Origin of the sequence: Flavobacterium chungbukense (genome assembly GCF_020805785.1) — a bacterium.
GTDB lineage: Bacteria > Bacteroidota > Bacteroidia > Flavobacteriales > Flavobacteriaceae > Flavobacterium > Flavobacterium chungbukense.
This window is the reverse complement of the sequence record NZ_JAJGZV010000006.1, coordinates 57,672-115,342: the sequence shown is the minus strand read 5'-3', so window position 1 is coordinate 115,342 and position 57,671 is coordinate 57,672. Positions and strand designations below refer to the sequence as shown.

At 30.5% G+C, this 57,671-nt stretch carries 54 protein-coding genes (2 of these 54 cut by a window edge); 44 read left to right on the top strand and 10 right to left on the bottom strand.

All coding sequences use genetic code 11. The features are described 5' to 3' along the window. The 38 genes from rfbA to LL966_RS16885 all read left to right on the top strand — a co-directional run. Positions 1 to 286, top strand: partial view of a glucose-1-phosphate thymidylyltransferase RfbA gene (gene rfbA / locus LL966_RS17070; RefSeq protein WP_229354936.1) — the 3' portion only. Its footprint begins 599 nt before the window's first position; only the last 286 of its 885 coding nucleotides appear in the window; its start codon lies off the left edge, out of view; its stop codon occupies positions 284 to 286. 84 nt (positions 287 to 370) lie between these two features. Then, positions 371 to 2,338, top strand: a complete 1,968-nt coding sequence (locus LL966_RS17065) for a polysaccharide biosynthesis protein (protein ID WP_229354934.1) — start codon at positions 371 to 373, stop codon at positions 2,336 to 2,338. A gap of 142 nt (positions 2,339 to 2,480) precedes the next feature. Then, entirely contained in the window at positions 2,481 to 3,350 is an 870-nt protein-coding gene (locus LL966_RS17060) for an ABC transporter permease (protein WP_229354932.1), read from the top strand. After that, on the top strand, positions 3,351 to 4,628 hold the full coding sequence (locus tag LL966_RS17055) for an ABC transporter ATP-binding protein (protein WP_229354930.1): 1,278 nt from the start codon (positions 3,351 to 3,353) through the stop codon (positions 4,626 to 4,628). Next, positions 4,618 to 5,337, top strand: a complete 720-nt coding sequence (locus tag LL966_RS17050; RefSeq protein ID WP_229354928.1) for an FkbM family methyltransferase — start codon at positions 4,618 to 4,620, stop codon at positions 5,335 to 5,337. The genes LL966_RS17055 and LL966_RS17050 overlap by 11 nt, the downstream gene beginning before the upstream one ends. After that, positions 5,334 to 6,527, top strand: a complete 1,194-nt coding sequence (locus LL966_RS17045; protein ID WP_229354927.1) for a glycosyltransferase — start codon at positions 5,334 to 5,336, stop codon at positions 6,525 to 6,527. The genes LL966_RS17050 and LL966_RS17045 overlap by 4 nt, the downstream gene beginning before the upstream one ends. A gap of 109 nt (positions 6,528 to 6,636) precedes the next feature. After that, complete coding sequence (locus tag LL966_RS17040) at positions 6,637 to 7,710, top strand: DegT/DnrJ/EryC1/StrS family aminotransferase (protein WP_229355077.1); 1,074 nt, start codon at positions 6,637 to 6,639, stop codon at positions 7,708 to 7,710. Further along, positions 7,707 to 8,354 (top strand): acetyltransferase, encoded by a 648-nt coding sequence (locus LL966_RS17035; protein ID WP_229354925.1) that lies wholly within the window; start codon positions 7,707 to 7,709, stop codon positions 8,352 to 8,354. The genes LL966_RS17040 and LL966_RS17035 overlap by 4 nt, the downstream gene beginning before the upstream one ends. A 31-nt stretch (positions 8,355 to 8,385) precedes the next feature. Further along, on the top strand, positions 8,386 to 9,279 hold the full coding sequence (locus LL966_RS17030) for a glycosyltransferase (protein ID WP_229354923.1): 894 nt from the start codon (positions 8,386 to 8,388) through the stop codon (positions 9,277 to 9,279). 26 nt (positions 9,280 to 9,305) lie between these two features. Further along, a complete protein-coding gene (locus LL966_RS17025; protein WP_229354921.1) occupies positions 9,306 to 10,382 on the top strand; it encodes a glycosyltransferase family 2 protein in 1,077 nt (358 codons plus the stop codon). A gap of 6 nt (positions 10,383 to 10,388) precedes the next feature. Beyond that, the gene (locus LL966_RS17020; protein WP_229354918.1) at positions 10,389 to 11,327 is read left to right on the top strand and encodes a glycosyltransferase family 2 protein; all 939 of its coding nucleotides are present in this window, start codon (positions 10,389 to 10,391) and stop codon (positions 11,325 to 11,327) included. A gap of 22 nt (positions 11,328 to 11,349) precedes the next feature. After that, on the top strand, positions 11,350 to 12,210 hold the full coding sequence (locus LL966_RS17015) for a hypothetical protein (protein WP_229354916.1): 861 nt from the start codon (positions 11,350 to 11,352) through the stop codon (positions 12,208 to 12,210). 52 nt (positions 12,211 to 12,262) lie between these two features. Then, a complete protein-coding gene (locus LL966_RS17010; protein ID WP_229354914.1) occupies positions 12,263 to 13,108 on the top strand; it encodes a glycosyltransferase family 2 protein in 846 nt (281 codons plus the stop codon). After that, on the top strand, positions 13,108 to 14,250 hold the full coding sequence (locus tag LL966_RS17005) for a glycosyltransferase (protein ID WP_229354913.1): 1,143 nt from the start codon (positions 13,108 to 13,110) through the stop codon (positions 14,248 to 14,250). Before LL966_RS17010 ends, LL966_RS17005 begins: the two co-directional genes overlap by 1 nt. Continuing rightward, positions 14,241 to 15,263 (top strand): glycosyltransferase family protein, encoded by a 1,023-nt coding sequence (locus LL966_RS17000; protein WP_229354912.1) that lies wholly within the window; start codon positions 14,241 to 14,243, stop codon positions 15,261 to 15,263. Before LL966_RS17005 ends, LL966_RS17000 begins: the two co-directional genes overlap by 10 nt. A 49-nt stretch (positions 15,264 to 15,312) precedes the next feature. Beyond that, positions 15,313 to 16,062, top strand: coding sequence for a glycosyltransferase family 2 protein (locus LL966_RS16995; protein WP_229354911.1), 750 nt, complete (start codon positions 15,313 to 15,315; stop codon positions 16,060 to 16,062). A 31-nt stretch (positions 16,063 to 16,093) separates the two neighbouring features. Next, complete coding sequence (locus LL966_RS16990; protein ID WP_229354910.1) at positions 16,094 to 17,170, top strand: glycosyltransferase family 2 protein; 1,077 nt, start codon at positions 16,094 to 16,096, stop codon at positions 17,168 to 17,170. Positions 17,171 to 17,212: 42 nt separating this feature from the next. Beyond that, on the top strand, positions 17,213 to 18,301 hold the full coding sequence (locus tag LL966_RS16985) for a glycosyltransferase family 4 protein (protein ID WP_229354909.1): 1,089 nt from the start codon (positions 17,213 to 17,215) through the stop codon (positions 18,299 to 18,301). 97 nt (positions 18,302 to 18,398) lie between these two features. Next, a complete protein-coding gene (locus tag LL966_RS16980; protein ID WP_229354908.1) occupies positions 18,399 to 19,379 on the top strand; it encodes a Gfo/Idh/MocA family protein in 981 nt (326 codons plus the stop codon). Between the two features lie 3 nt (positions 19,380 to 19,382). Then, a complete protein-coding gene (locus LL966_RS16975; RefSeq protein ID WP_229354907.1) occupies positions 19,383 to 20,075 on the top strand; it encodes an acylneuraminate cytidylyltransferase family protein in 693 nt (230 codons plus the stop codon). Position 20,076: 1 nt separating this feature from the next. Then, the gene (locus LL966_RS16970) at positions 20,077 to 20,862 is read left to right on the top strand and encodes an SDR family oxidoreductase (protein ID WP_229354906.1); all 786 of its coding nucleotides are present in this window, start codon (positions 20,077 to 20,079) and stop codon (positions 20,860 to 20,862) included. A 45-nt stretch (positions 20,863 to 20,907) separates the two neighbouring features. After that, complete coding sequence (gene neuB / locus LL966_RS16965; protein ID WP_229354904.1) at positions 20,908 to 21,948, top strand: N-acetylneuraminate synthase; 1,041 nt, start codon at positions 20,908 to 20,910, stop codon at positions 21,946 to 21,948. 7 nt (positions 21,949 to 21,955) lie between these two features. Beyond that, a complete protein-coding gene (gene neuC / locus LL966_RS16960; RefSeq protein WP_229354902.1) occupies positions 21,956 to 23,089 on the top strand; it encodes a UDP-N-acetylglucosamine 2-epimerase in 1,134 nt (377 codons plus the stop codon). Further along, positions 23,082 to 24,479, top strand: a complete 1,398-nt coding sequence (locus tag LL966_RS16955) for a UDP-glycosyltransferase (protein ID WP_229354900.1) — start codon at positions 23,082 to 23,084, stop codon at positions 24,477 to 24,479. The genes neuC and LL966_RS16955 overlap by 8 nt, the downstream gene beginning before the upstream one ends. 22 nt (positions 24,480 to 24,501) lie before the next feature. After that, on the top strand, positions 24,502 to 25,929 hold the full coding sequence (locus LL966_RS16950; RefSeq protein ID WP_229354899.1) for an MBOAT family O-acyltransferase: 1,428 nt from the start codon (positions 24,502 to 24,504) through the stop codon (positions 25,927 to 25,929). A gap of 14 nt (positions 25,930 to 25,943) precedes the next feature. Beyond that, entirely contained in the window at positions 25,944 to 26,906 is a 963-nt protein-coding gene (locus LL966_RS16945; protein WP_229354898.1) for a hypothetical protein, read from the top strand. Positions 26,907 to 26,909: 3 nt separating this feature from the next. Continuing rightward, positions 26,910 to 28,343, top strand: a complete 1,434-nt coding sequence (locus tag LL966_RS16940) for an MBOAT family O-acyltransferase (protein WP_229354897.1) — start codon at positions 26,910 to 26,912, stop codon at positions 28,341 to 28,343. After that, positions 28,343 to 29,224, top strand: coding sequence for a hypothetical protein (locus LL966_RS16935; protein WP_229354896.1), 882 nt, complete (start codon positions 28,343 to 28,345; stop codon positions 29,222 to 29,224). Before LL966_RS16940 ends, LL966_RS16935 begins: the two co-directional genes overlap by 1 nt. A 1-nt stretch (position 29,225) precedes the next feature. Further along, complete coding sequence (locus tag LL966_RS16930) at positions 29,226 to 30,386, top strand: glycosyltransferase family 4 protein (RefSeq protein WP_229354895.1); 1,161 nt, start codon at positions 29,226 to 29,228, stop codon at positions 30,384 to 30,386. Next, the gene (locus LL966_RS16925) at positions 30,386 to 31,924 is read left to right on the top strand and encodes a glycosyltransferase family 2 protein (RefSeq protein WP_229354894.1); all 1,539 of its coding nucleotides are present in this window, start codon (positions 30,386 to 30,388) and stop codon (positions 31,922 to 31,924) included. Before LL966_RS16930 ends, LL966_RS16925 begins: the two co-directional genes overlap by 1 nt. A gap of 15 nt (positions 31,925 to 31,939) precedes the next feature. Beyond that, positions 31,940 to 33,559: a hypothetical protein gene (locus LL966_RS16920; RefSeq protein ID WP_229354892.1), complete on the top strand. Its 1,620-nt coding sequence runs from the start codon at positions 31,940 to 31,942 to the stop codon at positions 33,557 to 33,559. Between the two features lie 6 nt (positions 33,560 to 33,565). Beyond that, positions 33,566 to 34,435 carry a hypothetical protein gene (locus LL966_RS16915; protein ID WP_229354890.1) on the top strand — a complete coding sequence of 290 codons (870 nt, stop codon included), beginning with the start codon at positions 33,566 to 33,568 and terminating at the stop codon, positions 34,433 to 34,435. Positions 34,436 to 34,442: 7 nt separating this feature from the next. Beyond that, a complete protein-coding gene (locus LL966_RS16910; RefSeq protein WP_229354888.1) occupies positions 34,443 to 35,441 on the top strand; it encodes a glycosyltransferase family 2 protein in 999 nt (332 codons plus the stop codon). Beyond that, positions 35,438 to 36,421: a glycosyltransferase gene (locus tag LL966_RS16905; protein ID WP_229354886.1), complete on the top strand. Its 984-nt coding sequence runs from the start codon at positions 35,438 to 35,440 to the stop codon at positions 36,419 to 36,421. The genes LL966_RS16910 and LL966_RS16905 overlap by 4 nt, the downstream gene beginning before the upstream one ends. Then, a complete protein-coding gene (locus LL966_RS16900; protein WP_229354884.1) occupies positions 36,421 to 37,539 on the top strand; it encodes a glycosyltransferase family 4 protein in 1,119 nt (372 codons plus the stop codon). The genes LL966_RS16905 and LL966_RS16900 overlap by 1 nt, the downstream gene beginning before the upstream one ends. Further along, on the top strand, positions 37,536 to 38,624 hold the full coding sequence (locus tag LL966_RS16895; protein WP_229354882.1) for a glycosyltransferase: 1,089 nt from the start codon (positions 37,536 to 37,538) through the stop codon (positions 38,622 to 38,624). The genes LL966_RS16900 and LL966_RS16895 overlap by 4 nt, the downstream gene beginning before the upstream one ends. A gap of 13 nt (positions 38,625 to 38,637) precedes the next feature. After that, positions 38,638 to 39,987 (top strand): O-antigen ligase family protein, encoded by a 1,350-nt coding sequence (locus LL966_RS16890; protein ID WP_229354880.1) that lies wholly within the window; start codon positions 38,638 to 38,640, stop codon positions 39,985 to 39,987. Positions 39,988 to 40,046: 59 nt separating this feature from the next. Further along, positions 40,047 to 41,441: a sugar transferase gene (locus LL966_RS16885; RefSeq protein WP_229354878.1), complete on the top strand. Its 1,395-nt coding sequence runs from the start codon at positions 40,047 to 40,049 to the stop codon at positions 41,439 to 41,441. Here the strand turns inward: LL966_RS16885 and LL966_RS16880 are convergent, their stop codons facing one another. Both LL966_RS16880 and LL966_RS16875 read right to left on the bottom strand, forming a co-directional pair. Continuing rightward, positions 41,442 to 42,578, bottom strand: a complete 1,137-nt coding sequence (locus LL966_RS16880) for a lipoprotein N-acyltransferase Lnb domain-containing protein (RefSeq protein WP_229354876.1) — start codon at positions 42,576 to 42,578, stop codon at positions 41,442 to 41,444. A gap of 38 nt (positions 42,579 to 42,616) precedes the next feature. Beyond that, the gene (locus LL966_RS16875; protein ID WP_229354874.1) at positions 42,617 to 43,684 is read right to left on the bottom strand and encodes a putative type IX sorting system protein PorV2; all 1,068 of its coding nucleotides are present in this window, start codon (positions 43,682 to 43,684) and stop codon (positions 42,617 to 42,619) included. Between the two features lie 190 nt (positions 43,685 to 43,874). Between LL966_RS16875 and LL966_RS16870 the strand changes: the two genes are divergently transcribed. Next, positions 43,875 to 44,585, top strand: a complete 711-nt coding sequence (locus LL966_RS16870) for a CDP-alcohol phosphatidyltransferase family protein (protein WP_229354872.1) — start codon at positions 43,875 to 43,877, stop codon at positions 44,583 to 44,585. A 9-nt stretch (positions 44,586 to 44,594) separates the two neighbouring features. Continuing rightward, complete coding sequence (locus LL966_RS16865; RefSeq protein ID WP_229354870.1) at positions 44,595 to 45,449, top strand: glycoside hydrolase family 25 protein; 855 nt, start codon at positions 44,595 to 44,597, stop codon at positions 45,447 to 45,449. A gap of 101 nt (positions 45,450 to 45,550) precedes the next feature. Here the strand turns inward: LL966_RS16865 and lptB are convergent, their stop codons facing one another. From lptB to LL966_RS16845, 4 genes are all read right to left on the bottom strand, one after another. Further along, positions 45,551 to 46,291: an LPS export ABC transporter ATP-binding protein gene (gene lptB, locus LL966_RS16860; protein WP_012022391.1), complete on the bottom strand. Its 741-nt coding sequence runs from the start codon at positions 46,289 to 46,291 to the stop codon at positions 45,551 to 45,553. A 225-nt stretch (positions 46,292 to 46,516) separates the two neighbouring features. Further along, positions 46,517 to 46,867, bottom strand: coding sequence for a carboxymuconolactone decarboxylase family protein (locus tag LL966_RS16855; RefSeq protein WP_229354868.1), 351 nt, complete (start codon positions 46,865 to 46,867; stop codon positions 46,517 to 46,519). Next, on the bottom strand, positions 46,860 to 47,675 hold the full coding sequence (tatC, locus tag LL966_RS16850) for a twin-arginine translocase subunit TatC (RefSeq protein WP_229354866.1): 816 nt from the start codon (positions 47,673 to 47,675) through the stop codon (positions 46,860 to 46,862). The genes LL966_RS16855 and tatC overlap by 8 nt, the downstream gene beginning before the upstream one ends. After that, entirely contained in the window at positions 47,675 to 48,640 is a 966-nt protein-coding gene (locus LL966_RS16845; protein ID WP_229354863.1) for a KpsF/GutQ family sugar-phosphate isomerase, read from the bottom strand. The genes tatC and LL966_RS16845 overlap by 1 nt, the downstream gene beginning before the upstream one ends. Before the next feature lie 86 nt (positions 48,641 to 48,726). Between LL966_RS16845 and LL966_RS16840 the strand changes: the two genes are divergently transcribed. Beyond that, positions 48,727 to 50,922, top strand: a complete 2,196-nt coding sequence (locus LL966_RS16840; protein WP_229354861.1) for an ATP-dependent DNA helicase RecQ — start codon at positions 48,727 to 48,729, stop codon at positions 50,920 to 50,922. 151 nt (positions 50,923 to 51,073) lie between these two features. Here the strand turns inward: LL966_RS16840 and LL966_RS16835 are convergent, their stop codons facing one another. Continuing rightward, the gene (locus LL966_RS16835) at positions 51,074 to 51,313 is read right to left on the bottom strand and encodes a hypothetical protein (protein ID WP_229354859.1); all 240 of its coding nucleotides are present in this window, start codon (positions 51,311 to 51,313) and stop codon (positions 51,074 to 51,076) included. Positions 51,314 to 51,588: 275 nt separating this feature from the next. On the opposite strand from LL966_RS16835, the gene LL966_RS16830 reads away from it, so the two are divergent. Beyond that, positions 51,589 to 53,148 carry an NAD(P)/FAD-dependent oxidoreductase gene (locus tag LL966_RS16830; protein WP_229354857.1) on the top strand — a complete coding sequence of 520 codons (1,560 nt, stop codon included), beginning with the start codon at positions 51,589 to 51,591 and terminating at the stop codon, positions 53,146 to 53,148. Between the two features lie 87 nt (positions 53,149 to 53,235). Further along, positions 53,236 to 54,324 carry a DUF6630 family protein gene (locus LL966_RS16825; RefSeq protein ID WP_229354856.1) on the top strand — a complete coding sequence of 363 codons (1,089 nt, stop codon included), beginning with the start codon at positions 53,236 to 53,238 and terminating at the stop codon, positions 54,322 to 54,324. Positions 54,325 to 54,367: 43 nt separating this feature from the next. Here LL966_RS16825 and LL966_RS16820 read toward each other — a convergent pair whose 3' ends face one another. Continuing rightward, positions 54,368 to 55,033: a hypothetical protein gene (locus LL966_RS16820; protein WP_229354854.1), complete on the bottom strand. Its 666-nt coding sequence runs from the start codon at positions 55,031 to 55,033 to the stop codon at positions 54,368 to 54,370. Between the two features lie 58 nt (positions 55,034 to 55,091). Beyond that, positions 55,092 to 56,501 (bottom strand): aminopeptidase P N-terminal domain-containing protein, encoded by a 1,410-nt coding sequence (locus tag LL966_RS16815; RefSeq protein ID WP_229354852.1) that lies wholly within the window; start codon positions 56,499 to 56,501, stop codon positions 55,092 to 55,094. A 263-nt stretch (positions 56,502 to 56,764) separates the two neighbouring features. Here LL966_RS16815 and LL966_RS16810 point away from each other — a divergent pair, with 263 nt between their 5' ends. Beyond that, a complete protein-coding gene (locus tag LL966_RS16810) occupies positions 56,765 to 57,202 on the top strand; it encodes an META domain-containing protein (RefSeq protein WP_229354851.1) in 438 nt (145 codons plus the stop codon). Positions 57,203 to 57,309: 107 nt separating this feature from the next. On the opposite strand, the gene msrA is transcribed toward LL966_RS16810, so the two are convergent. After that, positions 57,310 to 57,671, bottom strand: partial view of a peptide-methionine (S)-S-oxide reductase MsrA gene (msrA, locus tag LL966_RS16805; RefSeq protein ID WP_229354850.1) — the 3' portion only. The gene runs 247 nt beyond the window's last position; the window shows 362 of its 609 coding nt (coding positions 248-609); the start codon falls outside the window, past its right edge; it ends in the stop codon at positions 57,310 to 57,312.

Sequence of the window (57,671 nt, the reverse complement as noted above, 5' to 3'; positions counted from 1 at the left end):
TAAAGTTTATCTTGAAAAAGGACAATTGAAAGTAGGTATACTAAGTAGAGGGACTGCTTGGTTGGATACTGGAACTTTTAATAGTTTGATGCAAGCAGGACAATTTGTTCAAGTTCTAGAAGAAAGACAAGGACTAAAAGTGGGTTGTATCGAAGAAATTGCTTGGAGACAAGGGTTCATTAATGATGCACGACTTGAAGAGTTAGCACAGCCCTTGCTTAAATCTGGCTATGGAACGTACCTGATTGAATTTTTAAAACAAAAGAAAAAAGGTGTTAAAATTTAATTTGAACCTATAAGTAATGGTTTAAAACCTTTAATTTGTATTTTTGTATAAAGTTCAAATTTTACTGACTTAAATATAGCTCAATTGAATACAGACAAACCAAATAATATAACCTCTTTGTTATATAAAACTTTTTCGCCTCGAAATCTTAGGGCTAACATCAATAATTTGAGTTATCTTCCTAGGTGGATTATCATTGCTATTGATGTAATGGTTTTGTTTTTCTCGTTCTCTTTCACCTACCTGCTTTTTGAAGGTACTGCAATTGGTTATATTATAACTTCACACGATTTTTATTTTGTGACTAGTTTAATTCTAGTCAATATATTTTTCTTTTGGCTTTTTAGAACTTATTCGGGAATTATTAGACATTCATCTTATATAGATGCCATAAAACTGCTGTTTTCTCAAATGTCAGTTTTAGTTTTTTTCTTGTTTATAAATTTAGTTTTCGAATTGTATTCTGGCCATAAAGCCTTTCTGAATACAGCGCTTTTTATCAATTTGGTTTTATCTTTTTGCGGATTATTCTTATACCGCGTGATCGTAAAACAGACATTTGAAATGTACTTTTCAGAAAAAGCTACTACTAAATTGGTTAGAACTGTAATTTATGGTACAGACGCCAATGCCATCTCTGTAGCAAATGCGTTAAAATTTGAGACACCTTCTCGATTTAAAATTGTTGGTTTTGTAGATAAAAACAATCAGAATGCATCTAAGCGTATGCTGGATCTTCCCATTTTAATCTTAAGAAAAAAACTGCCGGCTTTAATGCGTTCTGTCGCTGCAGAAGGAGTTATCATTGCCGATAAAAGCTTAACCAAAGACGAACAGCTTATTATAGTTGATCAGTGTTTAGAATTTAATTACCGAGTTTATACAGTTCCATTGATTTCAGACTGGGAAAACCAAAAAGAGATTTCTCAAAAAGTAAAAAATATCCAGATTGAAGATTTACTAGAGAGAAAACCAATCGTTTTAGATAGCAAATCAATTTCTAAACAATTAAAAGATAAGACAATTTTAATTACTGGAGCTGCTGGTTCTATCGGTAGTGAGATTGTAAGACAGGTCTTAAATTTTAATCCAAAAAAGGTTATTGTTGTTGATCATGCCGAAACACCTTTGCATAATTTATGTTTGGAAACACAGGGCATGAATGTGACTACTAAAATTGTAGCTGTTATTGCTGATGTTAGAAGTAAAAAAGCATTAGAGAAAGTATTCAAAAATTATACACCTCACGTTGTTTTTCATGCTGCTGCATACAAACACGTTCCTCTTATGGAAGAGAACCCGGCTCAGGCAATTCAAACAAATATAAAAGGAACTAAAAATCTAGCTGATTTAGCCTGCAAGTATAATGTGAAGAAATTCGTAATGGTTTCTACAGATAAAGCGGTAAACCCTAGTAATGTAATGGGAGCCAGCAAAAGAATCGCAGAAAAATATGTTCAGTCGTTGTTCTTGAAAAACCAAAAAGAAAATGTAGAAGGAGGAACTAAATTTATCACGACTCGTTTTGGAAACGTTTTAGGCTCTAATGGTTCTGTTGTTCCATTATTTACGAAGCAAATTGCAGAAGGCGGTCCTGTAACGATAACACATCAAGACATTATTCGTTATTTTATGACAATTCCTGAGGCTTGTCAGTTGGTATTAGAAGCTGGAGCGATGGGTAATGGTGGCGAAATCTATATTTTTGATATGGGTAAACCAGTTCGAATTATTGATTTAGCTAAGAAAATGATTAAACTAGCTGGTTTTATTCCGGATAAAGAAATAAAAATCAAGATTGTCGGTCTAAGACCTGGTGAAAAACTTTATGAGGAACTGTTAAATGATACTTCTAAAACATTGCCAACATATCATAACAAAATCATGATCGCTCAGGAAATTCAAGATGAGTATGAAAATCTGCATATTGATGTAGATGAACTTATCGGAATTGCCGATTTTTATGAAAATGATGATATTGTAGCTAAAATGAAAAAAATCGTTCCAGAATTTAAAAGTATGAATTCTACATTTGAGGTTCTAGATAAGTAATCTCATTTTATAACATAAATTAAATAGAATCAAAAGGTGTTTTTTATAAAAACACCTTTTGGCATTTTTAAACTAAGTCTAAAATGTTAAAAATCCTGTTAATTTTTGATTTTTTAAAATAACATTTTTCCCTAACTATCAAATGAACAATTACGCTGATAAGACAAATGAATGGCTGTTTGAAATAACCCCTAAAAATCGCTTTTTCGCACTAAATTTTAAAGAGATTTGGCAATATAGAGATCTGTTATTTCTCTTTGTCAAAAGGGATATTATAACCGTTTATAAGCAAACGGTACTTGGACCTCTCTGGTACTTAATTCAGCCTTTATTTACTTCCATAACCTTTACTATAATTTTTAATAATGTTGCAGGAATTAAAACGGGATCTATTCCTCCATTCTTATTTAATCTCGGCAGTATAATGGTATGGAATTACTTTACTTCTTGTTTGACTGGAACATCGGATACATTTAAATCGAATGCGGCCATTTTTGGGAAAGTCTATTTCCCTAGAATTATTACTCCTTTGTCTATTGTAATTTCGAACTTAATCAAATTTGGAATCCAATTTGGCATATTTGTTATCTTTTACATTTTTTATTTTTTTAATGGCGCAAAATTAACTTTGAATGGTTCATTATTTTTCTTTCCGGTATTAATTGTTATAATGGGAGTTTTAGGTCTTGGTTTAGGAATGTTGATTTCGTCCATGGTAACTAAATATAGAGATTTAAATAATTTAGTCGGTTTCGGAATACAGTTGCTTATGTATGTATCTGCTGTAATGTACCCAATGGAATTAATCAAGGAAAAGTTACCAAAATTTGGCTGGATTGTACAATATAATCCATTAGCATATGTGATAGAAACTTCTCGTTATATGCTCTTAGATATTGGCAGTATATCAATTTTAGGTCTGATATATACAATAGTAGTTACGTTAGTCGTTTTTTTTGTTGGATTATTGGTTTTTAATAGAACAGAAAAAAGCTTTATAGATACCGTATAAATGAGAGAGATTATATTAAAAGCTGAAAATATCTCTAAACAATATCGTTTAGGTCAAGTTGGAACAGGAACCTTAAGTCATGATTTAAACAGATGGTGGCATAGAATTAGAGGTAAAGAAGATCCTTATTTACGAATAGGAGATACTAATGATCGTTCTAAAAAAGGAAATTCAGATTATGTTTGGGCTTTACAGGATATTAACTTTGAAATAGAAAAAGGAGAAGTATTAGGCATTATTGGGAAAAATGGTGCTGGGAAATCGACACTTTTAAAGATTCTTTCAAAAGTGACGGCTCCTACAACTGGAAGTATTAAATCTCGTGGTCGTATTGCTTCTTTGCTAGAAGTTGGAACTGGTTTTAATGGAGAGATGACCGGCCGAGAGAATATTTTTCTTAATGGTGCTATCTTAGGAATGACTAAAAAAGAAATCAATTCAAAGTTAGATGAGATTATTGAGTTTTCTGGTTGCGAACGTTATATTGACACACCTGTAAAAAGATATAGTTCTGGAATGACAGTTCGTTTAGCTTTTGCTGTAGCGGCTTTTTTAGACCCTGAAATCTTAGTTGTCGATGAGGTCTTGGCAGTTGGTGATGCTGAATTTCAAAAGAAAGCTATTGGTAAAATGCAAGATATTTCTAGAGGAGAGGGGAGAACTGTACTTTTTGTTAGTCATAATATGGCAGCTGTTAAAAACCTTTGTACAAGGGGAGTTGTGTTGGATAATGGAAGGATAGTTTTTAATGGGGATATTGATGAGGCAATTAGTACATATTTAATTAACGAAAAGTCTGATGAAATTTTAATAAATCCTAATACATATCATGGCGAAAACTGTATGATTTTGAATACTAGAATCGTTAATGAAGTAGATCTTATTACAAATGCTATGGATTTGATTTTGGGAACTACTTTTGTCGGATCTATAAATAAATCATATTCTATCACAATTCCGGTATTTAGAGAGTCTACTCTATCATTTGTTGCAACTAGTTTTTATAAAGACGAAAAAATAAATTGCCCTGGAGAATATTATATAGAATGTATAATACCTAAATACTTATTAAATCCAGGATTTCATACTATTGATATTTCTATTGTAGATGAGACTGGAAATTTTGAACAACTTTTGTACGTGAAGGAGGCTTTATCTTTTAATGTCATTGATGATAATTTTAGAAGAGGTAATAAATATAATAAAGGTTGGGGAGGAGCAGTTTCTCCAGTGTTAGAAATAAATTTGAGAAAAAATAAGATAAATCATGATAAATAAAATTCTAGGCAAGTTTGGTTTAATTCTTCTAAAGAAATCATTTTACACTAGTCATTTTAGACTAAGGAATCAATTTTTACCATTATCTCAACTTTTCTACAAAACATTGCATGATGATTTTTTCTTTGTTCAAATTGGTGCCAACGATGGAATCAGTTTTGACCCGATATATGAATTGGTGACTAAAGAAAAAGTAAAAGGTATTGCAATTGAACCAATGCCTGATATCTTTAAACTTCTAGAAAAAAATTATGATAAACATCCGAATGTAAAACTTTTGAATCTTGCAATACACAAAGATCAAACTGAAATGAAGATGTACAGAGTGGATCCTAAAAAGACAAATTATCCAGATTGGACAAAGGGAACTCCTTCATTTAATAAAGATCATCATAAACTTGGAAATATTCCTGAATATGATATTATTGAAGAATCTGTGAAATGTATATCTTTTGATGCTTTGATAAAGGAGTATTCGATAAACAGAATAGATCTTTTGCAAATTGATACTGAGGGATATGATTTAGAAATAATTAAAATGATTAATTTTAATCAGATATCGCCTCGGATAATTTCTTTCGAGCATGGTATGCGACAAGGTATTATAAATATGAATCGATTTGTGGAATGCCAAACTCTTCTATTTGAAAATGATTATAATATTATAATTTTAGACAATGACGCTATTGCATTTAAAAATAATATATGAAAAAAAAAGTCTTAATTATTCCTTCTTGGTATCCGAATGTTAAAAATGATATAATTGGTTCTTTTTTTCAAGAACAAGCATCATTTTTAACAGATAATGGATATGATATTAAAGTTCTATACGGAAATATAAAAGAGGTTAATTATATCAATTTTTTTAAGTTAAAAATTAATAGTTTTTTTTCCCCTAAAAAGACAATACTCAAGAAAGATTTTTTAATTCAAGGTCCAGAAGCATTTTCTTTTTCTATAATGAAATTTTTTAAATGGAATGAAAAAAAGATTCATAATGAGTTCTGTCGCGAATACTCTAAGGCTTTTATTGAACTGTTAGCAACTGGCTGGAAACCTGATTTAATTCACGCGCAATGTACTGTTGATGGAGGTATAATTGCAAATAATTTGAGCGAAGTATTTAAAATCCCATACCTAATAACTGAACATCAAGTGTTTTTGTTAAATTATTATTCAAAATTTAAACAACAGCTTATTAGAAAATCACTTCAAGATGCTAGTAAAGTTGGCGCAGTAAGTAATCACCAGAAGAGATGCATTTTAATGAACTCAATTGAATGTAATCCGTATATTATTTGGAATTTTATAGATGAAGAAAAGATTATAAAAATATCTAATACATCAAATTTAAAATTTCGAGTTGTAACGATATCATATCCGAGTTTTATAAAAGATATGGATACTTTTTTTAAAAGCATTGAGCATTTTTGTAAAATAACGGATTTTGATATTGAAGTTGTTGTGATTGGGAATAATTCATTTGACAATCTTGCTAATGCAAATACTACTGTTTTTGAAAATTTAGCAAGAAAATATAATGTTTATTCTAAATGTGTTTTTGTGCCTTTCTTACCTAGAGATGAGGTTTTTGCTACCTTGACAACTGCAAATGTATTTATATCTACGAGTATTGCAGAAACTTTTGGTGTAGCAGTAAGGGAAGCTATGTTATGTGGTGTTCCGGTTGTTGTTACAAAAAGTGGAGGAGTAGAAGATGCTGTTAATGAAAAAACTGGAGTAAAGGTAGATATTGGCGATTATGAAGCTATTGCAAATGCTTTATTGAAAATTAGAAACAGCACTTTAAATTTTGATTCAAATTACCTTAGAGATTTTACAATTTCGCAATGTGGGAGAGCCTCTTTTCTCTCTAAAATGGATAGTTTCTATGCTTAATATTTCATGGCTTAATAAAATCTCATTGAAGCTTAATTTAAATTAATTTGAGTTCCTATAAATAACAAAACAATTTTTAATACAATTAATGAATAGCCAAAAGGATAAAATAATTAATGTTACAAAAACGTTTCTGCCTTCATTGTCTGAATATCAGAGCACAATTAAAACTGCTTGGAATAATGAATGGTTAACTAACCGAGGCGAACTCGTATTAGAACTTGAAGAAAAATTAAAAAGTTATCTAGATATTTCCAATATAATTATTACTAATAATGGAACTATACCATTGCAAATAGCATTGAAATTATTTGGAGGCAATGGTGAAATTATCACAACTCCATTTAGTTATGTAGCTAGTTCGGCGACAATAGTTTGGGAAAATTGTACTCCAATTTTTGTAGATATAGATCCGCAATACTTAACCATAGACGAGAGTAAAATTGAAAAGGCAATTACATCAAAAACTACAGCAATATTAGCTACTCATGTATTCGGAAATCCTTGTAACATCGTGGCTATTGAGGCTATTGCAAAAAAGCATAGTTTAAAAGTTATTTATGATGCTGCTCATTGTTTTGGTGTCAAGTTCAACAATAAATCTATTTTTGAATATGGAGATGTAAGCACTTGTAGTTTTCATGCAACGAAAATTTTTCATACAGCCGAGGGAGGTGCAATGTTTACAAACGATTTAGAAATACAACATAAACTATTTTATTCTCATAATTTTGGACATAACGGACCATTGGAATTTCATGGTCTTGGCATAAATGGAAAAATTTCTGAATTGCAAGCTGCAATGGGTTTGACTATTTTACCACATATGGATAAAATAATTACTGAAAGAAAAAAAGTAGTTGAATTTTATAACAATAAACTTGATTTTTCAAAAGTGAAAGACTTAAAAATAAGAGAAAACACTCTTTGGAATTTTAGCTATTATCCTCTTATTTTTGATTCAGAAAAACAATTGTTACAAGTTCAAAAAGAATTAAATGATCATAATATCTTTCCAAGGCGATATTTTTATCCATCGTTAAATACAATTGAATATATGAAAGGCTCTAAAATGCCAATTTCAGAAAGTGTTGCTTCACGTATTATGTGTTTACCTCTTTATGTGGGCTTAAAATTAGAGGAATTAGAAAAGATTGTTTTACTTATTAACTCTAACTTATGATAATTGTAGGAGCTAAGGGTTTTGCCAAAGAAGTTTTGCAGGTTGTTAGCGAACTAGATCAGATTGAAAATCTTTCATTCTATGATAACATTAATGATGATGTAAGTGGAAAACTGTTTAATGAATTTCCTATTATAAAATCTATTGAAGAAGCTTCTAATTATTTTGAAACAATAGATAATCGATTTACGATTGGAATCGGAAACCCAAATTTGAGAAAAAAACTGTATAATGATTTTACTGCAATAGGAGGAATCTTTACTTCTACTGTTAGTAAATTAGCGATTATTGGTACATATGATGTTAATGTCGGTACGGGGTCAAATATATTACCCGGATCTAATGTCTCAAATAGTGTTCAAATAGGGATTGGAGCCATTCTGTATTATAATTCGATTGTAACGCATGATTGTTTACTTGGAAATTTTGTTGAGGTTTCACCTGGGGCAACAATTTTAGGAAGATGTAAAATAGGAAACTATTGCCAAATTGGGGCTAACGCAACAATTTTGCGAGATATTACTATTGGTGAAAATGTAATTATCGGTGCAGGATCTGTCGTAACTAAAGATGTTCCCGACAATTCTTTAGTAATTGGAACACCGGGCAAAGTTATTAAAGAATTGAAACCACTAGATTTTTAATATGCAGAAAGATTTAAAAGTTAGTGTCTGCATGATCACCTATGGACATGAACAATTTATTCGTGAAGCTATTGAGGGAGTTTTAATGCAAGAATGTGATTTTGCAGTTGAGCTTATTTTGGCTAATGATTGCTCTCCGGATCAAACAGATAGTGTTATTCAGGATATTTTATCAAATCATCCTAAAGCATCATGGATTAAATATTTTAAGCATGAAAAAAATAAAGGCATGATGCCTAATTTTATTTTTGCAATGCAACAATGCCAAGGGCAATTCATAGCACTTTGCGAAGGAGATGATTACTGGATTGATCCATTAAAACTACAAAAACAAGTTGATTTTTTAGAGACTAACCCAGAATATGTAATTCATAGTTCTGCAGCAAAAATAATTAGAGGCGATGTTTTAAATGATGAAATTATAGGGTTAGATATTAATAGAAAGATTTTTGATGAGACAAACTTTTACAGCCAAAACCATTTAGTAACTTGTACTGTAATGTTTCGTAATGATTTTGCGGATTTATTAAAACATTTTCCTACCGTAACTTTTGGCGATTGGTTTCTATATATTATGATCTTAAATCATAGCAAATTAAAGGCATACAGAAGTTGCGATTTTTTTTCGGTTTATAGAATTCATGAATCGGGTGTTATGATGTCTTTATCCTTGCTAAAGTATCAAGAAATGCATATTAACCAAATTTTAAAGATTAAAAAATATATAGGATATAAAAATTATTCTTTATTAACAATAAGCCGTATAAACGATTATTCAATTGAGAAATTTAAAATAGAGCTAAATAATAAAATGTATTACGCTTCATTTTATACATTTTTGAACAACTTTCTAAACTGTAAAAAAAAGACAGCAATAAAAAGATATCTAAGCGTGATTAAGCATTCTGTAATAATAAGAAGTTAATCTAAGACTTAATATTTAACGAAAAAATGATCACAATAATATATCCATATAGAAATAGAGAACTATCTCGAATCAAGAAATCTCTTGATTCGTTAGTCTTGCAATCTAATAAAGATTTTTGTGTTGTTTTTGTCGACTATGGGTCTGATTTTGATATATCCAGTTCTGTAAAAAAAATAGTAGAAGAATATAAATACGTAAAATACATTCATTCATTTCATAATGATCAGCCTTGGTCTCGTTCAAAGGCAATCAATATTGGTCTTCGATTTGCAGAAACTGAGTTTGTTTTTATTGCAGACATAGATATTATTTTTCATCCTGATTTGGTTGCTACATTGCACAAATTAAAAGATGAACAAGAGAATGTGTATTTCCAGGTAGGCTATTTAGATGAAAAGGAGAGCAAGCAATCTAAAGAATTTAATCAATACAATATTTCTTCTAAAAGTATACCCGAAGGGCAGGGATTATCTCTTTTTAGTTTAAAATCTTTGTTAACTGTTGGCGGATTTGATGAGTTTTTTCATTTCTGGGGCGCTGAAGATGAAGATGTTTACGCTAGACTTAAAATAGCGGGATATTCTTCGCGATTCTACAATGATACTATTTTACTATTGCACCAATGGCATGAAACTTTTACTAGTATAAATAAAGAGAAATTAACAGAAGAACTTTATTTTTCAGAAGCATTTGGTTTGAATAAGCAAAAGTTAATGTTTAATAAGCAAAAACAAATACTAAAGCCTAATAATGAAAATTGGGGAAAATTAATGACTGAAGAAGAATTTCAGTTTTTAAATTCTCATCAAGATTCTACCGTAATAACGAATAAAAAACTACTTGTAGAAAATTTTATTAATATCATTTTACCCAATACCCATGATGATGTTGTGAATGTTATTTTCAAGGATTATCAATATCAACTTTCATTAAATTATAAGATAAAGAAAATTTTTAGAGTAAAAATGCATCAATATTATTCTCTAAAAGACATTCATGATTTACTTGTTAGACAATTATTAGTCTATTATAGAGATTATCAATATACCTATAAAATCAGTTCAGATTTAAAAAGCATTCAATTAAAAATTAAGAAATGATGCCATATGTCTAAATTAATTTCAATTATAATTCCGACATATAACAGGGCAAACCTAATAATAGAAACGCTAAATAGTATTGCACAGCAAACCTACAAAAATTGGGAATGTATAATAATTGATGACGGATCTACAGACAACACAGAAGAGCTATTAGCGGCATATCTTGCATCAGATAATAGATTTCAATATTATAAAAGACCTAAGGAAAGACTAAAAGGTCCAAATTCCTGCAGAAATTACGGTTTTGAGTTAAGCAAAGGAGATTATATAAAATGGTTTGACAGTGATGATATTTTATTGCCGAAAGCTCTTGAGACTATAAGTAATAATTTTTTAAACCATCCTGATTTAATTGTATCGTCATTACAGTATATTGATTTTAACAATAAAGTCTTGAATAAAAAACATTCTTTTAGATCGGAGAATGTAATTCAAGATTATATGACTGCTAAGATTACTTACTACACCTTCACTCCAACATGGAAAAGGGGTTTTTTAATTCTCCAGCCCAATCTTTTTGATGAAACGATTACAAATTTGGATGATTGGGATTTTAATCTTAGAATGTTATATCAGAATCCTGTTGTAATTTATTTAGATGAAGAACATATTCAATATCGAGTGCATAATGAGTCTTTGTCTCATGAAATAGGTAAACTAAACTTTAAAGAAATAAAGTCAGAATTTAAAGCAATTAAAAAACATATATCATTAGTAAAAGAAAACAAAGCAGCAAATGCAAACGTTTTGAAAGCACATTTAAAAAATCGTTGCAAGTTTATATTACGAGATGCAGCTGTCCAGAATAATAAGCATAAATTTTATTATTTGGAACAACTTTTACTTGCAGAAATAAAGCTCTTTCAATTTTCAGAAATGATTAAAACAATAATTGGATTTACTGTTTATAGTATTTTTAAAAAAGGCTATAAACTCTTGTAAAATCTAATTTAATAGTAATAGAATGAGAATAAAGATTGGATATGTAGTATCGTATGATTATGAAATGTTTTTTACCTCGGTAAAGCAAGTCTATAATTATGCAGATAAAATTTATGTAGCAATTGATAAGAATCATCAAACTTGGAGCGGAAATTATTTTGAAATTGAAAATGATTTTTTTGAAGAAGTAAAACTTTTTGATCTTAAAAAGAAAATTGAATTTTACTTTGACGACTTTTATGTACCCGGATTGTCTCCAATGGAATGTGAAACTAGGGAACGAAATATGCTTTTAAAAAAAATGGGTAAAGGCTGGCTAATGCAGTTAGATGTTGATGAATATTTATATGATTTTTCAAAGGTTAGGAGGTTTTTGAAGCAACATTGGTATTTAACTCTTTTTCCGAAACTGACACCAATTGTTTTTCAAGGTTATTTTATAACTCTATTTAAAAAATTACCAGACGGATATTTATATATAGAAAATAACGAGAAATTTTCTTTTATTACAAACTGCAAACATTATGAAGGAGCGAGAGCAAATCATAGTATTAGTAACCATCTTATGCGTGCTAAAGTAATTCATCAATCTTGGGCAAGATCAGAAGAACAGGTTTTTTTTAAGCTATCCAATTGGGGACATCGCGATGATTTTGACACAAAAAGGTATTTTGAGTTTTGGAAAAATTTGAATGCTGATAATTACGAGAGTTTTTTAAATATGCATCCGCAGAGGCCTGAGATGTGGGATAAATTACATTATCTGCCCTCTTCCTCAATAGAAGATTTTATACATTCATATGCAGAAAAAAATAAACAAGTTTTAACTGGTATTGGATTTTTTCAATTAGTAAAAGCATTTCTTAGAAGAACAAAAAAATAAATTATAAAAACATTAGCTCTAAAGAAATTTCTTTTTAGCTGTACTAGTTAGCATGAAATTATCAGTCATAATATTGTCATATACCACTACAGAAGGATTATTTGAAATGACTTCTAATTGTATCAATTCTCTAATAGCATCTGAAAAGTCTATTCAAATTGAGGTTATTTTGGTGGAGTCAAATAAAGATTATGTCAATTCGGAATTTAAATATCCAGAATTTGTAAAAGTTATTGTTCCGGAATCAGATTTCAATTTTCATAAGTTTCTGAATATTGGAGTAAAAGAATCAAAAGGTGATTTTGTTGCTTTATGTAATAATGATTTAATTTTTTATGAAAATTGGTTTAGTAAAATTTTAGAAGTACATAAAAATAATTCTCATATCGAATCATTTTCGCCAAGTGGTAAAATAAACGATTTCGATTTTGCGAAAGAATTTGAGTTGGGATACAAGGTAAGAACACATGTTTTAGGATGGTGTTTAGTAACAACTAAAAAAGTTATAAAAAGAATTGGTTATCTTGACGAGACATTTAATCTTGGATATGCAGATAATGATTATGCGATGACTTTAAAAAAATATAATATTAGGCACGCTTTGGTTAATTCTTCTAAAGTGGAACATCTTGAAAGAGAAAAAACAAAAAAAAATCGAGAAGGACTAAGTGTAGGATTTAAAAAACTTAGAGAAAATGTTGATTTAGATCTAAATAAACTACCTAATTATGTACTTACAGAAGCTAACAAATATCTTTTAGAAGACAAAAAAGTTTTGGACGATTATATAAAGTTTCATAATAAATGGGGCAGTCCGTCTTTATTGTACAAGAAAAATAGAATAGCAGATCTTTGTATAAAATTTCATGTAGGATTTCTTAATAGAATAATTTTATAATGAAAATTCTTTTTGTCTCCATGCCCTCTATTCATGCTATTCGATGGATAGAAAATTTAAAAGATACCAATTATGAATTGTATTGGTTTGATGTTTTGGGAAAAGGAAAACTGGAAACTTTCGATTCTCTACATCAGTTTTATGGATGGGAAAAAAGAAAATTGACTTATATAAAAGGAGAATATTTTTTAAGTAAAAAATATCCTGATTTATATCAAAAAATTCGTTCTTATCTTGAAGTGACTGCAAATGAAGTTTTAGAAAAAATAATTTTAGAGATACAGCCAGACATAGTTCATAGTTTTGAAATGCAGAATTGTTCCTATCCTATTTTGAAAACAATGCAAAAATTTCGAAAAGTAAAATGGCTTTATTCTTGCTGGGGTAACGATCTGTTTTATTTTAAGAATTTTAAAGAACACAAATCTAAAATTAAGAATGTTCTAAAGAGAGTAGATTTTTTACATACAGATTGTAAAAGAGATTTCGATTTGGCTAAAAAACTAAATTTCTCAGGAAAGTTTTTAGGTGTCATTCCCGGAGGAACAGGATACCAATTAGAAGAATTGACTTCTTTTAAATTGCTCATTTCTCAGAGAAAAATTATTTTAGTTAAAGGATATGAGCATAGTTTTGGTCGAGGTTTAAATGTTGTAAAAGCACTTCACTCTATATTAGAAGAAATTAAAAACTATAAGATAATTGTTTTTGGATCACATGCTAAAATAATTGATTATATAAAAAGTAATAATTTAGATTTTGCTTTTTTTGGAAGACATGATCTCTCTCATGATGAATTAATTCGATTGATGGGCGAGTCTTTAATTTACATCGGAAACAGTATTTCTGATGGAATGCCAAATACACTTTTGGAAGCTATTGTAATGGGCGCATTTCCTATTCAGTCTAATCCTGGTGGCGTTACCGAAGAAATAATCAGAGATGGCGAAAATGGATTTTTAATTCATAATCCAGAATCAGTATCAGAAATTGAAGAAACTATTTTAAAAGGGCTATCAAATTTAAAACTCATAGAAACTGCAGCAATTACAAATGAAAAAATAGCGGCAGAAAAACTAGGCTATTTAAGTAATAAATTAAAAGTATTGGAGATGTATAAAACAATTTTACAATGCGAATAGGCTTTAATCCAAATAAAGATCAGCAAAATAATGATTTGGTGTATTTTCATCAAATTATAATTCCAGTTTACATTCCCAATCAAGAAAACTATTTTAAAGATAGTCTGGCTATTCTAAAATTATCTTTGGAATCGTTATTTCGTACTGTTCATAAAAAAACTTTTATAACTATTGTTAATAATGGAAGCTGTCAGGAAGTAAAGAACTATTTGCAAGAATTGTATTTAAATGAAAAAATACATGAACTTTTAGATACCACAAATATTGGGAAATTAAATGCTATTTTGAAAGGGATTGTTGGTCATAATTTTCCGTTAATTACAATTACAGACTCAGATGTTTTATTTTTAAAGGGATGGCAAGACGCGACATATTCGGTTTTTGATAATTTTCCTAAAGCTGGTATTGTCTGCCCAACGCCTTCATCACGTTCTTTAAGAACTTTTACATCCAATATTTATTGGGACAAAATTTTATCAAAGGATCTTTCTTTTTCAAAAGTTAAAAATCCTTTTGCATTAAAAAACTTTGCAAATAGTATAGGAAGCCCCGATTTTTATAATGAAGCTCATATAGAAAAATATTTTACGATTTCTAATAAAAATGAAAAAGCGGTTGTAGGTGCTGGACATTTTGCAGGAACTTACAGAGGTATAATTTTCAATGATTTAAAAATTAAATATTCAAATTATAAATTAGGAGGAGACAGTGAAAGTAAAATTTTAGATATTCCTGTAGTTCAAAATGATCTGTGGCGCCTTTCGACTTCGGATAATTACGCTTACCATATGGGAAATGTCGTGGAAAATTGGATGAATGATGAGGTTTCTAAATTACAACCAAATCAAACAAGTACTGATTTTTTCCTAAAACCTGTAAAATTGGGCTCTAAATGGACTTATTTTATCAAAAGTAAAATTTTTGGTAAAATTATATTGAATAAAAAAGTGATGAAATATTTCATTCGTTATAAAGGTCTTTCAAAAGAGGAGTCCGAAAATTATTTAAAATAATTGGTCTAAACTCAAAAGATTATCCTTTATAAACATACTTAAAAGCATTATGAACAAGTATTCATTATCTATTATAACTATTAACCGAAATAATGCCGAAGGGTTAAAAAAAACAATTGAGAGTGTTGCTTCTCAGTCCTATAAAGACTTTGAATTTATTATAATCGATGGTGGCAGTACAGATGGTAGCCAACAAATCATTATTGACCATGAAAAACATATTTCATATTGGGTAAGTGAAAAAGATAAAGGAATTTATAATGCGATGAATAAAGGTATCTCGAAGGCCACTGGAGATTTTATTCTATTTTTAAATAGTGGAGATTCGTTATTAGAAGATGAAGAGATACTTAAAAAAGTCGTTTTAAATTTGCAAAACAAGGCTGTTTATTACGCACCAATATATTTAGAAAACAATAATGCAATTAAAGAGTTGGTCGAATATCCAATAATGATAGAGGAGAAGTTTGCATTTACAAACACATTATGCCAACAAGCTGTAATTTACCATTTATCGGTTTTTGATAATAATTTTTTTGACGAAAACTTAAAATTTATTTCAGATTGGAAAATGCATTTTAATCTGTTCAAGAATAAGATAGCTTTTATTCATTTCAATGTTCCTTTTGCAAATTATGATGTATATGGATTGACGAGTAAGGGAGAAACAAAATACAAAGCGCACAAAGAAAGATTAAAAACGCAATTTTTAGATTTTCCATTTTACTTTTTTAAATATTATGGAACGAACAAGAGAGTTTTTTTAAGATTGCTAAAGATGGCTTTCCGAATTAAATAGATATAACAATCGTAATAAAGCAATAATTGAAATGATTACCATTTTATATACTTATCGAAATAGAAATCTAGAACGAATAAAGCGTTCTTTAGATTCATTGAAAAAACAATCAAATCAAAATTTCGAGGTATTATTTATTGATTATGGTTCTGATCAAGATTTAGCAATTAAGGTAAAAGACCTGATTGCTAATTATAATTTTGCAAAATATGAATATCTCTTTACAAAGTATCAACCTTGGAATAAATCTAAAGCGCTCAATTATGCTGTGAAAAAAATCACTGCAGATTATTGTTTCAATGCTGATGTTGATATGATTTTTCATCCAGAATTTACATCAGTACTGGAAAAAAATAAAGATTTAGATAAACTAGTTTATTTTCAAGTTGGTTTTTTGTCAGAAGAAGAAAGTTCAAAGGATTTGAATTTTGACGATTATAAAATAAAATTTTTAACTAACGAAGAAGCAACAGGAATGACACTTTTTCCTGTTCAAAAGTTAAGAGATATTCAAGGATTTGATGAGTTTTTTCATTTTTGGGGCTCTGAAGATACTGATATCCATAACCGTTTGAAAAAACAAGGATGTCAAATTGAATTTTATAATTCAAAATTATTAATGCTTCATCAGTGGCATAAAAATTATAGACAAAGAGAAACTCAGAAGCTTAATCTAGAATTGCAGTTGTCTCGTATTGTGGAGATTAATAGTATTCATTTAAAATACAATGTCGAAAATCAAAAAGTAATTGTCAACTCTCCAAAATGGGGCGAAATAAGTTCAGAATTTGATTTTAAACAATTAGAAACTTTTGAAAATGAATTGATTTTAACCAATGAGACGGATGTCATTGATCATTTTTTATTTGTAAAACTTCCAAAATTTCAAGACGGAATTTTATCTGTGAGATTTATCCAAGATGAATTTCAATCCACATTAAAATATAAAATTAAAAAAGCAGCAGGTAAAAAAGTTCCTAATTATTTCAGTTTAAAAGAAATCAATGATAAAGTTTTACTGCATATAATTTCTTTTTATCATACTTACCCATATTCCTATAAGATCAGTAAAGATTTAAAAAGCATCACTTTCAGAATAAAAAAATAAATAAAATTTAATTTTCTTATTTTTACTCAAATCTCACTAAAAATGCCTCAAGTAATTCTGATTTCGCAAGTTCCATTACCCTATTCTCAAATCGGGAGCTGGACTACATTGTATCATAATTATTTAGCTGATAATCATAAGATTGATTATATAGTTTGCGAAAAACCAGAAAATTATTTTCCTAAAATAAAATACGGTATTGTTGAAAATACCAGCTTTTTGAAAATTCAAAAGAAATTTTTAAAAAACAATTATTTAGGATATTTCAAAGCACTCAAAAAAATCATTGAAAGCGATGATCAATTCATCATTCAAATCATTGACAATTTTGGAATTGTAAAGCCTCTTATTGGTTTTTTAGAAAAAATTGAAAAAAGAAACAATTGCTACCTTCAGTTTTTTTATCATGGTTTTCCTCCCTTTTATGAAAATTTTCATGGGAGATGGTTTTTTGAAAGTATTGATGAAATGGTTTTATTAACCCATGATTCGTATAAAGTTCATAAACAACAATACACGATTCTTCCAACTAAGTTTTCCGTATTACATAACGGAATTGATACTTCTAAATTCTATAAAATAGCAGCTGGAGAAAAGGAAAATTTAAAGAAACAGCTAAAAATTACAAACAAAAAAGTATTTATTTGGTGTTCGCAAGATCGTCCGAAAAAAGGATTAGATTTAATATTAAATGTTTGGAAAAGAATAAAAGAAAAAGATGCAGTTCTTTTAGTAATTGGTTCAAATAGGGAAATTGAAATAGAAGGGGTTTCTTTTTTAGGAAGAATTCCAAATAATGAGTTGCCAAAATATTATCAAATTGCAGATTGCTACTTGTTTCCAACATTGTGTCATGAAGGTTTTGGTTTGAGTTTGGTTGAAGCCTTACATTGTGGTTGCTACTGCATTGCCTCTGCAAATGGAGGAGTTCCAGAAGTTTTGCAATATGGAAAATTAGGCAAACTGATTGAAAATCCAAATTTTATTGAAGAATGGGAGAATGCTATTGTAGATTTTTTAGCATCTAATGAAAATCCGTCGATTTCTTTTCTAGAAGATCTCTACTCTTCTAAAAACTGGAATTTGGGGATGAATAAAATTATAGAAAATGCTAAAAAAAATATGCAGTAATTAGAAGGAAAAAAAATACAAGAGCATTGAAAAACGAAAGTTTAAAAAAAGTAATTTATTTATTTACTTTTGATGTAAATGAAAACGCCTTTTTAAAATGAATCATATTCTAATTATTGGCCTTGGTTCTATTGGCAAAAGGCATTTGAAAAATCTTATTTTTTTAGGAGAAAGGAATATTAGCATAGTTAGTACTTCCGAAAATATTCCTGAAGAGTTTAAGAGTTTTGCAATATATCCAAATACAGAAAAAGCGCTACAAGAAAATGCAATTTCGCATGCTTTTATCTGTACTCCAACATCCAATCATATTTCAGATTTAATTCTTTTATTAGAGCACCGTATTGCTAATATTTATTTAGAAAAACCTATTAGCAACAACTTAAATAATATAGAAAAAATTAGCGGTTTATTAGAGTATTCTAAAAGAATTGTTGTTGGTTATGATTTGCATTTTGATCCAGGATTAATGAAAGTAAAAGAATTAATTTGCGAAGAAAAATTAGGAAAGATATTTTCAATTAATGCTTTGGTAGGGCAATATCTTCCAGATTGGAGACCAGACCAAGATTATAAACAAAGCATGAGTGCCAAAATCAGTAAAGGAGGCGGAGTAATGCTAGATCTTGTGCATGAATTTGATTATCTAAGATGGTTAATTGGTGAACCGGCCACTATTGCTTGTTTTTTTCAGAATAATCCAAATTTAGAAATAGAAACAGAAGATGTTGCAGATGTGCTGATACAGTTCGAAAATAATTCAACAGCAACAATTCATTTAGATTATCATCAGAAAGAATTGGTTAGAAATTGCATGATTACATGCGAAAAAGGAACGCTTTTTTGGGATTTAGCAAAGTCTGAAGTTAAAATAGTTGCTCATAATCAAGAAACTGAAATTTTTTCTTATGCTGGTTTTGAAAGAAATCAACGCTATATTGAGAGTGTAAAGGCTTTTATGAACGATACTACATTTGATTATAGACTAACAACTTTTAAAGAAGCTTTAGTCAGTTTAAAAATGGTAATTGCTGCTAAAAACTCTTCAACAAATAAACAATTTATTTCAATAAACTAGGAAATGATATTAGGAACAATATGTTGCAGAGGAGGCTCAAAAGGTGTTTTAGGAAAAAACATCAGACCTCTTAATGGTATTCCTTTGATAGTTTATACCATCGATACGGCAAAGAAAAGCAAATACCTTAATGATCTAGTAGTTTCTTCTGATAGCGAGGATATATTAAATATTGCAAAAGAAAATGGTATAGAAAATACTTTGGTCAGATCGCAGGAATTAGCAACAGATACCGCTAGTAAATGGCCCGTTTTTCTTAATGCCGTTGAAGAATATGAAAGGCTTTCAGGAAAAAAAGTTAGTTATATTGTAGATATGGATGTCACTGTACCTTTGAAAACTACAGATGATATTGACAAAGCCATTGAACTAGCATTGCAGTCACCGGAAATTGATGTAGTAATAACGGGTTACGAACCAGAAAGGAATCCGTATTTTAATATGATGGAAATCAATGAGTCAGGTTTTGCAGAGATGGTCAAAAAAACAGCTAAACCTATTGTTAGAAGACAAGACGCTCCTAAAGTATTTAGCTTGACACCAGCGGCTTATGTAATAAAAAAAGAAGCTTTATATAACTATCAGCATTGGAGCGAAGCAAAGTGTATGATAAGTGAAATGCCGAGGGAAAGAGCCGTTGATATTGACACAGAATTAGATTTTAAATTAATAGAGTTTTTACTAAATGAAAAATAATTTGTTTGACTTAACAGGCAAAGTTGCGCTCGTAACAGGAGGAGCAGGCTTGCTTGCGACAGAACATGCACTTGCTTTAAGTGAGTATGGTGCAAAAGTGATTTTGGCAGATATTAATTTGGATAGAGCAAAAGAAATAACAGCATTTTTAAAAGAGGAAGATTGCGAAATTGATTTTATAAAATGCGACGTTACTTCAAGAGATAGTTGGCAAGAGCTTTTAAAGTTTATTCTGGATAAATATCAAAAAATAGATATTTTGATAAACAATGCTGGATTTACCAATCAAAGTAAGTCTAAAAATTTTGATGCATCATTCGAAAATTTTCCCTTAGAAGACTGGAATGCTATTATGAATGTTAATTTAACAGGAGCTTTTCTGGGTTGTCAGGTAGTGGGAAGTCAAATGTTGAAACAAAAATCAGGCTCCATAATTAATATAGCTTCGCTTTACGGAGTTGTTAGTCCGAATCATAATATATATCCTGAAACGGGAATCTCTCAGCCTGTTGCATATAGTGTTAGCAAACACGGAGTAATTGCATTAACTAAATATTTGGCAACGCTTTGGGCCAAGGAAGGGGTTAGAGTAAATAGTTTAACGCCAGGAGGTATATGGAACGGTCATGATGGATTGTTTTTAGAACGATTTAAAAATTTAAATCCAATTGGGAGAATGAGTGATAAATCGGAACTTCGTGGAGGAATAGTTTATCTAGCCAGTGAATCTAGCAGTCATGTTGTGGGACACAATTTGATTATTGATGGTGGATGGACAGCTTGGTAATTTTTAAAAATAAACAAAAGAATATAATTTAGAATAAGACGTTTTATGAATCCATATATCGAAATAGCAGGCCGCAAAATAGGTCAAGATTATCCTCCATTAGTAATTGCTGAAATCGGAATTAATCATGAAGGTTCTCTTCAAGTAGCTAAAGAAATGGTAGATGCCGCTCAAAGAGCAGGTGCTGAGGTAGTAAAACATCAAACGCATATTGTTGCAGATGAAATGACAGGTGCGGCAAAAAAAGTAATTCCTGGCAATGCAGATGTTTCGATTTTTGAAATTATGGAACGTTGCTCATTAAATGAAGAAGAAGAGTTAGAACTTAAAAATTATGTAGAAAGCAAAGGCATGATTTTTATATCGACACCTTTTTCTCGTGCAGCAGCAGATCGATTAAAAAAGTTTGATATTCCAGCTTACAAAATTGGATCTGGAGAATGTAATAATTATCCGCTTCTAGAACATATTGCCTCTTTTGGAAAACCTGTAATTTTAAGTACAGGAATGAATACGATTGAAAGTATTCAAAAAGCGGTGGCTGTTTTTGATAAATATAATGTTCCTGTCGCTTTATTGCACACAACAAACTTATATCCAACTCCAATTCATTTGGTTCGTTTCGGAGCTATGGTCGAATTGAATCAAGCTTTTCCAAATAAAGTTTTTGGTTTAAGTGATCATACCTTAAACAACAATGCTTGTTTAGGAGCTGTAGCTTTGGGCGCAAGTATTTTAGAAAGACATTTTACAGATCATATGCAGCGTACAGGACCAGATATAGTGTGTAGCATGGATGAAAATGCTTGTCGCGAATTAATTGTTTCCAGTACAGAAATTGCGCAAATGCGCGGCGGTACAAAAAAACCTGCAGCTGAAGAACAAGTAACAATAGATTTTGCTTTTGCAACAGTCTGTTCTATTGCTCCAATTAAGAAAGGTGAAATTTTTACCAAAGAAAATATTTGGGTTAAAAGACCTGGAACAGGAAAAATCTTAGCGGAAAGCTTTAATAATATAATTGGTAAAACAGCAACAAGGAATATTGAGAATGACGAACAATTAACTTGGGAAGATATTCAATAAAATTTTCATGAAGAAAGTCCTTTTTTTAACAGGCACAAGAGCCGATTTCGGAAAAATAAAATCATTAATCTCAATTCTTGAAAAACAAAAAGAATTTGAGGTTTTTGTTTTTGTTACAGGCATGCATTTGCAAGAAGAATATGGCTATACCTTAATAGAAATCGAGCGATGTAATTTTAAAAATATTCACACTTTTGTGAATCATACCCACGAAACCACAATGGATTTGACGCTAGCCAAAACGATTGAAGGTTTTTCTGCTTATTGCAACACCGTAAAACCGGATATGATTGTAGTGCACGGAGATCGCGTTGAAACTCTTGCTGGTGCTATTGTTGGGTCGCTTAATAATATTTTGGTTACTCATATAGAAGGAGGAGAAGTATCTGGCACCGTAGACGAATTGATAAGACATAGCGTAAGCAAATTGAGCCATATTCATTTTGTTTCAAATGAAGAAGCTGCGAAAAGACTAATTCAAATGGGAGAGGTAAAAGAATCTGTGTTTACGATTGGTTCGCCAGATATAGACATCATGTTTTCTGATCAGCTTCCAGATTTGAAGACGGTTAAAGAATATTATAAAATTCCTTTTGAAAGCTTTTCTATAGTTATGTTTCATCCTGTAACTACCGAGATTCAGAACATGAGACAGTATGCAGATAATTTTGTCAATGCTTTACTAAAAGATAATCATAATCATAATTATATTGTTATTTACCCCAACAATGATTTGGGAAGCCGTTTTGTTTTAGATAGTTATGAAAAATTAAAATTAAACGAACGATTTAGAATTTTCCCTTCTCTTAGATTTGAGTATTTTCTAACACTTTTAAAAAATAGCCAATTCATTATAGGAAATAGTAGCGCTGGTATTAGGGAAGCTCCCTATTATGGAATTCCAATTATTAATATTGGTACCAGACAGCAAAACAGAGCAGTTCATGCCGATATAATAAATGTAGATTATTCTGAAAAAGAAATTACAGAATCGCTTTCCATGATTGAGTCTCATAAAGTACAAAAATCAGATGACGATTTTGGGCAAGGAAATAGTGCAGAATTATTTCTTAATTGTCTACAGAAGTCGGATATTTGGCAGCTCAATCACCAAAAACAATTTAGAGACAGTAATGCCTAATAAAAAAATATTTATTTTACTGCCAGACGGAGTAGGGCTTCGAAATTTTGCATTTTCTAATTTTTATAAAATAGGAATAGAAAAGAAATTTGATATTACCTATTGGAATAATACTCCATTTGATTTGACTAGTTTAGGTTTTAATGAAATTAAAATTAAAAACGCCAAATCATATCCTTTAACGGAGAGTTATAAAAATGCCCGAAAACATATAGAACTCAACCTGAATATTAAAGCAGAAAATGAGTCTGCTTACGATAATTATAGATTTCCTTTTTCCTATAAAAAATTAAAAACGGCGGTAAAAAGCTATTTGACCAGATTTTTAATTACGATTTATAATTCAGAAAAAGGATTAAAAAAAGTTAGAAAGCAAATAATAAGCAGTGAGAAAAAAACAGACTTTTTTTCGCAATGTATCGAGACTCTTCAAAATAATAAGCCCGATTTTGTTTTTTGTACAAATCAAAGACCATTATTAGCAATTGCGCCAATTTTAGCAGCTAAAGAGGTTGGTATACCAACAGGAACTTTCATTTTTTCTTGGGACAATTTGCCAAAAGCAACGATGGTCATTGAAACAGATTATTATTTTGTCTGGAGCGAACATATGAAATCTGAGCTTCTAAAATATTATTCTTATATAGATGAAAAACAGGTTTTTGTTGTAGGCACGCCACAATTTGAAAGTCATTTTGATCAAGAAAGTATTAGTGATAAAATACAGTTTTTCAATCAATACAATTTGGATCACAATAAAAAATACATCTGTTATTCTGGTGATGATTTTGTTACCTGTCCAGATGATCCACAATATTTGTCGGATATAGCAGATGCTATTAGAAAATTGAATGAAGAAAATCATAACGCATTAGGAATTATATTCAGACGTTGTCCAGTAGATTTCTCTGGTCGTTATGATGCTATTTTGGAAAAAAATAAAGATCTGATTACAGCTGTAGATCCAATATGGAAAAAGATTGGTGAAGATTGGGATACTATTTTGCCTACTAAAGAAGATGTGAGATTACTATCCAACACTATTTTTCATTCTGAAATGGTTGTAAATCTTGGTTCGTCAATGGTTTTTGATTATGCTTGTTTTAATAAACCTTGCGCTTATTTAAACTACGATGTTGCAAATAAAATTCAAGCAGATTGGTCCGTTTCAAAAATCTATAATTATATTCATTTTCGTTCAATGCCCGATAAAAATGCCGTCATATGGCTGAATTCTTCAGATGAGATTGCAGATAAAATAAAATTGGTATTAAAAAAATCTGATAAAACAATCGAAAATGCACGAGAATGGTTCAAAATTATAAATCAGCATCCAGCTCAAGACTCTTCAGAAAGAACATGGGAAGCAATAATCAAAATTTTACACTAACTAATTAAAAAATAAAATATTAATGTTTTTTAATTCTACAGCTTTTGCCATTTTTTTGCCAATCGTTTTTTTTCTGTATTGGTTTGTTTTCAATAAAAGCAAAAGTACCCAAAACGCTTTATTAATCGTTGCAAGTTATTATTTCTATTCTTGCTGGGATTGGAGGTTTTTATTCCTGTTGGTTTTTTCCACATTTTTAGATTATTTCACCGGAATACAAATTGAAAAAAGTGACTCTGATAAAAAACGAAAATTTTGGTTTTGGCTTAGTATTTTGGTCAATTTAGGTTTTCTAGGAATCTTTAAATATTATAATTTCTTTGCAAGTTCATTTGCAGAAATGTTCAATTCTTTCGGGTTTAAAGTAAGTCCGTTTTTGCTCAATGTTATTTTGCCGGTCGGAATTTCATTCTACACTTTTCATGGTTTATCGTATGTAATTGATATTTATTATAAAAGAATAAAAGCAGAATATAATTTTATAGATTATTCTTTGTTTGTTAGTTACTTTCCTTTATTAGTTGCTGGACCAATTGAAAGAGCAACGCATTTATTGCCACAAGTAAAAATAAAACGTGAGTTTAATTTAGAGAAAGCAAAAGAAGGTTTTCTACAGATTATTTGGGGACTATTTAAAAAAGTAGTTATAGCAGATAACTGTGCTGTTTATGCTAATAATATCTTCGATCATTACACATCAATGGATTCGGTTTCTCTTATTATGGGGACTGTATATTTTGCTTTTCAAATTTATGGCGACTTTTCAGGATATTCAGATATAGCTTTAGGAGTATCTAAATTATTCGGTATTGATTTATTAAAAAACTTCAATTATCCCTACTTTTCAAGAGACATCGCTGAATTTTGGCGCCGTTGGCATATTTCACTATCTTCTTGGTTTCGAGATTATGTTTACATACCGTTAGGTGGAAGCAAAGGCTCTAAAACAATTCAAGTTAGAAATGTTTTCATTATTTTTCTATTGAGTGGATTTTGGCATGGAGCCAATTGGACTTATATAGCTTGGGGAGCAATAAATGCATTTTATTTTTTACCGCTACTTTTAATAAAAACAAACCGAAATAATATAGAAGAAAAAGCTATTTCATTTAATTTTTCTTCCTTAAAAATGATTTGCAATATTCTATTTACTTTCGGTATTACCTGTGTTGCTTGGATTTTTTTTAGATCTGAGAATATACATATGGCATTTGAATATATTAAAAGAATTACGTTCTTTTCATTTGATTTAGATGGTTTAAAAGAACAGATAAGTTATATCATTATAATTATTCTACCTTATTTAATTTTACTTGAGTGGAATAACAGAAAAAAAGAATGTCCGCTGTTTGATAGATATTCAGGCATTAAGACCATCACAACACTAATATTTATTTTGTTATTTGGACAATTTGATATTCAAAGTAAATTCATTTATTTTCAGTTCTAAATAGTACCATTAACATGAAATTTTTTCTCAAATATATTATAGGAATTGTTGCCATGACTTATATTGTTTCCTTCGGAATTCAATATCTGGCAGATTATGGTTTCCGAAATCTTAAAAATACGCAGTATAATGATTGGGATAATATAGTCAATGGGAGAATAAATAGTGACATTATTATTAATGGCTCTTCTCGTGGATTTGTTGGTTACAATTCTCAAATTATAGAAGAAAATTTGAAAGGAGACTGTTTTAATATCAGTTTTAATGCAGGATGCTATAAATTACAGCAATACAAATTTGATACTTATCTTAAAAGAAATAAAAAACCTAAGATTGTTATTCAAAATATTGATATAGCGCATTTTGGAGAAAATAAAGAACTTCCAGAAGTATCACAATTTTATCCTTTAGTTTACAATGAAGATATTAATTCTTTAGTGGGGAAATACGAAAATAAATTTAATTTATTTAAGATTATTCCATTATTGAAATACAATCAGAGTTTTAAAATGCTTGAAGAAGGAATAGTGGCTAATTTTTCAAATTCAACAAAGAAAAATGCAACAACATTAAAAGGTTATTGTCCGCAAGACCGACCTTTTAGAATTGATTACCACAACTTAAAAAAAATACCAGAAACGAAAACCAAATCACTAAACAAAAGAGAAATAGACCTTTTGCACAAAATGATTTATTTTTACTTTTCAAGGTTAGATAAAGATTCAAAACTTATATTTGTCTGGATGCCTGAAAACAAAATGAGATTAAATAAAAGCTATGATCTGAAAAGAGAAACAATAGTTGAGGAGCTGTGTTTAATGCAAAAAAAGTATAAAAATTTTATTTTCATCGATATGGCTTACGACGATATTTCAAATCATGATCAATATTATTATGATACATTTCACTTAAATGAAACTGGTGCAAATTTGTTTTCTAAAAAAGTTTCAGCAAAAATTAATGAACAATTAAATTAATTCATGTTTTTCAACTCTCTGGCTTTTGCCATTTTTCTGCCAATCGTTTTTTTTCTGTATTGGTTTGTTTTCAATAAAAATAAAAGCACACAAAATGCTTTGTTAATTGTTGCGAGTTACTATTTCTATTCTTGCTGGGATTGGAGATTTCTTTTTTTATTGGTTTTTTCCACATTTTTAGATTATTTCACCGGTATACAGATTGAAAAAAGTGATTCGGATAAAAAGCGAAAATTTTGGTTTTGGCTTAGTATTCTGGTCAATTTAGGTTTTCTAGGAATCTTTAAATATTATAATTTCTTTGCCAGTTCATTTGCAGAAATGTTTACTTCTTTTGGGTTTAAGGTAAGTCCGTTTTTGCTCAATGTTATTTTGCCGGTCGGAATTTCATTTTACACTTTTCATGGATTATCATACGTAATTGATATTTATTATAAAAGAATAAAAGCCGAATACAATTTTGTAGATTACTCTCTCTTCGTAAGTTATTTTCCGCTTTTAGTTGCAGGACCAATTGAAAGAGCTACTCATTTATTGCCGGAATTAAAAGTAAAACGCGAATTTAATTTAGAAAAAGCAAAAGAAGGTGTTTATCAAATTGTTTGGGGTTTAGTAAAAAAGGTGGTTATTGCAGACACTTGTGCGGTTTACGCAAATGCTATCTTTGATCATTATCCTTCAATGAATTCCTTTTCGTTGATTTTGGGAGCTATTTATTTTGCGTTCCAGATTTATGGAGACTTTTCTGGATATTCAGATATTGCGCTTGGTGTCTCTAAATTGTTTGGCTTAGATTTATTGAGAAACTTCAATTATCCTTATTTTTCAAGAGATATTGCAGAATTTTGGCGTCGATGGCATATCTCGCTTTCTTCTTGGTTTCGAGATTATTTGTATATTCCGCTAGGAGGAAGTAAAGGCGGACTTTGGATGAAAATCAGAAATACTTTTATAATCTTTATTGTCAGCGGATTTTGGCATGGGGCCAATTGGACATACATTGTCTGGGGTTTTATTAACGCCGTTTATTTTCTTCCGCTTTTATTGTCCAACAGCAATAGAAATAATATAGATTCTGTTGTTTTAAAGTGGAATTTAGATTCTATAAAAGTATTATTTAGTATTCTAACGACTTTTGTATTAACTTGTATTGCTTGGGTATTTTTTAGAGCCAGAACAATTACAGATGCTATTTTATATTTGAAACGAATAATAACAGATAGAAACTTTGGGTTTCAATACTTAGAAAACGAAAGATATAATTATGAATTAATATTGATGATTGGCTTATTTGTTTTAGTGGAATGGAACAATAGAACTAAGGTAGAACCAATTTCGGGGAAAAGAAGTATGCTTAAAATGGCATTAGCTATTATGGCAATAATTGCTTTCGGAACTTATTCAGATTACAAAGAATTTATTTATTTCCAATTTTAATGAAAAAGTTTTTATTCTACATATTCAAAATTTTTCTAGTAACAGTTTTGGTTGCGGTTGTATTAGACGGATTGTATACTTACATTTTTATGCAATCAAAAAATCGTGGAAAAATCGAAGCGGTAGTAAATTCTGAAGCAAAAAAATATGATGTCGTTATTTTAGGATCTTCTAGAGCCAATAATCATTTTGTTTCTCAAATGTTTGAAGAGAAAGGACTAAAAACATTTAATTACGGAATGAGCGGCGGACATCTGTTTGAGGCTTCATTAATGCTAAAATTAATGATAGAAAGAAAATATGAAATCAAAAATGTAATTTTAGAGGCAGACTTGAATTTATCAAACGAAAAAATGGCAGAAGGAATAGGGTCTCTGTTTATTCCTTTTATTCATAATTCAACAATTATAAAAGATCATTTTAAGAATGAAAGTGATTTTAACGAGCTGTATTATATTCCATTTTATAGATATATAAAATACGATGGAAAAATAGGTATAAGAGAAGTTTTTTTTAGTGCTATTCATAAGAAAACAAATTCACAGGACAATTTAGGTTATTACCCATTAGAAAAGCACAAAAATGGCAATATGAAAAATAATATTGTCAATTTAAATCCGTTGCCTCACAATAAATATTACGAGGAAATTAAAAATATCTGTAAAAAAAACAATATCAATTTTATTGCTGTTATGACGCCAATGTGCGAAAATGTTGTGGGAATGAATTACTTTGATAAAGTAAAAAAAGCCTATCCAGAAATTTATAATTATGAAAACGTAGTAATCGAAGATAAATATTTTTCTTCTTGTGGACACATGACAGATGCTGGAGCAAGAATTTTTACAGCAAAAATTATAAAAGATTTTTTTAATAAGTAAGATGAAAATAGCATTTCTGACATCAGAATATTCACATCCTAAAGTTGCACATGCGGCTGGAATAGGTACGAGTATAAAAAATCTGGCAATTGCATTGCAAAAGGAAGGAAATGCCATCACCATTTTTGTTTACGGACAATCTGTTCAAGAAATAGTAGATGATAATGGAGTTAAAATTCATCTTATTAAAAATAAAAAATATCCCCTTTTAGGATGGTATTTGCATAGAAAACATATTCAAAATTATTGTAATTCAGTTATAAAAAGAGAAAAGATTGAAATTCTTGAAGCCCCAGACTGGACAGGTATTACGGCTTTTATGAAATTCAAAGTGCCCTTGGTGATTCGCTTTCATGGAAGTGATACTTATTTTTGTCATTTAGAAAAACGTAAGCAAAAAAAGAAAAACTTTTGGTTCGAAAAAATGGCTTTGCAAAATGCAAATGCTTTTATTGCACCAACAGATTTTGCTGGAAAATTAACCAATTCGCTTTTTAAAAATCAAAACATAAAAACCACAGTTATTCCGAATGGTATAGATTTGACGCTATTTAAAAATGAGTTTCCAGAAGAATATATTGAAAACTTATTACTTTATGTCGGCACATTAATTAGAAAAAAAGGAGTTTTAGAATTACCAGCAATTTTTTCTCAAGTTCGAAAAACAATTCCAAATGCAAAATTGATTTTAATAGGAGGTGATTCTTTTGATATACAAACAGAATCAGATTCAACTTGGAAAATAATGCAGAATAACTTTGATATTGAGGATTTTAACAATGTTTTCTATTTAGGGCAACTTCCTTACCAAGAAGTTCAAAAACATATTAAAGAGGCAAATGTTTGTGTGTTTCCAAGCTTTGCAGAAACTTTAGGAATGGTTACTATAGAAGCAATGGCTTTGCAAAAGGCAATTGTAAATACGAATATCGGCTGGGCGCAAGAATTAATTGAAGACAAAGAAAGCGGTTTTCTAGTTCATCCTGCTAATCATCTTGAATATGCTAATAGAATTGTAGAACTTTTAAAGCATAAAAATTTAGTTTTAGAAATTGGAAAAAAAGCAAGATTAAAAGTTGAAGATAAATTTGATATACAGAAAATTGCAAAAGATAACATGACTTTTTATACTGAAATTATAAATTCTAATTTGGTAAGATAATGATTGTAATTTTTCATCAAAATAATAAAATTGTTGAGGTTCAGTTTTCGGAAGAAATTGCTGTATTAGCGAACAAAAGTATTTCTCAGAATTTATTTGAAATTGCTCAAAAATATCCTGATCATCTTATAATTTGGTGTCATTTAGATTTTAAATCAAATTTGAATATTGAAAATTTGAATGAAATTTTTCATCATAATAAAATAATGGCTTCTTATGATTTGTCCAAATATTTTTTTTTATCAGATTCAATTGGTTATGTAGACGAATCTCTTTTTGTTAATGTTAAAAAAAATGTTACTTATCCAACCTGGCAAATGAGTAGCTATGTAGGTGGAATTCATGCTTCGATATTGAAGGTTTTAAAAAATGAAATTAAAGCAGATTCTAATTTTGACTATTTTCTGAATTCGATTGCGAAATTAGCAATGCTAAATGGTTTGGTTTGCTATTCTGAGCCATTATTGGTCAAAAATATTAATCAAGAATTGCAAAGGAATAAGTCAAATAACCTTTTGGTTTTTCGTTTTGTAAAGCAACATTATAAAACACGATGGGTTTTTTTACTGTTCTTAAATTTATTTTTATACGAAAAAAAAATAACCATTTTTCCATTGGTTTATAGTTTGTTTTATAAGAAAAGAAACTTGAATGAAAAGATATTAAATACAATAAGTTCTCCATCCTATAGAAAAGTTATTGATAAAAGAAATATCGATGTCATTATTCCAACGATAGGCAGAAAAAAGTATCTTCACGATTTTCTTAAAGATTTGTCGATGCAAATTCTTAAGCCTAAAAATGTTATTATAGTTGAGCAAAACCCAGATTTAAATAGTATTTCTGAACTCGATTTTATACAAAGCGAAAATTGGCCATTTCAGATAAAGCATAAATTTATCAATCAGGCAGGAGCTTGCAATGCAAGAAATTTAGCTTTAGAAGAAGTTGTAAGCGAATGGGTTTTTATGGCAGATGATGATATTAGAATTGAAAATGATTTTATAGAAAAAGCATTCGATTTTATAGAGAAAGATGGTGTTGAACAAGTTACTTTTGGATGTTATGAAGTTAATTATCCAGAGCATAAAAAGGAAAAACAAAAAATTCAATGGGACAGTTTTGGTTCAGGTTGCAGTATAGTAAAAACTAAGAATATCAAAACTATTTTTTACAATACCAGTTTCGAATTTGGATATGGAGAAGATAACGATTTTGGAGCACAACTACGAAATGCAGGTTTTGATATAATGCACTCACCAAAACCTGAAATTGTTCATATAAAAGCTCCAATTGGAGGTTTTAGAGCAAAACCAGTTTTAGCTTGGAACAGCGATGTAATTCAGCCGAAACCATCGCCAACCGTTATGCTTTATAAAATACTAAATTTAAAAAAACAGCAGTTAAATGGTTATAAAACGGTCTTATTTTTTAAATTTTATAAACATCAAAAAATTAAAAATCCGATAAAGTACTTTACAAACTTTCGTAGACAATGGAAGTCAAGTTTATTCTGGGCAGAAAAATTAAAACAATAATTTTACTTAAATAAATTGATAAAATCGATTTCAATAAATAGTAATTCAATAAAACAAAGTTATGTTTTTGACACAGATCAAAAGCATAAATGGAGTATTGACATTACTAAAATAAAACTTTCAGAACTTAATTCTTTTGATATTGAAATCGTATTTGAACAATCTATTTCAGAATTTCGAAATCATGATTATACGTGGGTAAAATGTAATGAAGATAGAATTTCAAATCAATTTTGTCCTAAAGTAATTAAACTTCAAAACGGACAGTTAGTGCAGGCTAATATTCATGCTGGAATTTGGGAAATAAATAAGAAGAACAAAAATGTTCTACTTTGGCGTTTCAATCCAGAGTTTGCAGAATCAATCACAACTTACTTAGGCAGTGATAATAGGAAAAAAGCTGAATCTTCTAAAAAGAGATTTCATTTTCCTGAAAATCCGACACTTTTATTTCCTGAAAATTATGCTTTAGAGTTTAGCAGATCTAAATATCCTTTTACAGCTGTAGCTTGTTTTACAGATCATTGTGATTTTGATACTGTCGAAAATTTATCCATCCAAAGAAAGTTTTTTAAGGAAACTCAAATAAAGATTACAAAAGGATTTTTTTTAAATCATTTCTCAAAACGTTCCGATAATGCATCGTTTGAAAATGATAAAGAAGAACTTCTAAAATGGAAAAATGACGGGCATGAACTCTGTTATCATTCTCTTTCACAATCTATTAAAAGTGAAATAGAAAGATTTAACGATTTTGAACAATTTGTTCCGCCTTTAACTGACCTTAAAGTTTGGATTGATCATGGATATCAGCCTTATAATTTTTCTCTTCTGAAGAAAAATAATTTGACAAATGAAAAGTTTGAAAAAATTTTAGAAGGTAAAAACATTAACATTCTTTGGAATTATATAGATTCTGGGACTTCTGCAGAAGGAGTTGTAAATCAATTAAATAATCAGCAGTTTACCTTGGCAGGTTTTAAAAAAGGAAATAAAGATTTAGGTCTTGTCAAGAAAACGCAGCTTATGATTAAGAATATTATTTTTCATTATTATAATGATGAAAATATGATTCTGAAATATCAGAGTACAGCAGGGAATTTTAAGAAGATTGTTTTTCAGAAGAAAATAAAGTTTTTTTTACCTCTTCTAAAAAATGCTTTCGACCTTGGAATAGCTATTTTTTCAATAGTTTTATCTTGGAATAGAGTTAAAAATAAACCTTATAAATTAGCCAAATATTCGCCACTTGTTTTTAAACATATCATTCACGAAAAAGAGTTTTATGTGTTTCAAACTTTAGAAATGCTTGATTTTCAAGAGTCATTATCTCGTTTTAATCTTGATAGTTTGGTAAACGAAAAAGGAGTTTTTATCGCGCATACTTACTTTTCGGTTCCAATGCATTATCATAAAGGCAAATTGTTTTCAACTTCTGATAAAATTGATGAAAATGTTTTTGAAAATTTCAAGTTATTAGGAGCAAAAGTCCAAAATAAAGAAATCTGGAATCCGACTTTAAGTGAATTAGTTGAATATTGGAAAGGCTTTGAAACGATGGTTTTAAATATCGACAAGAATGGCAATTTATTTACAGAAATAAATTCAGATTTACACAGTAAAAAAATAAACTAAGAATAGATGAATCATAAAGTAAAAACACTTTTATTTAAGACAATTGCACTATTGCCTAATAAAATAGATGATTATTGCTATCATAAGATTCAAAGTTTTTTTGATAAATCAACTTTAGAGAATCGTGTCAAAAGTGTCGAGTCGACTTATTTAAGGCTTTCGAAAGTTTTAAAAAAATTAGACATTGATTTGAAGAATAAAATAGTATTTGAAATAGGTTCTGGATGGTTTCCAACAATGCCTTATTTCTTTAAATATAAATTTGAAGCCGAAAAAGTAATAACGATTGACATTAATAAACATTTTAAAAAGGAAATTGTATTAGAATTAAATGGTATTTTTTCAAAGAATTATGATGTTGCAGTAATTCCGGAATTACACAATAAATATGCACTTCCCGTTGATATAGACTATTTTCCAAATTATAATATCATAAATCAAGATTTTCCAGAAGTAGATTTTGTTTTTTCAAGATATGTATTGTCACATATGAACGAGGATGATGTTGATGTTTTACATAAAAAAATGAAAACTCAACTAAAAAAAGATTCGTTAATCATTCATTTTATTTCTCCAAGTGATTTAAGGCAGCATGGCGATAATTCTTTGGCACAGCATGATTTTTTGCAATATAGTAAACAAGAATGGGCCAAAATTCGAACTAAATTTGATTATCATAACAGATTACGATTGCCTCAGTTTATAGACATTTTTAAAAAATATGATTATGAAATTCTACATCTTGACTACGAAAGTCTTCAAGACGGAACTGAAAAATATCATTTGTTTAAAAAGGTAAAACTTCATGAAGATTTTTTGAAATATTCAGATGAAGAACTGACAGCAGGAAATATTTTAGTTGTCTTAAAAGTATAATTGAGATATGTATTTTTCATTAATAATTTGTACGTACTTGCGACCAGAACCACTGTTTAAGTTGCTTGAGTCTCTTGAAAAACAGATTTTATATCCAAATCAGGTCTTAATCATTGATGGCTCAACAAATAGCGATACAGAAATTCTTTTACAGAAAAATAATTTTCTAAATCTTACCTATTTTAAAGTAAATGCTGAAGATCGAGGACTAACCAAGCAACGTAATTTTGGAATTTCAAAAGTAAATTCTGATTCCGAAATTATCTGTTTTCTTGATGATGATACTGTTTTAGAACCAGAGTATTTTTCAGAAATTATTAAAACCTTTCAAAATGACGAAGCTGTTGGCGGAGTTGGCGGAGTAGCCATAAATGAAAATAGATGGAAGATTCAGGAAGAAGGAGTTGATTACAACAAAAAAAAATATTATTTGTTCGAACAATATTTTTATCCTGAAGGTTTGCGAAATATAGCGAGAAATTATCTTTGCCTTGCTTCTAATTTAGGTCCAGGAAAAATGCCTTTGTATTCTCACGGACGAACTTGCGGTTTTCCTCTTACTGGCAAAACCTATGAAGTTGATTTGTTGATTGGAATGTCTATGTCTTTTAGGCGAAATGTATTTAATGAAATTAAATTTTCTAAATTTTTTGAAGGCTATGGTTTATATGAAGATGCAGACTATAGTTTAAGAGCATTAAAGTTTGGTAAAAATGTAGTGAATACAAATGCCAAATTAAACCATTTTCATGATCCATCAGGAAGACCAAATCAATTTAAATATGGTAAGATGGTTGTGCGTAATGGCTGGTATGTATGGAGAATTAAAAATTCAAATCCAGAATTTAAAGATTTTTTCAAGTGGCATGCTATTACCATTTTACTGACCATGATTCGTTTTAGCAATATATTGACAGAAAAGGAAAAAAAAGCAGCCATTACAGAAACATTTGGAAGAATTATAGGATGGTGGAGTTTACTTTTAAATAAGCCAAAAATGATATGATGAAAAATACGGTGTATATTTATGGCTTATGCGATGTGCATTACGATGGTTACTATATTCAAGGCATTAAAAAAGTTTACGGAAATTACAGATTTAATATATCTAGATTTCCAAAATTGAGACAGGGAAATTTTGCATTTATAATAGAAAATGAGTTTTATTCGAGAAGAATAGTTATTGATTCAACAGACAAAACAGATATTGACAAAGGTTTGTTGCAATGGTGTGATATCTATGGTAAAATAAATTATAACGAGAGTAATCTTCCTTCAACAGGAATTGAGAAGATCATAACAATTGGACCAAGTTTTGGAGTGAAAATTTGGAATCTCTGGCAGACATCCTTCCATATGATATTTAATTTTTTCCGATTTAGAAAAGCAATCATAAATAAAAGAGAGTTTTTTGCCAATTACTGGAGGCAGTACAAGAGATTTTCTTTGAAGGATTATAAGCCTTTGAAATCGTCAAATGATCAAGTCTTCCAAATGAATAGTATTTGGAAGGAAGAAAAAAAAACCAATAGTTACAGAGCGCTGTTTATAGAGATTTGTAGAGAATTTAAAGAAATAACTTTTGAAGGAGGCTTTGCTGCGAGAGCTAATGGAGATAATTTAGGGTATGATAGTTTTGTGTATTCTGAAAAAATTCCGCTAAAAACGTATTTGAAGAAAATTAAAAATTCTATGGTAGTATTCAATACTCCCGCAGTTTTGTCTTGTCACGGATGGAAGCTAGCGGAATTTTTAGCTTTAGGAAAGGCAATTATTTCAACCAATCATTTTAATGTTTTGCCAGCAGCATTAAAAGATAACGAGCATTTAATGTATGCAGAGGATAGTAAAAGTATAAAAGACGCAATACAAAAACTTATGACAGATCCTGAATTTAAAATTAAATTAGAACTGAAAGCGAGAGATTATTTTGATGAACATTTAGCACCTCAATCGGTAATCGAAAAACTAGGTAAAAAAATATAATGAAATTTGCAATAATTACACATGTCAATCATATTCAGCAAGCTAATAATTATTTTGGCTATGCGCCTTATGTTTACGAAATGAATATATGGTTTAAATATGTAAATGAAGTAATTATTGTTGCTCCAGTAAAAAAAGGCACGCCAACAGTTATAGACAGCCTTTATAATCATGAGAAAATAGATTTTAGAAAGGTACCTGATTTTAGTTTTACTAGTTTTAATAAAACATTTAGTTCACTCTTCAAGTTACCGATTATTTTTTGGGAAATATTTTGTGCAATGAAAAAAGCAGATCATATTCATTTGCGATGTCCTGGAAATGTGGGATTAATTGGCTGTTTTGTTCAGATTTTGTTTCCGAATAAAATCAAGACAGCAAAATATGCAGGTAATTGGGATTCGCAAAGTAAACAACCATTTACCTACAATATTCAAAAATGGATTTTAAAAAATACATTTTTAACTCGAAATATGCAAGTGCTGGTTTATGGCGATTGGAAAAATCAATCTAAGAATATAAAACCATTTTTTACAGCAACTTATTCAGATTCAGAAAAAGAAGCTGTTGCTAAAACAAGTTTAAATCCAGTAATTGATTTGGTTTTTGTAGGCAGTTTAGTACCAGGAAAGAATCCATTGTATGCAATAAAGTTAATTGAGAAACTGACAGAAAAAGGCAGATCAGTTATCTTAAATTTATACGGCGACGGCGCTGAAAAAGAAAGATTACAGAAGTATATTCAAAAAAATAAACTTCAGGATATTGTTATTTTTCATGGAAATAAAAACAAAGAAACTATTAAAATAGCCTATAAAAAAAGTCATTTTGTAATATTGCCGTCTAAAAGTGAGGGTTGGCCCAAAGCTATTGCCGAAGCAATGTTCTGGGGATGCGTTCCAATAGCAACAAAAGTTTCGTGTGTTCCTTTTATACTTGATTTTGGGAATAGAGGTGTTTTATTAGAAATGGATTTAAATCAAGATTTAGATCAAATGGAACATATTATTAAGGATGAAAGTAATTTTAGAAACAAAAGCAGATTGTCGCAAAACTGGTCGCAATATTATACTTTAGAACTTTTTGAAGCAGAAATAAAAAAACTTTTATTCAAATGAGAATTGTTCAAATTATTGATTCTTTAGAGGCTGGAGGCGCAGAGAGAATGGCGGTTAACTATGCTAATTCGCTTTCAGATAAGATAGAGTTTTCTGGTCTAATTGTTACCCGAAAAGAAGGTTTGTTATACAATTACGTTACTAAAAATGTATCTTATTTATTTCTAGAAAAAAAATCCAGTTTCGATTTAAAGGCCATTTTTAAATTACGAAACTATTTGAAAAGTAATAAAGTTAGTATCATTCATGCACATAGTTCTTCATTTTTTATTGCCGTATTAGTAAAGATTTTAATTCCTAAAATCAAAATTGTGTGGCATGATCATTATGGAATTTCGCAAAATTTAGAAATAAGGAAAAATGCAGTTCTCAAATGGAGTTCCTATTTCTTTTCAGGAATTATTTCTGTGAATTTGTCACTTCGGAAATGGGCACAAAATTATTTAAAATGCCCACAAGTAGTTTATCTTCCTAATTTTATACAGCAATCAGATGCATCCATAAAATCGTTAGAATTGAAAGGTGTTGATGGAAAAAGAATTATTTGTGTTGCCAATTTGCGTCCTCAAAAAAATCATGAATTATTAATTGATGGCGCTTTTCAAATTCATAAAAAATTTCCAGATTGGACTTTTCATCTAGTCGGTAAAGACTTTAATGACTCCTACAGCGAGAAACTAACTCGTAAAGTAGAAGATTTAAAACTTTCAAAAACCGTTTTTTTTTACGGAGCCTTAGGTAATACTCAAAATCTGCTTCAGTATTGTCAAATAGGAGTTTTGACATCGCTTTCAGAAGGGCTTCCATTAGCTCTTTTGGAATATGGTTTATCAGGGTTGCCAGTTGTTGCAACAAATGTAGGTGAAATTTCAAAAATCATTTATTCTGTAAATGAAGGTTTTTTAATTGAATCTAATAACGTAAATCAATTGGTAAGTTCGCTAAAAAAGTTAATTGAAGAAGAACATACTCGTAAAGAAATAGGAAGTTGCTTAAAATCTTTTGTGGAACGGCACTTTAGCGAAAAATCAATTTTACATGACTATCTGCTGTGGTTAAAATCTTTGACTACTTTTGCAAAGTAAATAAAACGTATTAATGAAAAGCACAAAATTCAGCTACTTAGCCATAATCATTATTCATGCTTTAATAGCATTGGCTGTTTTTATTGTTCCTTTTTTATCAAAAATATATAGCTTATTAATTCTTATTGTTGGTTTCAGTATTGTCTACCAAACGAAAAATAGAAATAACGAAGTTTTATTGGTGGCAGCTTATTTAGTTGGAGTCGAGGTTTTTTTGAGAATGACAGGTGGGAATTTTAATAATGAATATGTAAAATTCACTGTGGTTTTCTTTATGTTAGTGGGAATGTTTTATAGCAATTTTTCTGCAAATGCATTAATTTATTGTTTTTTTCTAATTCTATTAATTCCAGGAATTTTAATTACTAATGCAGTGGCAGATTCTTCCATAGATATTAAAAAAGCATTGTTTTTTAATTTGTCGGGACCCGTTTGTTTAGCAATAGCTTCAATATATACCTTTAAAAGGAAAATATTATTTTCTGATTTTCAGAATATTCTAATTGCAATGGGTATGCCAGTCATTACCACAACAGTATATTTGTTTTTATATAATCCGAGCGTGAAGGATGTGGTAACAGGAACGCAGTCAAATTTTGAAACTTCAGGAGGTTTTGGGCCAAACCAGGTTTCAACTATTTTGGGACTAGGAATGTTTGTCTTTTTTACTCAGATGATATTGTTTTCAAAATCAAAAAGAGATATACTTATCAACGCATTTTTGTTGATTTTTATCACCTACAGAGCAATAGTAACATTTTCAAGAGGAGGAGTTTTTACGGCCGTAGCCATGATAGTTTGTTTGTTATTTTTGTTATATGTAAGCTCAAATGCTAAAAGTAGAGGCAAATTTATTCTAGTTTTTGTGGTTACAGCTTTAATTGGGGCAGGTATCTGGACCTATTCGTCTTTACAGACTTCTGGACTTATTCAGAAGAGATACGCTAATAAGGATGCTGCAGGACGAGTAAAAAAGGATCGTTTAGGTGGAAGGGAAGAAATTATGGATGAAGAAATAAAGCTATTCCTTAATGATCCGGTGTTAGGTGTTGGTGTTGGATTAAGTAAATACAAGCGATTAGAATTAACAAAAGAAGAAGCTGCGTCGCATAATGAAATTACAAGAATGCTTTCTGAACACGGACTATTTGGAATTTTTTGTTTGTTAATATTATTTCTAACTCCTTTCATTCTTTATCTCAATAATCGCCAGCATTTATATTTTCTTTCGTGTTTTGTTTTTTGGTTATTAACCATAAATCATGCGGCAATGCGAACGGCGGCACCAGCTTTTTTATATGCGCTATGTTTGCTTTCTGTTAAGATTAAGATTCCTGAAAAAATAGAAAATGCTGATAGCTAAATTGTTTTTTTACAATACATTTGTCTCAACCAAATTGATTCTAAAAAATAATATTGTATATGCCTACACTAAGCAAAATGCATTTCGAAATTTCGGAAAGGAAAGTTCTTCTTTATCTTTTTGATGCGATATTTGTTTTTACTGCTCTGTATGCTCTTAGCCTTTTATTTGACTATCATTATTATGTTTTAGAAGACGGTAAATATTTAAAGTCTTTTTTACTGATTGCTTATCTTTATGTTTTCGGAAATATTTTTGAAATATACAATCTGCAGACTGCAAGTAATCAATTTCAGATTTTACGTAATGTTGTTTTAACTTCTGTCACTTCGATAACGGCATATTTACTGACTCCAATTTTATCGCCAGAACTTCCTAAACAGCGATTAATTATTATTATCTTCTATTTCGCCATTTTGAGTTCTTTGCTGTTGTGGCGATTTTTTTATGTTTATTTTCTTGCCTCTTATCGTTTTGTTCAAAATGTAGTTTTAATTTGTGATCAAAGAGAAGTTGAAGAATTAGTTTTGGGACTTGAAAATGTTGACCCACATTATAAAATTATTGGTTTTGTAAATTCCGATTCTTTGACAGATGAAAATGTAGATTTTCATTATGTAAAAGAAATTAAAAAAGAAGATTTAGAGCTTTTTGTAACTACACATAATGTCTCAGAAATTGTTATTGCATCACAAAAAACAGATGGAATTACAACCGACTTATATCAGCAATTGCTTCATTTGTTAGAAAACGGAAATATAATTCGTGAGTACACGCAAGTGTACGAGAGTAAAACACAGCGAATTCCGGTGCAATATATAGGAAGAGATTTTTATCGTTTTTTCCCATTCAGCAGAAGTAACAACAACAGATTGTATTTGTTATTGATTCGTGTAATGGAGCTTTTCTTTTCTCTGTTCGGATTGATGATTTGCCTGATTTTTATTCCAATAATTTTAATTGCTAATTATTTTGCAAATAAAGGTAGCCTCTTTTATACCCAAGAGCGAATAGGCAAAAATGGTGTTGTTTTCGAGATTTATAAATTTAGAACCATGACAGCCAATTCAGAATCTGATGGAGCTGTTTTTGCATTGCATAACGATAAAAGAGTTACTCCTTTTGGTAAATTTATGCGGAAGTCAAGAATTGATGAACTTCCTCAGTTTATCAATGTTTTAAAAGGAGACATGGCAGTAATCGGACCAAGACCCGAAAGACCATTTTTTGTTGAAGAAATAGCAAGTGTAATGCCTCTTTACGAAACACGCCATGTTATTAAACCGGGACTGACAGGTTGGGCTCAGGTAAATTATTCTTACGGAGAATCAATAGAAGAAAGCTTGATAAAACTTCAATACGATTTGTATTACATCAAACATAGAAGCGTATTTCTAGATTTGAGCATTACTCTAAAAACGATTACAACGGTTTTGTTTTATCGCGGCCAATAATTAAATTATAATAGGAATTGGCTTTTTATTTCTAATTGCTGTTCTAACTAAAGCTACACCGCTTGTAATAATTAAGGGCAACGTAATAAAGAAGTGCGCTTTGTTAATTAAAAACAAAAAGTAAATCACTAAAAGAACAAAATTGATTAATGAAAATCGATAAGTCCATAATTTGTTTTTGAGAACAGAAAACAGAATTAAAACCAATAAAAGTGGACTGAAAAGTAAAACATTATAATTCATTGCCAGTTCTTGGTGAAAAGAATAAAATCCCATAACGACGAAAAATATTCCAATTAAAGACAATATCAAGAAAAAGATTTTGTCGACTCCTTTGCTTTTTGCGAAAATAACAAATAGCAAGATGAACAAATAGGTGTAAATGTTATTCCACCAAGATGTTGGAGTTTCTTTGGTAAATTCTAGTAAGGTTTTGCTTTTGCCAGCTAATAGCTTATTTTGAAAAGTAGTTTTGTCTAAGCTGTTTTTCAATTCAAATGGAAGAAATATTCTCGTTCCCATTTGATCCACTTTTGTTCCGAAAATGATACTAGTTCCCAGTTGATCGTAAAAATGACCATCAAAATAAGGAAACAAAATAGAACGATATGTTTTATCGGTATCTTCTTTTTTAGTAATTACAGTCTGTCCTAAAGATTTATTGATAACATCAACAACCATTGAAGTACAATTTTTATCAATAAATTTATAAGTATAATAGCGTTCTTCAGAAGCTAAAACAGCATTTAATTCGTCAAAAAGTTTTTGTTTTAAATCTTGCGGAATCAATAAATCTTGTTCAAAAATGCTTCTTTTCTCATATGTGTATTCATTGTAAAAATCTGCGTAGGAGTGAACTGTAGCGAAATACTGTAAATCTCCTTTTGCAAATTTTAAAACGAAATTTGGTGTTCTGAAATCGAAAGTTCCGTAATTGTAGACAACATCAAAATTGTTGCCCGGATCAGAAACTCTAAGACCAGTATGTCCAAAGTAAGAATAAGTTTCGTTGCCAAGTCCACAAGTAAGAACACTTATTTTAGCATCTTTAGATAAAGGCAAGCTTTGGCTAAAACCAATGAAACTCAGCAAGAAGAATAAAATAAAAAGTGTTTTTTTGAAAATGACAGTTTTCATGATTTAATTTTTTTTTTTGAATTTTATGATTTAGAAAATTATCTAAAGATTCCTAAATCCACTTTTAATGAAAAAATATTAGAATACAAGGCTGTACTTTGGTTTCCTAAATCGGTCAAAGCATAATCAACTTGAATGCCTTTATATCTAAAACCTAATCCGATATTGGGTTGAAAATTTAATTTCTCAGTATTATCCAATTGCGTTACATTCTGAAAATTTCCTGCTCCGGCTCTCACAAATACTAAATCAGTATAACCAAACTCAAACCCTAGAGCTGGGTCTATACTTACTACTTTTGATGAGATAATATCATTAGTTTGTTCAAATCTCATATTTAAGTTTGCAGAAGTAACAAGGCTATAATCGTTATGAAAATCAAATCGCTTTGAAACTCCTAATTGTGCTTTTGGCAACGTAATTTCGGTACTTTCTGGTAATTCGTTATTTTCTCCAGGAATTGCATTGGCAATTTTAGCGTATTCTTCTTCATCAATATTCCAGACATTATAAGTAGTTGTAATGTCGCGAAGCATTAACCCAAATTTCCAGTTATTCCTTTCAAACTGAAGTCCGATGTCAAACCCAAAACCCCACGAATTCGCAAATTTTCCAATTACTCTTCGAATTACTTTTGCATTGACACCATATTGAAATCCATCAACGGGGAGTTTTCTGGCATACGAAAAAGTAAAACCATAATCGGCGGTTGAAAAGAGACGAATTCTATTGTAGTCTATATTTCCTTGACTATCGATCAATTGAGTAGTGTCCATAATGTCGTCTACTCCAAAACGAATCATCGAAATTCCCCATGCACTTCGATCATCAATCGGACTTGCGTAGCCGATATAATCGTATTGTGCAATATTGGCAAAATAACTAGCGTGCATTAAAGCAATTTGGTGATCTTCAAGATTGGTTAAACCTGCTGGATTCCAGTAAACTGCATTTACATCATTTGTAGAAGCCGTAACAGCGCTCGACATTCCAAGTGCCGCAGCATCAACTCCAATATTCATAAATTCATTCGAATATTTTCGAACGGTTTGTCCATACTGAAAAGTAAAACTCCAAAATAATATAAATACTAAAAATTTCTTCAACGGATATGTTTTTACAGATCTAGACCTGTTTTAATTTTTATCAAAAATATAATATTTTACTCATCTAATAAGTTCCTTAGGTTAAATATTCTAAAAGTAGAAGCCAGAATTAAAAAACTCTTGAAAAAACTCGTTTTGCATCCAGTTATTATGCTAAATTTGTTCTCTGCCATTATCAAAATTTCAAACTATGAATATTAAAAAGCACATTCCAAACCTAATCACATTAATTAATCTTTTCTGTGGTTGTGTCGCAATTGTTTATGTTTCTCAGAATAATTATTTAATGGCATTTTATATGGTTTGTTTAGGAATCTTTTTTGATTTTTTTGATGGCTTTTTTGCAAGATTATTCAAAGTTTCGAGTCCGTTAGGATTGCAATTAGATTCATTGGCAGATATGGTGACAAGCGGTGTAACTCCTGGATACGTCATGTACAGTATGTTTAATAACAGCGCACATGAATTGGGCACACATCCTGCAATTCCATTTTTAGGATTTATTATTACTTTGGGTTCTTGCTATCGTTTGGCAAATTTTAATATCGATACCCGCCAAACAGATTCTTTTATTGGCTTACCAACACCGGCAAACGCATTGTTTATTTTAAGTCTTCCTCTGGTTATTTCTTTTTCAGATTCTTTAATGATTCTAGAAATCTTAACTAACCAATGGGTTTTGTTAATCATAACATTGTGCAGTGCTTATATTTTGAATGCTGAAATTCCATTGTTTTCTTTAAAAATTAAGAAATTTAGTTTTAAAGAAAATGCACTTCAAATAGTGTTTTTAATCGTTTCGATTTTAATGGTTGTTTTTCTTCATTATATCGCAATTCCGCTTATTATCGTTTTTTACGTATTGCTTTCAATTATCAATAATCTCTCTTTGAAAAAGTAATTCTGTTTAATGGCAAGAAAAACAACTTACCGTAAAACATATTCTAGAAAACCAGCTGGAAGGTCTCTTTTAAGCAGGATTTTTAGAGGGGTTTTGCTACTATTCTTTTCACTTTTATTTATCGGGATCATTTACCATTATCGTAAAGGGCTTGCTTACTATTTAGGTTTTAAATCGGAAAAAGTTCTGGATGAAGATGAGGTAGATAAACATCTTGCGGATGTGCGTAATATTCGTGTTCTTGAAAATCATAAAGGAAAAGTGATTGGCATTGATGTATCCGAATTTCAAGGAAAAGTAGATTGGGAAGAAGTGGAAATTTTAGATGAAAAATATCCAGTACAATTTGTGTTTATACGTGCAACAGCAGGAAATGACCGAGTTGACAGGCAATTCAAAAGAAACTGGGAAGGAGCAAAGGAAAACAAAATTATGCGCGGTGCTTACCATTATTACCGTCCAAACGAAAATTCTATAGAGCAGGCCGATTTGTTTATTAAAACAGTAAAATTGCAAAAAGGAGATCTTCCGCCAGTTTTAGATATAGAAAAATTGCCCAAAAATCAGTCTTTAGATAGTTTAAAGAAAGGTTTAAAGCGTTGGCTAATTAAAGTGGAAAAACATTATCAGGTTCGCCCAATAATTTATTCTGGAGAAAGATATTATTCTGATTTCTTAAAAGAAGAATTTGGAGATTATTTATTTTGGATTGCGAACTACAATTTCTATAGAGAAAAAATCGAAGATGACTGGCTTTTCTGGCAGTTTACAGAAAAGGCTTCTTTGCCAGGAATCAAACATCGTGTTGATGTTAATATTTATAACGGAGATATTGAACAGTTGCAGTTTATTACGGTTGAGTAAATTTGCAGTCTCAGTCTCGGTTTTCAGTATTTTTTTGTAAAGAATTTCAGTTACAGTTTTCAGTGCTCACTGCGACTGAAAACTGCGACTGAATACTTTTTCTAGAATTCAAGTTTCTTTTTACGCAACTCGAAGTTTTGTCCAAGATAAACACGGCGAACCATTTCATCTTCAACTAATTCTTCTGGAACACCGGCTTTTAGAATTCCTCCTTCGAACATTAAGTATGTTTTATCGGTAATGGCTAAAGTTTCCTGAACGTTGTGATCGGTAATTAGAATTCCGATATTTTTATTTTTCAATTGCGCTACAATTCTCTGAATATCCTCAACCGCAACCGGGTCAACTCCAGCGAAAGGCTCATCCAATAAAATAAATTTTGGATCGGTTGCCAATGCGCGTGCAATTTCTGTACGACGACGCTCACCTCCAGAAAGTAAATCGCCTCGGTTGGTGCGAATATGTTCTAAACTGAATTCTTCTATTAAACTTTCCATTTTAGCAATTTGTGCCTCTTTTGAAAGTTTTGTCAATTGTAAAACGCTTAAAATGTTGTCTTCAATACTTAATTTTCTAAAGACCGAAGCCTCTTGCGCCAAATAGCCAATTCCTTGCTGTGCACGTTTGTACATCGGATAATCAGTAATGTTCAAATCATCCAAATAAATATTTCCTTGATTTGGTTTTACCAATCCAACAATCATATAAAAAGACGTTGTTTTTCCAGCTCCATTAGGTCCCAAAAGTCCCACAATTTCTCCTTGATTTACTTCAACAGAAATTCCTTTTACAACACTACGTCCTTTATAGGTTTTGATTAAATTATCGGCTCTTAGCTTCATTTTTTTTAATTAGATAATTAGATAATTTGAAAATGAGATAATTGACAAACTAGCTGAGATTTAATTTTAATTGATTTGAAAGGCAAAATAAATGTAAAATAATCAATCCGATAAATCAATTAACAAATTATTGCGTTTTCAAAATTTAGAATTTGTACTTCAAAAATTAAATAATTAGCGCGTTTCAAAAGAATTATCTAATTATCAAATTGGCACATTTTCTAATTATTTACCACTCTCTTCAAGTGCTTCCCAAAATTCGTAAGCTCTTCTTAAATGAGGAATAACAATTGTTCCTCCAACAAGAGTCGCAATTCCCATTGCTTCCATCATTTCTTCTTTTGAGACACCTTCTTTGTAGCTAGTTTCTAGATGGTATTTTACACAATCATCGCAACGTAAAACAGTTGAAGCAACCAAGCCTAAAAGTTCTTTTGTTTTTACATCAAGAGCGCCTTCTGCGTAAGCATTGGTGTCAAGGTTAAAAATTCGCTTTACAATTTTGTTATTGTCAGCTAATAATTTTTCGTTCATTTTAGAACGATAATCGTTAAATTCTTGAATGATATCAGACATTTTCTTTCAATTTATTTTTATAAACAACCTTAGAAATCCAAATACTGATTTCGTAGATAATTAACATTGGGATAGCCACAATAGTTTGACTCACTACATCTGGCGGAGTTACGATAGCTGCAACAATCAAGATAATAACTACAGCATATTTCCAATATTTTCTTAAAAATTCTGGAGTTACTAATCCTAATTTGGTTAAGAAATAAATGATAATTGGAAGTTCAAAAAATAAACCACTTGCCAAAATACTCGTTTTTACCATTCCCATATAAGATTCGAGCGTGAATTGGTTTTTCACCACATCACTAATAGAGAAAGTGGCAACGAAATTTACAGACATTGGAATTACCACAAAATAGCCAAAAATCACTCCTAAAAAGAAAAGTAATGAAGAAGTGAAAATGAAAATTTTAGCATTTTTTCTTTCTTTTTCATACAAAGCTGGACTAATAAATTTCCATACTTCCCATAAAATATAAGGAAAACCAAGTATAAAACCTGCTAGAAGACACATCCAAACAAAAATGTTTACCTGACCTTCCATTTCTGTATTCTGAATGATAAAGTTCAGTTCGGTTATGCAAATACTTTCTGCAAATCCTAGTTGATGTGATAAGTCGCAAAACCAAACATACGTAAAGAATGTTGGTCTAATTGGACCTAAAATAATTTGATCAAACAAATAGTCACTAAAAAAATAAGTGACAAAAGCCATTATACAGATTGCAAATGTACTTCTAACTAATAACCATCTTAGTTCTTCAAGATGATCTAAAAATGACATCTCGCCAAGGTTTTTCTTTGCCATTATACTATTCCTTCTTTTAAAATGTCATGTAAGTGTAAAACTCCTTTGTATTCACCATTGTCAGCCACAATCAATTGTGTTATGGAGAAATCTTCTAAAATATTTAAAGCTTCAACCGCCATAGTTTCAGATGAAACTATTTTAGGATTTTTTGACATAATATCCCTTGCAGTTAAGTCCGCAATAGTATCTACGTCGTTTAGCATTCTTCGGATGTCTCCATCTGTAATAATTCCGATAATTTTATTGTCTTCAATTACTGCTGTTACGCCTAATCTTTTTTCAGAAATTTCGAAAATTGCTTTTTTGATTGAGGTTTCTGGAGTAACAGCTGGTTTTAATGAATGCTCGATCATGTCTTTTACGCGAAGCAAAAGTTTTTTTCCTAGAGCGCCGCCTGGATGATAAACAGCAAAATCTTCAGGTTTAAAATCGCGCATTTCCATTAGACAAACGGCCAATGCATCGCCTATTACAAGTTGAGCAGTTGTACTGTTTGTTGGTGCTAGATTGATTGGGCAAGCTTCAGCATCTACAGTTGCATTTAAAACGTAATCTGAACCTTTTGCCAAAAATGAAGTTATATTTCCAGTGATTGCAATTAAGGTATTTCCAAATCTTTTTAATAATGGAACTAAGACCTTTATTTCGGGGCTATTACCACTTTTAGAAATACAAATTATGATGTCGTCATTCTGAATCATTCCTAAATCACCGTGAATAGCTTCTGCAGCATGTAAAAACATAGAAGGGGTTCCGGTAGAGTTAAAGGTAGCAACCATTTTTTGAGCGATAATCGCGCTTTTTCCAATTCCGGTTACAATAAGTCGCCCTTTGCTTTCATAGATACGTTGGACAGCTTCGTAAAAATTTTCGTCCAAAAAATCAATTAGTTTTGTAATTGCTTCACTTTCAGAGAGTATTGTTTTTTTGGCAATCGCCAATATATTTTCTTTTGTGATCAAATCAGAATATTTAAAATTTGTATGTATAAAAGAAAGTTGTATCTTTATGTGTTGCAAATTTATACAAAATACCATTAATATAAAGAATGAATTCAAACGAAATTGAAATACATAAAGAATTAAAGAAGTATTTCGGCTTTAGCCAATTTAAAGGCTTGCAAGAGCAAGTCATTACGAGTATTTTAAATGATAAGAATACTTTCGTAATTATGCCGACAGGCGGTGGAAAGTCTCTTTGTTATCAATTACCCGCTTTAATTCAGGATGGAACAGCAATTGTTGTTTCACCATTGATTGCTTTGATGAAAAATCAAGTTGATGCGATTCGAAGTCTCTCGTCAGAAAATGGAATTGCACATGTATTGAATTCCTCTCTTACCAAGACTGAGATTGCTCAAGTTAAAAAAGATATTACTTCTGGTTTAACCAAACTTTTGTACGTAGCCCCAGAATCATTAACAAAAGAAGAATATGTTACTTTCTTACAAAGTGTCAAAATTTCTTTTGTTGCTATTGATGAGGCTCACTGTATATCAGAATGGGGACATGATTTTAGACCTGAATACAGAAATCTGCGACATATAATCAAACAATTAGGTACAGTTCCTATTATCGGACTTACAGCAACCGCAACACCAAAAGTTCAGGAAGATATTCTGAAAAACTTAGATATGTCTGATGCGAATACTTTTAAAGCATCATTTAATAGACCGAACTTGTATTACGAAGTTCGAACAAAAACAAAAAATATCGAATCGGATATTATTCGATTTATCAAACAACACAAAGGCAAATCTGGAATTATTTATTGCTTAAGCCGTAAAAAAGTAGAATCGATTGCTGAAGTTTTGCAGGTAAACGGAATCAGTGCGGTTCCTTATCACGCAGGGTTAGATGCAAAAACACGCGCCAAACATCAAGATATGTTTTTGATGGAAGATGTAGATGTGGTAGTAGCAACGATTGCCTTCGGAATGGGAATTGATAAACCAGATGTTCGTTTTGTAATTCACCACGATATTCCAAAATCATTAGAAAGTTATTACCAAGAAACTGGTCGTGCAGGACGTGATGGAGGAGAAGGACATTGTTTGGCGTACTACTCTTATAAAGATGTAGAAAAGCTGGAGAAATTTATGTCTGGAAAACCAGTTGCTGAACAAGAAATTGGATTTGCTCTTTTGCAGGAAGTTGTAGCTTATGCGGAAACTTCAATGTCGCGTAGAAAATTTCTTCTTCATTATTTCGGCGAAGAATTTGATGGCGAAACAGGTGAAGGTGCTGATATGGATGACAACGTTCGTAATCCGAAACATAAAGTGGAAGCAAAAGAACAAGTGGTTAAACTGCTAGAAATTGTTCGCGATACCAAACATATTTATAAATCAAAAGAAATTGTATTCACTTTAATTGGCCGAATTAATGCGGTTATTAAAGCACATAAAACAGATGCGCAGCCTTATTTTGGTTCAGGTTCAGGCCATGATGAAAAATATTGGATGGCTCTCCTAAGACAAGTTTTGGTTTCTGATTATTTATCAAAAGATATTGAAACGTATGGTATAATTAAAATCACTGAAAAAGGATTGGATTATATCAAAAATCCAGTTTCATTTATGATGTCTGAAGATCATGAATATACTGAAGCTGATGACGAAACAATTGTGTCTGGAGGCAAATCTTCTGGAACTGCCGATGAGGTTTTGACTGGAATGCTTCGAGAACTTCGTAAAAAAGTAGCCAAAAAACTTGGGGTTCCGCCATTTGTTGTTTTTCAAGATCCTTCTCTTGAAGATATGGCACTTAAATATCCGATTTCTATAACCGAATTATATAATATTCATGGTGTAGGAGAAGGAAAAGCTAAAAAATATGGAAGCGAATTTGTCGCCCTAATCAGCCGATACGTTGAAGATAACGATATTATTCGTCCAGATGATTTAGTAGTAAAATCGACAGGAGTAAACTCTGCTAACAAATTGTATATTATTCAGAATATCGATAGAAAATTGTCACTGAACGATATTGCTTCTGCTAAAGGTTTAACGATGGATGCTTTGATTAAAGAAATGGAGCAAATTGTATATTCTGGAACCAAATTAAATATCAAATATTGGATTGATGACATGCTTGATGATGATCAGCAAGAAGAAATTCACGATTATTTTATGGAATCAGAGTCGGATAAAATCGAGGACGCATTGAAAGAATTTGACGGCGATTACGATATTGACGAATTACGTTTAATGCGTATTAAGTTTATTAGCGAGGTGGCTAATTAAATTCCAATTTTAGAAATTCCAAATTCCAAAATAATAAAACATTAAAAAATACAAATTCCAAATTCCAAGCAAACTGTAGCATTGGAATTTGGAATTTTTTATTTTAGATTTTTCTAAGTAATTGGAATTTGGAATTTTCTTTTTTGGAATTTTATTCACTATAAACTTCCCCACGATGTGGTTTCAAAGCATCTCTTACCTGAATCATATTTTCATCGGTTACAACCATAAAAGCGATTGCGTGCATATCATTTAGAATTAAAAAACCTGTAATGTTTAAAGGTAATTTTTTAATTGCTATATATTCTTTTAAATGAATTTCGTGATGTTCGGCAGTTTTTGCAGAAGCTGGTCCGCGAAAATCCCAAATTAGTTTTATTTTTCTAGACATTTTTTTTAAAGGTGCAAAGGTTCAGAGGTGCAAAGGTACAAAGTCTTTCTTAAAGGTTCTAAGATTCTGAGGTGCTAAGGTTCTAAGATTTTTTAAAACTGTTCTTGAAGAAATCTTTTTAATCCAAATAATCTGTGGCTAAAAAAAATATAAATCTGCTTAAATCTGTGTAAATCTGCGTGAAAATTTAGACCAAAGATAAAATCTCATTTCAAAATAGTACTTTTGCATCTTCTTTTCATAGAAAGAAAAGCTAATAGAATAAAAACAAAAAAATGCCAAAAGAACTTTTACTTCAAGTTACACCAGAAATTGCTGCAAACGAATCATTGCTAAAAGACCATTTGTCTAAGCAGATTAAAGTTTCTGCTCAAGAAATTCAGCATGTTTCGATTTTAAAACGCTCTATTGATGCACGTCAGAAAGCCATTAAAATCAATTTGAAAGTTCTTATTTACTTAAAAGGCGAACCATTTCAGGAAACCAAAATTGAACTTCCTATATACAAAGATGTTTCTAACGCACAAGAAGTTATTGTTGTCGGTGCTGGTCCAGCTGGACTTTTTGCCGCATTGCAATTAATTGAATTAGGCTTGAAACCCATTGTGTTAGAACGCGGAAAAGATGTTCGAGGACGCCGTCGCGACTTAAAAGCAATAAATCGTGAGCATATTGTAAACGAAGATTCTAATTATTGTTTTGGAGAAGGCGGAGCAGGAACGTATTCTGATGGTAAATTGTATACCCGTTCTAAAAAACGCGGAGATGTAACCCGAATTTTAGAACTTTTAGTCGCTTTTGGTGCTTCAGAAGATATTCTAGTTGAGGCGCATCCGCATATCGGAACCAATAAATTGCCTAAGATTATTGAAGACATCAGAGAAAAAATCATCGAATTTGGCGGACAGGTTTTGTTTGAAACCCGTGTAAGCGATATTTTGGTGAAGAATAACGAAGTTGAAGGAATCGTAACGCAAAGCGGAGATAAAATTCACGCCAATAAATTAATCTTGGCAACAGGGCATTCTGCGCGTGATATATTTGAATTATTAGATAAAAAGAAAATTTTAATAGAAGCAAAACCTTTTGCTTTAGGTGTTAGAGCAGAACATTCGCAAGAATTAATTGATAGTATTCAGTACAGTTGTGATTATCGTGGAGAGCACTTACCGCCAGCTCCATATTCAATTGTAAAACAAGTAAACGGCCGCGGAATGTATTCATTCTGTATGTGTCCAGGAGGTGTAATTGCACCTTGTGCAACAAGTCCAGGAGAAGTGGTTACAAACGGTTGGTCGCCATCTAAACGGGATCAATCTACAGCAAATTCTGGAATTGTGGTAGAATTGAAATTAGAAGATTTCAAACCTTTTGCAAAATTTGGCGCTTTGGCTGGAATGGAATTTCAAAAAAGCATCGAACAAAAAGCATGGTATTTGGCAGGACAAACTCAAAAAGTTCCAGCACAAAGAATGATCGATTTTACACAAAGTAAAGTTTCGGCAGATATTCCGAAAACTTCGTATGTTCCAGGAACAACTCCGGTAGAATTGGGGCAGGTTTTTCCAGGTTTTTTAACGCAAATCATGCGCCAGGGATTTCAGGATTTTGGAAAATCAATGCGCGGTTATTTGACAAATGAAGCCATTTTACATGCGCCTGAAAGTAGAACTTCATCTCCGGTAAGAATTCCGCGCGATCCTCTAACTTTAGAACATCTTCAAATAAAAGGATTGTATCCTTGTGGAGAAGGAGCAGGTTATGCCGGCGGTATTATCTCTGCTGCAATTGATGGCGAAAAATGTGCCTTGATGATTGCAGAATCTTTAAAATAATTTTTTGCGATAAAAAACTTTGTTATCTTAGTTTAACTTAGTCATTTTCTAATTTAGAGAATACAAATATTTTAAATTAAATAACGAATGTCGAACTTTTTTTCCAATTTATTCGGACGTAATAATGATCCAAAATCGATTGTTTCTTTTGATATAATCGAACCTATTTATAATTACTTGTATAGCCAAAAGTCTGATCTTGAATTTAAAGTAAAAGGAATTCAGGAAAATGTATCTGTAAATTTATTTTATTTTCCAGGTTCATTTGATCATGAAGAAGGTATTGCAGAAATTAAAAAATCTGGTTTTAAGAATCCTTATGAAGTTTTAAATGAACTTTATAAGAAAATGAATATTGGTGTTCTTTCTGATGAAGCAATTCTAGAAGGTTTGGAATACGATTTTATTCATATTCAGTTTTACTCGCAACCAACTTCAGAAGAAAAGAAAGTATTTAAACGTTCCATAAAAAATTTCCTGATCTTTTTTTGCTGTACGAATAGTTTAGAAATAAACGATTTTAGAATATTATATTCAGGAAAACATTTCTTTGATTACACAAAAGGGGTGTTGGAAAGTGAAGTTCTAGAGATAAATAATCCAAAGAATGAAAGTGAAGAAAACGGAATTAGAGATTTTAAATTGGTGCTACAAGGAATTTGCCAGTATTTAAACATTGAAATTCCAAAAAATGTAGAACTTCCTTCTTCCGAAAATTTAGTAGCAAATGAAGAAGCAACAGAAAAAGATTTTGAAGAGTTTATTCAATTGGTTTCAAGAGGAAATATTAAAGAAAAGGAACTAAAAAAACAATCAAAAAAACTTTTTAAAAATTATAAAAAAGAAGCAAAAGAATATCATGATATTGTCGAAGATCATTTTGCGTTTTTTGAAAGTATTGACGCTTGGAACAGTGATTGGAAATTTGATCCAGAAGATGCAGCATATTTTATTTCTAATTTAATCGGCGAAGATTTTACTTTCGATTATCCTGAAGAAACTTATAGTCATGAACTCTTTCCTTACATTCAATCTGAATTAGAAAAATCGAATCTTGAGCTATTAACCTATGAAACTTTTGGTGATAACTATTTGTTTTTTGTTGCTAATAAAGACAAAGTTGAAAGAATTTTAGAATTGTCTGAATTGATAAAGATTGAAATTAATCAGTTATAAAAATAAAAGCCCATTAAGTAATTTCTTAATGGGCGTAAGCTTTTTAGTTTTTAGCTTTTATTTCGGTAGAAGCATTTCCTGTGTCGCATTTTGTGTTGTAAAATTTGACAACCTGAAAAATATCATCTTTTTTAAATTCTTTGTTGTTGATTTTTTCTACGAGAACTGGACAGTCTTTGAAAAATTCTGAAGCTGCTTTTTTAAAATTTTTACTGATGTTTCCCAGAGAAGTAATTATAGAAACTTCAAAATCTTCTCCGTGAGCAACATAATAATACGTTACAGGACTTGAAGCCATTCCCATTCCCATATTCATTCCTGAAAATCCGGAATTTGGGATTGTTGCAAAATTAAAGCCAGACATATCATATTTGTATAAGCTGACTTTGCCTTCAATCAAGACTTTTAGCCATTTATGAAAACCGTCGACTTCTTTTTTGTATTTATAAACTTGCGAAATTCCATCTCTTTCAAGTTCAATTCGATCAATAATCAAAGGGTCATAATCGGTTCCTTTATCGTCATCATTCAATTTTAACTTGATGGTGTTATCGGTTCTAATTTTTCCAATTCCGCTTAAAACGGTACCGTCATCGAAATAGATTCTACAGATTTGTTTTTGTGAATTTGCTGTTAGGGCAAAAAAGAAAAAAAATAGAAAGGAAAATAAAAATGGTTTGTTAGTAAAACGATGTTTTTGGGAATTCATTTTTGTTTTTTGTTATTTTAAGAGGTTGAAATGATTTTAAATCTCCGCAAAAATAATATTAAATCTTAGGAAACTTCATTTCATTAAAAGTACTTTTCTGTTTAGTCAAAGCTTCGATTTCCTGCCATTTTCTTGGAGATTCTGCCGAAAGATTTTCATAAGAACTTTTTGTGATTAAAACATCATCTTCGATACGAACACCGATATTCCACCATTTTTTGTCGCATTTGCTATTTGCAGGAATATAGATTCCAGGTTCAACAGTAAAAATCATGTTTTCTTTTAGATTACCCATATAATTCCCTTTGTCATGAACGTCTAAGCCAAGAAAGTGAGAACAGCTGTGCGGATAATACATTCTCACATCTTTAGGGTCTGTTATAATTCCGAGTTTTAGCAATCCGTTGGTAATAACTTCTCGTGCTTTTTTGTTTAAATCCTGAAATGGCGTACCCTCTTTGCATATTTTAAAAACTTCTTCCTGAGCTTCGTAAACCAATTCGTAAATAGCTTTTTGTTCTGGACTGAACTTTCCGTTTGCTGGAACTGTTCTTGTTACATCGGCCGAATAACCATGATATTCAGAACCTACATCCATCAGTAATAACTGATTATCCATTTTGGTAGCATTGTTTTCTCCATAATGTAAAATACAGCCATTTGCTCCCGCGCCAACAATTGGAGGATAACCTTCGTCTTCAGCACCGTAATGTTTGTGAATATATCTGTGAATTCCATCTGCTTCATTTTCGCTCATATCAGGTCCAACAGCTTTCATGACTTCATTATGTGCAATGCACGATAGTTTTACCGTTTTGCGCATTAAATCTAATTCTTCTACAGTTTTGATTTCTCTTAATGTACTAGTGATTTTATCAAAAAGCTGATGAACAGTTTCGTTTTCAGCTGTAATTGAAGCTTTAGATTTGAATGTTTCAATTAAACCGGCCAGATCAAAACCACTTTTGTTGTTGCGAATATCTGTTGGAATTTTGTCGTAAATAATTTGGCTGAATTTTTTAAAGTCAATTGCAAAAGCATTAAAATCTTTTCCGTTGTAGACCATTTTAAAACCCAATTTAGATTTTACCCCTTCAACACCCAAACGCCTTCCTGTCCAAGTTTCTTGTGCCGCGTTTCTTTCTCTCACAAAAAGTATTTCATTGTAAGTATCATTTGCTGTTGTTTTATTGTCTTTAAAAAGCAATAAAACGGCATCAGGTTCTTTGTAACCTGTTAAATAATACATGTCAGGATTTTGATGATAATTGTAATTGATGTCTTTTGAAAATACTCTTTCAGGATAAGAAAAAATGACTGCTACAGAATTAGCCGGCATTAAGTTTCTAAAAGCCTCACGTCTTCCTTGGTGAAATTCTTTAGAAAGATAGTCTGTAGGTAAATTTTCCTGTGATTGCACCGTTAAAAGAGTGAAAGCACATGCAAACAATAATAGGAATTGTTTCATTTTTTTGGTTTTTGATTGATGATTTTTGGTTTTTAGACTGATGCAAATTACAAAAAAAAAGAAACAGAAAATTAGGTTTTAAATGTTTGATTTGTAGAATTATAAAGAAAATGATGTAACTTAGAGATCAGGAAAAAACTTTGTTTTGAAATTTAAATTGTAAGAAAGCTCACAACTAGGCATGAATATTGAGAAAAGAATGATTATAGAATAATTTTTAATCTTCAAAAAACAAATTATATTAATCTTCAAAATACATTTTTATGAAAAAATACACACTTGCAGTCGTTTCAGTTTTAACCTTATTATTAACTTCTTGTATGGCATCAAAAGACACAAAAAGCACAGGAAATTTATTTGATACAACTTGGGAATTGGAGTATATCTCGGGACCAAGAATTGCCTTTGAAGGTTTGTATCCAAATAAAAAACCACAGCTGACTTTCGATCAAAAAGAAACAAAAGTTTACGGTAATAACGGATGTAATGGTTATAGCGCGCCTTATACTTTAAATGGAAAATCTTTAACTTTTGGAGAAGCTGGACCAACTACAATGATGTTTTGTGAAGGTGGAGGAGAACAGGTATTTCTAAAACAAATAAAACAAATTACAAGTTATTCTATTGATAAAGACGGAAAATTAAATTTAATTCAGGGCGATGTGCCAATGATGCGATTTAAAAAAGTAGCGAAACAATAATTTTAAGTCATTCAACTTTGTCAAAGTTTGAAACTCTGACAAGTTCATTTATAAAAAAAGGGAAATGAAGCCAATTCATTTCCCTTTTATTTGTATGTTTTTGAAATTTATTTTTTTTTCAATTTATCTTTAAAAACCTTTTCAAATTTTTCTAGCTTTGGCTGAATCACCATTTTGCAATACGGCTGATTTTTATTGTTTGCGTAATAATTTTGGTGATAATCTTCGGCTTTGTAAAAAACTTTAAAAGGTTCAACTCTGGTCACAATTGGACTTTTGTACACTTTTGCTTTATTCAATTCTGCAATAATGCTTTCTGCAGCTTTCTTTTGTTCGGCATTTTTATAAAAAATAACAGAACGATATTGTGTTCCAACATCAGCGCCTTGGCGGTTTAAAGTCGTCGGATCATGAACGGTAAAAAACACCTTGAAAATTTCGTTAATGTCTGTCACAGCTTTGTCGTACG

Bases quoted from the DNA above. Each gene is read 5' to 3' on its own strand.
- LL966_RS17060 (WP_229354932.1), top strand. From the start codon at position 2,481: ATGAACAATTACGCTGATAAGACAAATGAATGGCTGTTTGAAATAACC.
- LL966_RS17055 (WP_229354930.1), top strand. From the start codon at position 3,351: ATGAGAGAGATTATATTAAAAGCTGAAAATATCTCTAAACAATATCGT.
- LL966_RS17050 (WP_229354928.1), top strand. From the start codon at position 4,618: ATGATAAATAAAATTCTAGGCAAGTTTGGTTTAATTCTTCTAAAGAAA.
- LL966_RS17045 (WP_229354927.1), top strand. From the start codon at position 5,334: ATGAAAAAAAAAGTCTTAATTATTCCTTCTTGGTATCCGAATGTTAAA.
- LL966_RS17035 (WP_229354925.1), top strand. From the start codon at position 7,707: ATGATAATTGTAGGAGCTAAGGGTTTTGCCAAAGAAGTTTTGCAGGTT.
- LL966_RS17030 (WP_229354923.1), top strand. From the start codon at position 8,386: ATGATCACCTATGGACATGAACAATTTATTCGTGAAGCTATTGAGGGA.
- LL966_RS17025 (WP_229354921.1), top strand. From the start codon at position 9,306: ATGATCACAATAATATATCCATATAGAAATAGAGAACTATCTCGAATC.
- LL966_RS17020 (WP_229354918.1), top strand. From the start codon at position 10,389: ATGTCTAAATTAATTTCAATTATAATTCCGACATATAACAGGGCAAAC.
- LL966_RS17015 (WP_229354916.1), top strand. From the start codon at position 11,350: ATGAGAATAAAGATTGGATATGTAGTATCGTATGATTATGAAATGTTT.
- LL966_RS17010 (WP_229354914.1), top strand. From the start codon at position 12,263: ATGAAATTATCAGTCATAATATTGTCATATACCACTACAGAAGGATTA.
- LL966_RS17005 (WP_229354913.1), top strand. From the start codon at position 13,108: ATGAAAATTCTTTTTGTCTCCATGCCCTCTATTCATGCTATTCGATGG.
- LL966_RS17000 (WP_229354912.1), top strand. From the start codon at position 14,241: ATGCGAATAGGCTTTAATCCAAATAAAGATCAGCAAAATAATGATTTG.
- LL966_RS16995 (WP_229354911.1), top strand. From the start codon at position 15,313: ATGAACAAGTATTCATTATCTATTATAACTATTAACCGAAATAATGCC.
- LL966_RS16990 (WP_229354910.1), top strand. From the start codon at position 16,094: ATGATTACCATTTTATATACTTATCGAAATAGAAATCTAGAACGAATA.
- LL966_RS16985 (WP_229354909.1), top strand. From the start codon at position 17,213: ATGCCTCAAGTAATTCTGATTTCGCAAGTTCCATTACCCTATTCTCAA.
- LL966_RS16980 (WP_229354908.1), top strand. From the start codon at position 18,399: ATGAATCATATTCTAATTATTGGCCTTGGTTCTATTGGCAAAAGGCAT.
- LL966_RS16975 (WP_229354907.1), top strand. From the start codon at position 19,383: ATGATATTAGGAACAATATGTTGCAGAGGAGGCTCAAAAGGTGTTTTA.
- neuB (WP_229354904.1), top strand. From the start codon at position 20,908: ATGAATCCATATATCGAAATAGCAGGCCGCAAAATAGGTCAAGATTAT.
- neuC (WP_229354902.1), top strand. From the start codon at position 21,956: ATGAAGAAAGTCCTTTTTTTAACAGGCACAAGAGCCGATTTCGGAAAA.
- LL966_RS16955 (WP_229354900.1), top strand. From the start codon at position 23,082: ATGCCTAATAAAAAAATATTTATTTTACTGCCAGACGGAGTAGGGCTT.
- LL966_RS16950 (WP_229354899.1), top strand. From the start codon at position 24,502: ATGTTTTTTAATTCTACAGCTTTTGCCATTTTTTTGCCAATCGTTTTT.
- LL966_RS16945 (WP_229354898.1), top strand. From the start codon at position 25,944: ATGAAATTTTTTCTCAAATATATTATAGGAATTGTTGCCATGACTTAT.
- LL966_RS16940 (WP_229354897.1), top strand. From the start codon at position 26,910: ATGTTTTTCAACTCTCTGGCTTTTGCCATTTTTCTGCCAATCGTTTTT.
- LL966_RS16935 (WP_229354896.1), top strand. From the start codon at position 28,343: ATGAAAAAGTTTTTATTCTACATATTCAAAATTTTTCTAGTAACAGTT.
- LL966_RS16930 (WP_229354895.1), top strand. From the start codon at position 29,226: ATGAAAATAGCATTTCTGACATCAGAATATTCACATCCTAAAGTTGCA.
- LL966_RS16925 (WP_229354894.1), top strand. From the start codon at position 30,386: ATGATTGTAATTTTTCATCAAAATAATAAAATTGTTGAGGTTCAGTTT.
- LL966_RS16915 (WP_229354890.1), top strand. From the start codon at position 33,566: ATGAATCATAAAGTAAAAACACTTTTATTTAAGACAATTGCACTATTG.
- LL966_RS16910 (WP_229354888.1), top strand. From the start codon at position 34,443: ATGTATTTTTCATTAATAATTTGTACGTACTTGCGACCAGAACCACTG.
- LL966_RS16905 (WP_229354886.1), top strand. From the start codon at position 35,438: ATGATGAAAAATACGGTGTATATTTATGGCTTATGCGATGTGCATTAC.
- LL966_RS16900 (WP_229354884.1), top strand. From the start codon at position 36,421: ATGAAATTTGCAATAATTACACATGTCAATCATATTCAGCAAGCTAAT.
- LL966_RS16895 (WP_229354882.1), top strand. From the start codon at position 37,536: ATGAGAATTGTTCAAATTATTGATTCTTTAGAGGCTGGAGGCGCAGAG.
- LL966_RS16890 (WP_229354880.1), top strand. From the start codon at position 38,638: ATGAAAAGCACAAAATTCAGCTACTTAGCCATAATCATTATTCATGCT.
- LL966_RS16885 (WP_229354878.1), top strand. From the start codon at position 40,047: ATGCCTACACTAAGCAAAATGCATTTCGAAATTTCGGAAAGGAAAGTT.
- LL966_RS16880 (WP_229354876.1), bottom strand. From the start codon at position 42,578: ATGAAAACTGTCATTTTCAAAAAAACACTTTTTATTTTATTCTTCTTG.
- LL966_RS16870 (WP_229354872.1), top strand. From the start codon at position 43,875: ATGAATATTAAAAAGCACATTCCAAACCTAATCACATTAATTAATCTT.
- LL966_RS16865 (WP_229354870.1), top strand. From the start codon at position 44,595: ATGGCAAGAAAAACAACTTACCGTAAAACATATTCTAGAAAACCAGCT.
- lptB (WP_012022391.1), bottom strand. From the start codon at position 46,291: ATGAAGCTAAGAGCCGATAATTTAATCAAAACCTATAAAGGACGTAGT.
- LL966_RS16855 (WP_229354868.1), bottom strand. From the start codon at position 46,867: ATGTCTGATATCATTCAAGAATTTAACGATTATCGTTCTAAAATGAAC.
- tatC (WP_229354866.1), bottom strand. From the start codon at position 47,675: ATGGCAAAGAAAAACCTTGGCGAGATGTCATTTTTAGATCATCTTGAA.
- LL966_RS16840 (WP_229354861.1), top strand. From the start codon at position 48,727: ATGAATTCAAACGAAATTGAAATACATAAAGAATTAAAGAAGTATTTC.
- LL966_RS16835 (WP_229354859.1), bottom strand. From the start codon at position 51,313: ATGTCTAGAAAAATAAAACTAATTTGGGATTTTCGCGGACCAGCTTCT.
- LL966_RS16830 (WP_229354857.1), top strand. From the start codon at position 51,589: ATGCCAAAAGAACTTTTACTTCAAGTTACACCAGAAATTGCTGCAAAC.
- LL966_RS16825 (WP_229354856.1), top strand. From the start codon at position 53,236: ATGTCGAACTTTTTTTCCAATTTATTCGGACGTAATAATGATCCAAAA.
- LL966_RS16820 (WP_229354854.1), bottom strand. From the start codon at position 55,033: ATGAATTCCCAAAAACATCGTTTTACTAACAAACCATTTTTATTTTCC.
- LL966_RS16815 (WP_229354852.1), bottom strand. From the start codon at position 56,501: ATGAAACAATTCCTATTATTGTTTGCATGTGCTTTCACTCTTTTAACG.
- LL966_RS16810 (WP_229354851.1), top strand. From the start codon at position 56,765: ATGAAAAAATACACACTTGCAGTCGTTTCAGTTTTAACCTTATTATTA.